42 protein-coding genes are annotated in these 45,522 nt (G+C 63.4%); 38 read left to right on the forward strand and 4 right to left on the reverse strand.

Annotated features, from left to right (window positions below; translation table 11 throughout):
- Positions 1-354: 354 nt before the first annotated feature.
- Entirely contained in the window at positions 355-837 is a 483-nt protein-coding gene (locus Q1W26_RS00160) for an energy transducer TonB (protein ID WP_300434249.1), read from the forward strand.
- A gap of 35 nt (positions 838-872) precedes the next feature.
- Here the strand turns inward: Q1W26_RS00160 and Q1W26_RS00165 are convergent, their stop codons facing one another.
- Positions 873-1,424, reverse strand: coding sequence for an NUDIX hydrolase (locus tag Q1W26_RS00165; RefSeq protein WP_300434252.1), 552 nt, complete (start codon positions 1,422-1,424; stop codon positions 873-875).
- A 162-nt stretch (positions 1,425-1,586) separates the two neighbouring features.
- Between Q1W26_RS00165 and Q1W26_RS00170 the strand changes: the two genes are divergently transcribed.
- The 30 genes from Q1W26_RS00170 to motD all read left to right on the forward strand — a co-directional run bounded on the left by Q1W26_RS00170 (position 1,587) and on the right by motD (position 37,674).
- Positions 1,587-3,620, forward strand: coding sequence for a diguanylate cyclase (locus tag Q1W26_RS00170; protein ID WP_300434255.1), 2,034 nt, complete (start codon positions 1,587-1,589; stop codon positions 3,618-3,620).
- A 203-nt stretch (positions 3,621-3,823) separates the two neighbouring features.
- A complete protein-coding gene (gene flhD / locus Q1W26_RS00175) occupies positions 3,824-4,141 on the forward strand; it encodes a flagellar transcriptional regulator FlhD (RefSeq protein ID WP_300434258.1) in 318 nt (105 codons plus the stop codon).
- A 29-nt stretch (positions 4,142-4,170) separates the two neighbouring features.
- The gene (gene flhC, locus Q1W26_RS00180; protein ID WP_300434261.1) at positions 4,171-4,716 is read left to right on the forward strand and encodes a flagellar transcriptional regulator FlhC; all 546 of its coding nucleotides are present in this window, start codon (positions 4,171-4,173) and stop codon (positions 4,714-4,716) included.
- 189 nt (positions 4,717-4,905) lie between these two features.
- On the forward strand, positions 4,906-5,757 hold the full coding sequence (gene motA / locus Q1W26_RS00185) for a flagellar motor stator protein MotA (RefSeq protein ID WP_300434264.1): 852 nt from the start codon (positions 4,906-4,908) through the stop codon (positions 5,755-5,757).
- 61 nt (positions 5,758-5,818) lie between these two features.
- A complete protein-coding gene (gene motB, locus Q1W26_RS00190; RefSeq protein ID WP_300434267.1) occupies positions 5,819-6,823 on the forward strand; it encodes a flagellar motor protein MotB in 1,005 nt (334 codons plus the stop codon).
- 52 nt (positions 6,824-6,875) lie between these two features.
- On the forward strand, positions 6,876-8,081 hold the full coding sequence (locus tag Q1W26_RS00195; protein ID WP_300434269.1) for a methyl-accepting chemotaxis protein: 1,206 nt from the start codon (positions 6,876-6,878) through the stop codon (positions 8,079-8,081).
- A gap of 23 nt (positions 8,082-8,104) precedes the next feature.
- A complete protein-coding gene (locus Q1W26_RS00200) occupies positions 8,105-8,470 on the forward strand; it encodes a response regulator (protein WP_300434272.1) in 366 nt (121 codons plus the stop codon).
- Positions 8,471-8,507: 37 nt separating this feature from the next.
- The gene (locus Q1W26_RS00205; protein ID WP_300434275.1) at positions 8,508-10,739 is read left to right on the forward strand and encodes a chemotaxis protein CheW; all 2,232 of its coding nucleotides are present in this window, start codon (positions 8,508-8,510) and stop codon (positions 10,737-10,739) included.
- Positions 10,740-10,886: 147 nt separating this feature from the next.
- Complete coding sequence (locus tag Q1W26_RS00210) at positions 10,887-11,390, forward strand: chemotaxis protein CheW (RefSeq protein ID WP_300434277.1); 504 nt, start codon at positions 10,887-10,889, stop codon at positions 11,388-11,390.
- 48 nt (positions 11,391-11,438) lie between these two features.
- Positions 11,439-14,579, forward strand: a complete 3,141-nt coding sequence (locus Q1W26_RS21460) for a methyl-accepting chemotaxis protein (protein ID WP_366143622.1) — start codon at positions 11,439-11,441, stop codon at positions 14,577-14,579.
- Between the two features lie 144 nt (positions 14,580-14,723).
- A complete protein-coding gene (locus Q1W26_RS00230) occupies positions 14,724-17,978 on the forward strand; it encodes a Cache 3/Cache 2 fusion domain-containing protein (RefSeq protein ID WP_300434279.1) in 3,255 nt (1,084 codons plus the stop codon).
- A 114-nt stretch (positions 17,979-18,092) separates the two neighbouring features.
- Positions 18,093-18,926: a CheR family methyltransferase gene (locus Q1W26_RS00235; RefSeq protein ID WP_300434282.1), complete on the forward strand. Its 834-nt coding sequence runs from the start codon at positions 18,093-18,095 to the stop codon at positions 18,924-18,926.
- Positions 18,910-19,527, forward strand: a complete 618-nt coding sequence (gene cheD, locus Q1W26_RS00240) for a chemoreceptor glutamine deamidase CheD (protein WP_300434285.1) — start codon at positions 18,910-18,912, stop codon at positions 19,525-19,527. Before Q1W26_RS00235 ends, cheD begins: the two co-directional genes overlap by 17 nt.
- 38 nt (positions 19,528-19,565) lie before the next feature.
- Positions 19,566-20,660 carry a chemotaxis response regulator protein-glutamate methylesterase gene (locus Q1W26_RS00245; RefSeq protein WP_300434287.1) on the forward strand — a complete coding sequence of 365 codons (1,095 nt, stop codon included), beginning with the start codon at positions 19,566-19,568 and terminating at the stop codon, positions 20,658-20,660.
- 62 nt (positions 20,661-20,722) lie between these two features.
- Positions 20,723-21,028: an STAS domain-containing protein gene (locus Q1W26_RS00250; RefSeq protein ID WP_300434290.1), complete on the forward strand. Its 306-nt coding sequence runs from the start codon at positions 20,723-20,725 to the stop codon at positions 21,026-21,028.
- Between the two features lie 2 nt (positions 21,029-21,030).
- A complete protein-coding gene (locus Q1W26_RS00255) occupies positions 21,031-22,779 on the forward strand; it encodes a fused response regulator/phosphatase (RefSeq protein ID WP_300434292.1) in 1,749 nt (582 codons plus the stop codon).
- Between the two features lie 168 nt (positions 22,780-22,947).
- A complete protein-coding gene (locus Q1W26_RS00260) occupies positions 22,948-23,919 on the forward strand; it encodes a chemotaxis protein (RefSeq protein ID WP_300434295.1) in 972 nt (323 codons plus the stop codon).
- Between the two features lie 15 nt (positions 23,920-23,934).
- Positions 23,935-24,888, forward strand: a complete 954-nt coding sequence (locus Q1W26_RS00265; protein ID WP_300434298.1) for a chemotaxis protein — start codon at positions 23,935-23,937, stop codon at positions 24,886-24,888.
- Between the two features lie 15 nt (positions 24,889-24,903).
- Positions 24,904-25,302, forward strand: coding sequence for a chemotaxis response regulator CheY (cheY, locus tag Q1W26_RS00270; RefSeq protein ID WP_300434301.1), 399 nt, complete (start codon positions 24,904-24,906; stop codon positions 25,300-25,302).
- A 26-nt stretch (positions 25,303-25,328) separates the two neighbouring features.
- Positions 25,329-26,171: a protein phosphatase CheZ gene (cheZ, locus tag Q1W26_RS00275; RefSeq protein ID WP_300434304.1), complete on the forward strand. Its 843-nt coding sequence runs from the start codon at positions 25,329-25,331 to the stop codon at positions 26,169-26,171.
- Positions 26,172-26,231: 60 nt separating this feature from the next.
- Positions 26,232-28,154 (forward strand): chemotaxis protein CheA, encoded by a 1,923-nt coding sequence (locus Q1W26_RS00280; protein WP_300434307.1) that lies wholly within the window; start codon positions 26,232-26,234, stop codon positions 28,152-28,154.
- 151 nt (positions 28,155-28,305) lie between these two features.
- Positions 28,306-28,608, forward strand: coding sequence for a DUF3135 domain-containing protein (locus Q1W26_RS00285; protein WP_300434310.1), 303 nt, complete (start codon positions 28,306-28,308; stop codon positions 28,606-28,608).
- 85 nt (positions 28,609-28,693) lie between these two features.
- On the forward strand, positions 28,694-29,848 hold the full coding sequence (gene flhB, locus Q1W26_RS00290; protein ID WP_300434312.1) for a flagellar biosynthesis protein FlhB: 1,155 nt from the start codon (positions 28,694-28,696) through the stop codon (positions 29,846-29,848).
- 162 nt (positions 29,849-30,010) lie between these two features.
- Entirely contained in the window at positions 30,011-30,442 is a 432-nt protein-coding gene (locus Q1W26_RS00295; RefSeq protein WP_300434315.1) for a cupin domain-containing protein, read from the forward strand.
- A gap of 183 nt (positions 30,443-30,625) precedes the next feature.
- Entirely contained in the window at positions 30,626-32,716 is a 2,091-nt protein-coding gene (flhA, locus tag Q1W26_RS00300; protein WP_300434317.1) for a flagellar biosynthesis protein FlhA, read from the forward strand.
- A 147-nt stretch (positions 32,717-32,863) separates the two neighbouring features.
- Complete coding sequence (flhF, locus tag Q1W26_RS00305) at positions 32,864-34,384, forward strand: flagellar biosynthesis protein FlhF (protein ID WP_300434321.1); 1,521 nt, start codon at positions 32,864-32,866, stop codon at positions 34,382-34,384.
- Position 34,385: 1 nt separating this feature from the next.
- Positions 34,386-35,171: a flagellar FleN gene (locus Q1W26_RS00310; RefSeq protein ID WP_300434323.1), complete on the forward strand. Its 786-nt coding sequence runs from the start codon at positions 34,386-34,388 to the stop codon at positions 35,169-35,171.
- 119 nt (positions 35,172-35,290) lie between these two features.
- Positions 35,291-36,064 (forward strand): RNA polymerase sigma factor FliA, encoded by a 774-nt coding sequence (locus Q1W26_RS00315; protein ID WP_300434325.1) that lies wholly within the window; start codon positions 35,291-35,293, stop codon positions 36,062-36,064.
- A gap of 20 nt (positions 36,065-36,084) precedes the next feature.
- Positions 36,085-36,825, forward strand: a complete 741-nt coding sequence (locus Q1W26_RS00320) for a flagellar motor protein (RefSeq protein ID WP_300434328.1) — start codon at positions 36,085-36,087, stop codon at positions 36,823-36,825.
- 3 nt (positions 36,826-36,828) lie between these two features.
- Complete coding sequence (gene motD / locus Q1W26_RS00325) at positions 36,829-37,674, forward strand: flagellar motor protein MotD (protein ID WP_300434331.1); 846 nt, start codon at positions 36,829-36,831, stop codon at positions 37,672-37,674.
- Positions 37,675-37,767: 93 nt separating this feature from the next.
- On the opposite strand, the gene Q1W26_RS00330 is transcribed toward motD, so the two are convergent.
- The 3 genes from Q1W26_RS00330 to flgA form a co-directional block, all read right to left on the reverse strand.
- Positions 37,768-38,244, reverse strand: a complete 477-nt coding sequence (locus Q1W26_RS00330) for a flagellar protein FlgN (RefSeq protein ID WP_300434334.1) — start codon at positions 38,242-38,244, stop codon at positions 37,768-37,770.
- A 7-nt stretch (positions 38,245-38,251) separates the two neighbouring features.
- On the reverse strand, positions 38,252-38,566 hold the full coding sequence (gene flgM, locus Q1W26_RS00335; protein WP_300434337.1) for a flagellar biosynthesis anti-sigma factor FlgM: 315 nt from the start codon (positions 38,564-38,566) through the stop codon (positions 38,252-38,254).
- 94 nt (positions 38,567-38,660) lie between these two features.
- On the reverse strand, positions 38,661-39,383 hold the full coding sequence (gene flgA / locus Q1W26_RS00340) for a flagellar basal body P-ring formation chaperone FlgA (RefSeq protein ID WP_300434340.1): 723 nt from the start codon (positions 39,381-39,383) through the stop codon (positions 38,661-38,663).
- A gap of 302 nt (positions 39,384-39,685) precedes the next feature.
- Between flgA and flgB the strand changes: the two genes are divergently transcribed.
- From flgB to Q1W26_RS00375, 7 genes are all read left to right on the forward strand, one after another.
- Positions 39,686-40,090 (forward strand): flagellar basal body rod protein FlgB, encoded by a 405-nt coding sequence (gene flgB, locus Q1W26_RS00345; RefSeq protein WP_300434343.1) that lies wholly within the window; start codon positions 39,686-39,688, stop codon positions 40,088-40,090.
- 11 nt (positions 40,091-40,101) lie between these two features.
- A complete protein-coding gene (gene flgC, locus Q1W26_RS00350; RefSeq protein ID WP_300434346.1) occupies positions 40,102-40,506 on the forward strand; it encodes a flagellar basal body rod protein FlgC in 405 nt (134 codons plus the stop codon).
- A gap of 23 nt (positions 40,507-40,529) precedes the next feature.
- On the forward strand, positions 40,530-41,198 hold the full coding sequence (locus Q1W26_RS00355; protein ID WP_300434349.1) for a flagellar hook assembly protein FlgD: 669 nt from the start codon (positions 40,530-40,532) through the stop codon (positions 41,196-41,198).
- A gap of 13 nt (positions 41,199-41,211) precedes the next feature.
- On the forward strand, positions 41,212-43,149 hold the full coding sequence (locus Q1W26_RS00360) for a flagellar hook-basal body complex protein (RefSeq protein ID WP_300434351.1): 1,938 nt from the start codon (positions 41,212-41,214) through the stop codon (positions 43,147-43,149).
- A gap of 20 nt (positions 43,150-43,169) precedes the next feature.
- Entirely contained in the window at positions 43,170-43,910 is a 741-nt protein-coding gene (gene flgF / locus Q1W26_RS00365; protein WP_300434355.1) for a flagellar basal-body rod protein FlgF, read from the forward strand.
- A gap of 150 nt (positions 43,911-44,060) precedes the next feature.
- Positions 44,061-44,843, forward strand: a complete 783-nt coding sequence (flgG, locus tag Q1W26_RS00370; RefSeq protein WP_300434357.1) for a flagellar basal-body rod protein FlgG — start codon at positions 44,061-44,063, stop codon at positions 44,841-44,843.
- 22 nt (positions 44,844-44,865) lie between these two features.
- Positions 44,866-45,465: a flagellar basal body L-ring protein FlgH gene (locus tag Q1W26_RS00375; protein WP_300434359.1), complete on the forward strand. Its 600-nt coding sequence runs from the start codon at positions 44,866-44,868 to the stop codon at positions 45,463-45,465.
- Positions 45,466-45,522: the final 57 nt, after the last annotated feature.

Below are 45,522 nucleotides of genomic sequence, written 5' to 3' on the forward strand. Positions count from 1 at the left end.
GAACAGGACCGTGAAACGAGACCGCGCCAATGATAGTGCACTCGCGTGCGTGAAAGTAGGTCATCGTCAGACTCACACATACTCAAAGCCCCGCAGAAAATCTCTGCGGGGCTTTGCTCGTCTACAAAAATTTTAGGATGGCGTGGTATGAGATGGCGTCACTGGATCCTGATTCTGGGTGTTTCCTTTCTTTTGCACCTTGCTGTTTTCTGGCCGTCACCTCAGTCCAGGCTTCAAGGAGCGGGGCTAGCCGTTTTCAGTGTGCGGCTTGTCCCCGCTGTTTCAGACCCTGGTGTATCAGATCTGGGTGAGAAAGACGCTACGCAGCCAGCTTCAACTCCTGAGCCTTCATATATGTCGACACGTATCGAAGTCAAGAGTGGGGCGCTGCGGAATGTTGGGGCTGGCAAGGGCTTGCCGGAGTTGGGGCGTGGCGGCGTGCCAGAGGCCGCACCCATTGCAGGCGAGTCTGGGGCGAATTCCACCGGGAAAGGCGACGCACCGTCTCGGGGGCAAACGGGTGGTTCGCCGATATCCGAAACCGGCTCCCTTGCTCGTTATCGGATTGCACTGGCGGCTGCCGCCATCAGGCTTAGGGCTGACGCTATTTCAGCGGATGACGGCTTGATTGGAACGGCGGTGGTCGATGTCCGTTTTTCTGGCTCGACGAGCGTTCCGCAGGTTACGCTTTCCCGTTCAAGTGGGTTTGAACAACTGGATAACGAGGCCGTGGCTTTGTTGGCCCGGGCAGTGCATGTGGTTCCTGTTTCCGATGCGGGGCCGGTTGGGGATGTTTCATTGCGTCTGCCTGTTGTGTTCGAATCGGTGGGGAAATGATTTTCGGTTTCAACACGGATTGCCGGCGGGTGGTTTTAGCGGAATGTGCCTGGTGCCGGAATGCTGAGTGCGGTGCTGTGAAGATCGAACTTGCCGCGACGCCTGTCCTCGAAGAAACATTTAAGGGTGTAATCGATCGAGCGGAATGCAATTTCGTTCCACGGAATTTCGGCTTCGCTGACGAGCGCTGCTTCGAGGGATTCTTCTCCGGGATTGAAGTCGAGGTGTAATAGTTTTGCCCGGTAGATTATGTGAATCTGGCTGATGTGCGGAAGGTCGACAAAGGAGAACATCGGACCTAGCTCGACCCGCGCGCCTGCTTCTTCCAGTGTTTCGCGCAGTGCTGCTTCCCCGCTGGTTTCATTGTTCTCCATGAATCCGGCAGGTAGCGTCCACATGCCATAGCGCGGTTCGATGGCCCGTCTGCACATCAGAATTTTGTCTTCCCACGTAGCGATGGCGCCTACAACTACTTTTGGATTCTGGTAGTGAATCGTGCCACATGCTTCACAGATGTGCCGGGGGAGGTTGTCGCCGGGGGGAACCTTGAGGCTTACCGGGGCGCCGCAGTGGGAGCAAAAGTTCATGGCATTGGAGCGTGCGTGGACAGTGCTGTAATTCTAATTCAAGGCGCGGCTTGTGCTTGCGATGTCCGGTATTCTGCGGCGAGGGGCGACTCAAGAGTGGGCCGCTTTTTCCGATAAAGCCTGACAGGTAGCGTCCAGCTGCAAAAATTGACGGGAATTTAAATGGTTGTGCCACTCGACGTCACGAAGTTCGAACACTTGAAGGCTTCCGGTGACTTGCCTTCGCCTAAGGGTGTTGCGCTGGCGATCATCAGGCTGATTCAGCAGGAAGACAGTTCGATGGGTGATCTGGCGCGGGTTATCAAGACCGACCCGGCCTTTGTCGGACGCCTTATCAAGGCGGCGAACGGTCTGACAGGCTATAACCGGCGTGCCATCGTGTCCGTCCAGGAGGCTCTTATGGTGCTTGGCCTGCCTGCCGTGCGGACTCTGGCGCTGGGCTTTTCCCTGCTGTCGAGCTATCGAGACGGAAACTGCAAGAGCTTCGATTACGGTCGTTACTGGACGGGGTGCCTCGTGTACGCGCTGGCGATGCAGGCCATTACGCAGCGCACCCGTGTGGCAGCGGCGGAGGAGACGTTCTGTCTTGGTCTGCTGGTCAGGATCGGCGAGTTGGCGCTTGCCACGCTGTACCCCCAGGATTACGGCAAGGTGTTGCAGCAAACGGTGGAATATCGGGATGTGCCGTTGGTGGCGCTGGAACAGAGAGCGTTTGCGCTGAACCACCGGGAGCTTGCTTCGGCAATGCTGGCCGACTGGGGCCTGCCACGAATCTTTCATGAGCCTGCCTATTTTGCGGAAGTGCCGGAAGAGTCGGGCTATGCAGACGGCTCGCGGGAGTTCGTCATTGTGCACTCTTTGCACCTGGCTTCGTTTGTGGCTGAGGTCTTTCTGGCCGAGGAGGCCGAGCGGCCGAATTTGATGAGCCGTCTTTTCGAAATCGGTACCCGCCTCTCCCTGGACGCGGCAACGGTTAACGATCTGTGCGATGGCGTGGTGAGGGAGTGGCAAGCATGGGGCAGCCTGCTCGAACTTGAAACGCTCGAAATTCCCCCGTTCAGTGAGTTGGCCAGTCGTGGCGAGGCCATTGCCGCCAGTCTTGCCACCGTGGCCAGGGAGCGTGCGATAAAGCACGATGCGGAACCGCGGCTTCAGACGGTCACCCAGACACAGCATGGTGGTGAGCAACTGGCTCTTTCGGCGGGAGTACTGCAGCCGATGCGGGTGCTGGTCGTCGATGACGACGGATCAATGCGTGGGCTGGTGCGCAAGGTTCTGGAAACGGTGGGGCATCAGGTTATCGAGGCCGCCGACGGGCGTGCCGGAATGGAAATGGCGCTGGAATTCCAGCCGCAGCTGATGATCGTCGATTGGGTGATGCCCGAAATGAATGGTCTGGAGCTGACCCGGGCGCTACGCCAGACAAAGATCGGGCGCAGCATCTACATCCTGATCATGACGGGGCTCGAGGATGACGATCGGCTGATCGAGGCCTTCGAGAACGGCGTCGATGATTTCATGAACAAGCCGATCAATCCTCGGGTTCTCGCGGCACGTCTGCGCGCCGGCCAGCGTGTCATTCGCCTGCAGCAGGAGCTTGACCGGGACCGTGAGGAGATTCGTCGCTTCGCAGCCGAACTCGCGGTATCCAATCGCCGCCTGCAGGAAGTGGCGCTGACCGACTCCCTGACCGGCTTTCCAAACCGGCGCTATGCAATCGAGCGGATACAGCAAGAGTGGTCGGTGTCGTCGCGTACCCGTCGCCCCTTGTCGGGCATGGTCATCGACGTGGACCAGTTCAAGACCTACAACGATTCGCATGGCCACGATGTGGGCGATGCTGTTTTGCGGCAGGTGGCTGCGTCGATAAAGGGGGCGCTCCGTGCCCAGGATATCGTCGCGCGGACCGGAGGGGACGAGTTCCTGGTGATCTGTCCAGATTCAGGCCTGGACGCTGCATTGGCGTGCGCCGAAAGGGTTCGTTTTGCAGTGGAAAGCGCTCCGCTCGCCGCCGGGGGGCAAACCCACCACATGTCCGTGAGCATCGGTGTGGCAACCCGAGATACCGTGATGACGGATCCCGATGCACTCATAAAGCGCGCGGATCAAGCTCTCTATCTGGCCAAGAACAAGGGACGTAACCGGATCATGACGGCGCAGTCGCTTCGTCCTGGGCCGCTCATTCCGCCTCGCTGAAGCCGCTTTGTGGGGCCGGCCGGAGGGTGCGCCGATAAAGTTTGACTAGGATTTGCCCATTGTAGGCGGTTGCATCAGTCGTTTCCCTACTTTTGTTTACGTGTTTGCCCCTACGTAATTTTCCGAAGCCCTCGAATGGCGGATATTGCCGGTAAACGGCAGAATTTGCCGCACATAAATAGAGGTTTGCCGAGGAGATGATCATGCGCGCCAATGGTATGCACGACGAGATCAGGGAGCTGAATCTTGCCTACCTGATGCTGGCCCAGCAGATGCTGCGGGAAGACAGGGCCGCTGCAATCTATCGCCTTGGAATTGGCGACGAGGTTGCCGAAGTGCTCGAAGGGCTGAGTTCGGCGCAGGTGCTCCGGATGGCCAATTCAAACATGCTGCTTTGCCAGTTCCGTTTCAACGACACCATGCTGGTGGATCTGCTTTCTTCCCACGGCCGCGAACGTGGGGCCGCCCACCTGCATGCCGCGATCCTTGCAGCAGGCCGGCCGGTCGAGCACCTCGCCTGATTCCATGGCTGAATCGGGGAGGGCTGATCGTGCGTAACAAGAGCGTGCTGCAGGAAGCGCAGGATATTCAGAAGGCAGTCGATTTGATTCGCCTGGGTGCCCGCATGCAGATGCTGGAGGTCGAAACCTCGATCAGTCGCGAGCGTCTTCTCAAGCTTTACAAGGAAGTGAAGGGCGTTTCGCCACCGAAAGGCATGCTGCCCTTCTCGACAGACTGGTTCATGTCGTGGCAGCCGAACATTCATGCTTCGCTGTTCATGGCGCTCTTCCGTTTCGTGAAGACTCACGCCAAGTTGCAGGGGCTTGACGCTGTAGTGCATGCCTACCGCCTGTACAACGAGCACATCGAGTCGTTCGAGATGGAGCAGGTGCTGTCGCTGACACGAGCCTGGACCTTGATCCGTTTCTTCGACGCGAAGCTTCTTCAGTCGGCGCGCTGCACGTGTTGTGGCGGAGAGTTCGTCGCCCACGCCTTTGATCCAACCCACGATTACGTCTGCGGTCTTTGCCATATCCCTTCCCGCGCGGGCAAGACCCGGCGCGTGCAGGCTGGAGCGGAGGCCGCGGCATCCTGACCCTCCCTCTCGAATGTTGAAGAGGTTATGCCGTCGGATTTTTCCGGCGGCTTTTTTTTACGCTTTTCAGGTGACGACATACTTGCTTTTAGGGCTCAAGTTTCGGCAGGCAGGGCCGATATCGCCTTTGAAGAATAACGCACCTTTGCGGGCGCTCTGCCGGCCCGCCTATCGACTGAGGTTTCGACGATGTTTCTGATCATCGGCTACGTCATCATCCTGGCTTCTGCCTTGGGCACCTACGCGGTGCACGGCAGTCTGGGTGCCCTGTGGGTGCCGACCGAGTACATCGCGATTGTCGGCCTGACCCTTGGCGGCTTTGTCGCCGGTAACGGGCCGAAGGCCATCAAGTCGACAATCGCTGCCTTGCCTACGATCTTCAAGGGTTCGCCTTACAACAAGGCGTTTTATATCGACGTGCTGTGCATGCTTTACGAAATCCTGGCCAAGGTCAGGAAGGAAGGCTTGATGTCCATCGAAGGCGACATCGAGAATCCCGAGGGCAGCCCGATCCTGTCGAAATATCCAGCTTTCACGGCCGATCACCATGCGGTGGATTTCCTCTGTGACTACCTGCGCATGATGGTGGGCGGCAACCTGAACGCTTTCGAGATTGAAAATCTGATGGACATCGAGATGGAAACCCACCACCACGAAGCCCATATGCCGGTGCACGTGGTCTCCAAGGTCGCCGACGGGGTACCGGCGTTCGGTATCGTGGTGGCGGTGATGGGTGTGGTGAACGTGATGGGCTCGGTCGGCCAGCCGCCGGCGGTGCTCGGCAAGATGATCGGTGGTGCGCTGGTCGGCACCTTCCTCGGTATTCTGGTGGCTTACGGTTTTGTGGCTCCGGTGGCGGGCCAGCTGGAAAGCAAGGTCGAGGAAGGCGGCAAGATCTACCAGTGCATGAAGGCCGTGTTGCTGGCCAGCATGAACGGTTACGCGCCCCAGGTGGCGGTGGAGTTTGGTCGCAAGGTGTTGTTCTCTGCCGACCGGCCGGGGTTTGCCGAGCTGGAAGAGGCGATCAAGAGCAAGAAGTGATGGACGCCCCGATGATGCGGCGTGAAGTGCCGCAGCCTTCCTGGCCAGCCGGACCGATGCCATGAGTGACGATACCCAACAGCCAATCGTCGTCAAGAAGATAAAAAAGGGCGGTGGTGGTGCCCACGGCGGGGCGTGGAAGATCGCCTACGCGGACTTCGTGACGGCCATGATGGCGTTCTTCCTGCTGATGTGGCTGCTGGGCTCGACCGCCCAGGGCGACCTCAAGGGTATTTCCGACTTTTTCAATTCCCCGTTAAAGGTTGCGATGAGCGGTGGCTCCGGCGCGGGCGATGCGACCAGCCCGATCGCCGGCGGTGGTCAGGATCTGACCCGTTCGGTCGGCCAGGTCAAGCGCGGCGACGTGGATGGCAAGCGCTCCCTGAACATCGAGGCAGCCAAGGGGGCGCCGAAGGCGAGCGGTGATGAGGGGGCGGCGGATGCTGCAAAGAAGGCGGATGAGCGCAAGGAGCGCGCCAAGCTCGAAGACCTGAAGGGGCAGATCGAGGCGATCATCGAGGCCAGTCCCAGTTTGCGACCATTCAAGAACCAGTTGCTGCTCGATATCACGACGGAAGGCTTGCGCATCCAGATCGTGGATGAGCAGAACCGTCCGATGTTCGAGTCATCCGGTTCCACCCTGCGGCCCTATACCCAGGAGTTGCTGCGTGCAATCGGCATGACGCTGAATGGCGTCGACAACAATGTGAGCTTGTCGGGGCATACCGATTCGACCCGCTATGCAGGGGGTGAAAGGGGCTTCTCGAACTGGGAGCTTTCGGCCAATCGGGCCAATGCCTCGCGACGCGAGCTGGTTGCCGGTGGCCTGGCTGAAGGGAAGATGGTCCGGGTGATCGGTCTGGCCGATACGCTGCCACTGGACCCGGCCAATCCCAGTGGGGCCATCAACCGCCGGATCAGCATCATTGTCCTCAACAAGCAGGCCGAAGCGGCAATGCGCAGTGGCGGAAAGAAAATCGACGTGAGTGCAGAAGATGGCGTGGATGTGGGCGATATCCGCTCGGGTCTGGTCGCTCCGCCCCGCCCGGCCCCGCGGGCGCCCTAAAGAATTGGCCTGTGAGTGACGATATGTCCCCCACTGTTACGAACTTGAACAAATGATCATGAAATCCTCCCGGACAACTGCACTGGTGCTTGGACTGTTGTGGTCGGGTGCTGTGCTGGGTGTCGCGGTTTACTTTCAAGCGAGTGCTCTGAGCACTGTCGCGGTACAGGCTGTGACAGCACTCGGCTGGGCTGCGCTGATGGTGCGTTTGCCCGTGGCCGGGGCGTTGGCCGAGGATGCGGGCAGGCAGGTGTCCTCGCCGGAGGTGCTGGCTGCCGTGGAAGACGTTCAGCGCGAATTTGTGGTGGCGGTTCAGCAGCAGCATCAGGCGATTCGCGAAGAGGCCGATCGGGTGCAAGAGATTTTGAGCGCGGCCATCGCTTCGTTGATGGGGAGTTTCAATGGCCTGCTCGAGGCGACCCACGCCCAGCAGACCATTGCTGTCAGTCTGGCTCAGGACGACGACGACAAACAGGGCGCGGCGGGTTTTGACGAGTTTGTGTCGAATACCGCGGGGGTGATGCAGCGGGTCGTTGATAACGTGATCATGAACAGCAAGCTCGGCATGGAGCTTGTCGAACTGACCGACCGTATTTCCAAGCGTGCAAGTGAAGTTGAAGGCTTTCTCGGCGAGATCGCCAACATTTCCAAGCAGACCAATCTGCTAGCGCTCAATGCCGCCATCGAGGCAGCGAGGGCGGGCGAGGCCGGTCGGGGGTTTGCCGTGGTTGCCGACGAGGTGCGCGACCTATCTACCCGCACCGCCCAGTTCAGTCAGCAGATCTCTGTGGTCATGACGTCCATGCGGGAAGGCGTGAGAGGCGCCGAAAACGCAATTGAGCGACTTGCCTCGACGGACATGAATTTCGCGCTTGAATCGAAACAGCAGGTCCAGCAGGTGCTGGTTTCGCTGGAGGACATCAACCAGCAGCGTGGCAGGGCCATCGTGAGCCTCGGTCAGCATGCAAAGGTCATGGATGCCGAAGTGCATCGAGCCGTAACTGCGCTGCAGTTTCAGGATCTGGTTTCCCAGCTTATCGGGCATGTGGATCGGCGGGTGGACGGACTCAGTCAGGTGCTGGTGGAGTTCGGATCTCTCGCAGGCCTGATGCAGCAGGCCATGGTTTCGGGCGATGTCGAGCCCCTGAAGCGTGCTGCCGAAGCAACCCGGATACAACTTTCCACCCTCGGCGAACGGCTCGGGGGCGGTCCGGTGAGCCAGCAGGATGTTTCGCATGGCGACATCGACTTGTTTTAGCTTTAGAACTCTAGGAAATGACAATGGCCAAAACCGTACTTACCGTTGATGATTCTGCCTCCATCCGGCAGATGGTGTCCTTCACGCTGAAAAGCGCCGGCTACGAAGTGGTCGAGGCTGTCGATGGCATGGATGGCCTCGACAAGGCGAAGTCCAAGGCCTTCAATCTGGTGCTCACCGATCAGAACATGCCCCGCATGGACGGTTTGTCGCTTATCAAGTCCTTGCGGGCCATGCCGAACTATCGGACGGTGCCGATCCTGATGCTGACCACGGAATCGTCCGATGCGATGAAATCCCAGGGCCGGGCCGCAGGTGCCACCGGGTGGCTCGTGAAGCCTTTCGATCCGCAAAAGCTCATCGAGGTGGTCAAAAAAGTCATTGGCTAAGCCGACGCCGGCGAGTGGTGCATCACGGGAGATACGCATGGCCATAGACATGAGCCAGTTCTATCAGGTGTTCTTCGAGGAAGCCGCCGAACACCTGGCAAGCATGGAAGCATTGCTGCTTGCCATCGATCCGGCTGCGCCGGACACGGAGGAAGTGAACGCCCTCTTCAGGGCTGCGCATTCCATCAAGGGCTCGAGCGGAACGTTCGGCTTCCAGGACATGATGGAAGTCACGCACATTCTCGAAACCATGCTCGATCGGGTGCGCAAGGGCGAAGCGCCGCTCACCGACGATATGGTGGACGCCTCGCTGGTGGCCGGTGATGTATTGAAAAACCTGCTGGCAGCCCACCGGGGCGAGGACGAAGCGGATCGTGCGGCGGCAGAGGCCATCTGCCACCGTCTCGAGGCCCTGTGTCGTGCCCTTGAGGCCCCCTCTGCGCCTCCACCGGCTCCAGCCCCTGCTGCCAGGGTTGTGTCCGCGCCGGTTTGCTCGACGGGCTTCGACCTGTATTTCACCCTCTCCGGCGATTCCACTGCAGCGGTCGATGGTTTTGGCCATCTGGTGGACGAGCTGGGCAGTTTCGGCCTGGTGGAAACCCTCGCTGCACCGACACCCGCAAATCGCGAATGCCACCTGCGGATCATTACCGAGGTGGATGCGGACACGCTGTGCGGAGTGATCGATTTTGTTGCCGATGCGGCTTCGGTACGCATCGAAGCCTTCGGCAGCTCCGCTGACGAAGGCGAGGCCTACGGTTTTTTCGACGACGTGCTTGCCCCTGTCGAGGAGGCTTACGGCCTGTTTGAGCCCTTGCCCGAGGCCGCGGGCTCGTCGGGTGGCGAAGCCTACGGCTTTTTCTCCGATCTGCCGGTGGTTGCCGAGCCTTACGGTTTCTTCACCGAGCTGCCTTCTTTGCCGGGCGCACCTGCTGCGGCTGTGCCTGAAGAAACGGCCTATGGTTTCTTCGAGCCGGTGGCGGTGCCGGCCGCCGAGCCGGAGCCGGCTTCACCCGTTGAGGTTTCGCCTGCACCGGTGGCGGTGGCTGCCGTGGCCAAGAAGCCCGCTGCCCGCCCGGCAGCCAGTGATAGCGGTTCGATCCGGGTCAGTGTCGAGAAGGTGGACCAGATGATCAACCTGGTTGGCGAACTGGTGATTACCCAGGCCATGCTGACCCAGGCTGCCAGCAACGTGGACCCGGTCATTTTCGAGCGTCTGATCAACGGACTGGCCCAGCTGGAGCGTAATACCCGCGATTTGCAGGAATCCGTGATGTCGATCCGGATGATGCCGATCTCGGTGGTTTTCAGCCGCTTCCCGCGGGTCGTGCGCGATCTGTCGCAGAAGCTCGGCAAGCAGGTCGAACTGAAGACGATCGGTGAAACCACTGAAATGGACAAGAGTCTGGTCGAGCGAATCACCGATCCGCTCACCCACCTGGTTCGCAACAGCCTCGATCATGGTCTCGAAACGCCCGAAAGGCGTCGCGCAGCCGGTAAGCCGGAAACCGGCACGATCACCCTTTCGGCCTATCACCAGAGTGGAAATATCGTCATTGAAGTGGGTGATGACGGCGCCGGCCTGAATCGCGCCCGCATTCTGGCCAAGGCCAAGGAGCGCGGCATGCCGGTGACTGACGCGATGACCGACCAGGAAGTCTGGCAGCTGATCATGGAGCCGGGCTTTTCGACGGCCGAGCAGGTGACCGAAGTGTCGGGGCGTGGCGTCGGCATGGATGTGGTCAAGAAGAACATCTCTGCGATGGGCGGCCGCATCGAGCTCGACTCGGTGACCGGTGTGGGCACCCGCATCACCGTGCGCCTGCCGCTTACGCTGGCGATCCTCGATGGCATGAGCGTGGGCGTAGGCAAGGAAACCTACATCATCCCGCTGGGCTACGTGATGGAGTCCATGCAGCCCGAGCGCGGCATGATGAAGAGCGTCTCGGGGGTCGAGCGCCTGATTCAGGTGCGTGGCGAATACCTGCCCGTGGTCTGCCTGCACGACGTCTTCCACATCCAGGGGGCGATCACTGACTGGTCAAAGGGAATCATGGTCGTACTCGAAGCCGACGGCCAGAGTGCGGCGCTCTTCATCGACCAGCTTATCGGACAGCACCAGGTGGTCATCAAGAGCCTGGAGGCCAATTACCGGCGCGTGCCGGGCGTGGGCGGGGCAACCATCATGGGAGATGGCCGGGTTGCGCTGATCCTGGATGTTCCGATGCTCGTGGGTATGGCGCGGAGGGTCATGCCGGCCGCCGCCTGATGATTTTGCAGTGCTTTCCGGCCGTTGCTGCCGGGTCAGGGCCGCCTTCGGGCGGCCTTTGTTTTGTCTGTATTCCGGTGCGGCGAGACGCCTTCAGAAAGAAATCGCGCTGCCGTAAATGAATCATTCCTAACGAGGACTATCCCTATGCTGCAGGCTACCCAGACCGCTGCCGCCCTGGAGTCGGAAGTCTCCGGCTTTGCCCAGGAGCTCCTGACCTTCACCCTCGGTGCCGAAGAATATGCGATTGATATTCTCAAGGTGCAGGAAATTCGCGGGTATGACGCAGTCACCACCATTGCCAACGCGCCCAGCTTCATCAAGGGTGTCATCAACCTGCGCGGAACGATCGTGCCGATCGTCGATTTGCGCATCAAGTTTGCCGTCGGGGTAGCCGAGTACACCCCATTCACCGTGGTGATCATCCTCAATATCGGCGGACGCGTGGTCGGTATGGTGGTGGATGCGGTGTCCGACGTGATCTCCCTGCAGCCCGAGCAGATCCGCCCTGCGCCGGATTTCGCCTCATCGGTCGACACCGCCTACATCAGGGGCCTCGGTGCGCTCGGCGAACGGATGTTGATCGTTGTGGATATCGAGCGCCTGATGCTTTCCAGCGAAATGGCGCTGGTTGACGAAGTCGCCAATTAAGGCCGAGTTGGCACCTGCCGATCAATACCCAAGCCGAAAGTGAATGTCATGAGTGGAATTCTCTCTCCCGCCATCGGTGTAATGAACCGTCTGTCGGTACAGGGCAAACTGGCCCTTCTCGGTCTGGTGGCGATGGTGCCCGTCGTCGTGCTGGCTTACATGCTGATCAACCGCGTTCAGGGTGATATCGATTTTGCCCGCAAGGAGACGCAGACCGTGCAGGTTGTGATGCCGGCGCGTCAGCTGATGCAGGCGGTGCAGGCGCATCGTGGCGTGTCGCAAGCCGTGATCGGTGGCAACGCGGCGCAGGCTGGCCGCCTTGGCGAATTGCGGGGGCAAGCGGATGCGGCCCTCAAGGCGGGCGATGCCATCAACACGCAGCTCGGGGAAAGCGTCGGCAGTGCCACCGAGTGGCAGGCGATCCGTAATGGCTGGGATGCGGTCCAGTCCCGCGCGGTGACGGTCAGCGGGCCGGAGAGCTTCCGGATGCACAGCGAATATATTGCACTCGTCCGGGATTTCATCGCCAGCGTCGCCGACAAGACCAACGCCACCCTCGATCCTGAGCTCGAAACCTACTACCTGATGGACATTTTTTCGACCCGTCTGCCTGCCTTGGCCGAGGATGCCGGGCGCGCGCGGGCAATGGGTTCCGGTCAGGCCACTCGTCAGAAACTGACTGAAGCCGAACGCGTCGAAATGAGCGTGCTGGTGCGGCGCATGACCGACGGGCGCAGTGCCGTCGAGGCTGCGGTGCGCAAGGCCGGCAGCGTTGATGCAGGTCTGCGGGCTCTTCTCGGCGACGTCATCAAGCCGCTTGATGCGGCCTTGCTGGGTTTTGTCGAACTGATCGATACCCGGCTGCTCAAGCCGGCAGAAATCGACATTGTTCCTGCCCGAGTCTTCGAGGCCGGCACCCAGGCTGTGGATGGGGCCTACGCGCTTTTCGACGTGGCGGCGCGAGAGTTCGACCTGCGCCTGGCCGAGCGCCTGTCCCGTCTTGAGCGGGTCCGCACGCTGGCCTTTGGCGTGATTCTCGTCAGCCTGCTGGTGGCGGGCTACCTGTTCCTCGGCCTGCGTCGCGCCATGCTCGACGCTATTGGCCAGATTCAGGCGGGGGTCGGGCGGATTGCCCAGGGTCGGCTGGATGAGCGCCTCTCGGTGTCGTCGCACGATGCTTTTGGTGAAATCTCTAATGCCCTCAACGGCATGCAAACCAGCCTGCAGGCCAAGATCAAGGCCGACGCGGAAGTGGCTGCGACCAACCTGCGGGTGCGTAACGCACTCGACAAGGCTTCCACCAACATCATGCTGGCCGACAACGATGGCCAGATTGTTTACTGCAACGAAGCGGTGCTCGTCATGTTGCGCGGTGCCGAGAGCGACATACGCAAGGAGCTGCCTGCCTTCAGTGCAGAAGGCCTGCTGGGGCGCAATTTCGATAACTTCCACAAGAATCCGTCCCACCAGCGCAACGTGTTGGGGCGCCTCACCGGCGAGCACAAGGCCGAGGTGAAGATTGGCGGTCGAGTTTTCTCGCTGGTGGCCAACCCGGTGTCGAACGCCGAGGGCGTGCGGCTGGGAACAGTTGTCGAATGGCTGGATCGCACCAGTGAAGTGCGGGCCGAGGATGAGCTGGCCGATCTGTTGCAGGCTGCGGTGTCCGGTGATTTTGCCCGCCGCCTCTCGCTGAGCGGCAAGACCGGCTTCTTCGTGACCCTCTCGGAGGGCATGAACCGCCTGATGGGCATCGTTGCCACCAACCTCGAAGACGTGGCGCGCGTTCTCAACGCGATTGCCCGTGGCGACCTGACGGAAAAGATCACGGCCGACTACGGCGGCACCTTCGGCCAGTTGAAGGATGACACCAACACGACGGTCGAGCGTCTGCGTGATGTGGTGGGTCAGATCAAGGAAGCGTCGGAGTCGATCAACATCGCGGCGCAGGAAATTGCCGCGGGCAACTCCGACCTGTCGGTGCGTACCGAAGAGCAGGCCAGCAGCCTCGAAGAAACCGCCAGCTCGATGGAGCAGCTCAACGCAACGGTCAAGCAGAACGCGGACAACGCCCGCCAGGCGCGGGAGCTGGCCAGCTCCAGCAACGCGGTGGCGGAGCAGGGCGGCGAGATGGTGAACCGGGTGGTCGGCACGATGGGCTCGATCCAGGAAAGCTCGAAGAAGATCTCCGACATCATCGGCGTGATCGACTCGATCGCCTTCCAGACCAACATCCTGGCGCTCAACGCGGCAGTGGAAGCCGCGCGTGCGGGCGAGCAGGGCCGCGGTTTTGCGGTGGTGGCAAGCGAAGTGCGCAGTCTCGCGCAGAGGAGCGCGCAGGCCGCACGGGAGATCAAGGCGCTGATCGCCGACAGCGTGGACAAGGTAGAGGACGGCGCCAAGCTGGTGAACGAAGCCGGCGAGACGATGGAAGAAGTGGTGACCAACTTCCAGCGGCTGTCGGCGCTGGTGACCGAGATTGCGGAGGCGAGCCAGGAGCAGAGCGGCGGGATCGAGCAGGTGACGCAGGCGGTGGGCCAGATGGACGAGGTGACGCAGCAGAACGCGGCGCTGGTCGAAGAGGCGGCCGCCGCGGCCGAAAGCCTCCAGGAGCAATCCCAGTCGCTGGTGCGTTCGGTGGCGCATTTCCAGCTGAAAGCCGGTAGTGCGTCGGCGGCGCTGTCTCCGCTGGACTTCGATGGCGTCATCCAGGCCCATATGAGCTGGAAGCACAAGCTGCGCAGCTTCCTGGCCGGAGAGGGCGATGCCCTCGACCCCGATGTGGTCTCCCGCGATGACAAATGCGCGCTCGGTTGCTGGATTCACGGCGAAGGGCAGCGGCATGCCGCGGAAGAGGGTTTTGGTCGCCTGCGCAAGAGCCACGCCGATTTCCATCGCTGCGCCGGCAGCGTGATCCGCGCCAAGCTGGCGGGGGATGAAGTGGGTGCCAAGCGCGTGCTGCTCAATGACTTTACCGTGCTGTCCGACGAGACAATCAATGAAATCCGCAAGATGAAGAACACCCATGGCGACTCCGCACCGGCGTCGCGGCCCGTTGCCGTAAAGGTTGCCGGCGGGCGTGTTTCGCCGCTACCCGTGCGTGAGGCAAAGGCCGCGAGGCTTGGCACGGCGCTGCCCAAAGTCAGGCAGCAGGCCGCCAATCTTGCCGAAGACGAATGGGAAGAGTTCTGAACGTTTTCCGGACGCTGTTTGCAGCGCCCTGTTTCAACAGTGAAGTCTCATCGGCCGCTGAGGTCCGGTGCAAGTTTTGAAGCCTTGATGGCCTTGAAAGACAGCAGAGTCTGATCAAAAGGCCTGGCCCATAAGGAACGACAAATGAAAATCAACATGCCCGTCACGCAGTGCGAGGTCGAGCTGCCGGAGAACTGTCTGATCGTCTCGAAGACAGATCTGAAGGGGCAGATCACCTACGTCAACCACGACTTTATGGTGATCAGCGGCTTTGCCGAAAGCGAATTGCTCGGTCAGCCCCACAACATCGTGCGCCATCCGGATATGCCGGTCGAAGCCTTCGCGGATTTCTGGCGTGTTCTGAAGGACGGGCGGCCGTGGGTTGGCATGGTCAAGAACCGCTGCAAGAACGGTGACTATTACTGGGTCGAGGCCCATGCCTCACCGATTTTCGAAGGCGGACGGGTTACCGGCTACATGTCGGTGCGGCGCAAGGCGTCGGCAGACAAGGTCAGCGCGGCCGAGGCCGCCTATGCCCGGTTCCGTGAAGGCAAGGCCGGCGGCAAGACGATTGTTGACGGTCAGGTGAAGTCGTCCGGCGTGCTGCAGCGCGTCAGAGCCTGGGTCGGTGGCCTCTCCCTTGCGACGCGGGCCGCCCTGGCGGCGACGCTGGCGCTGACGGTAATCCTGGGGGCCGGCTCCTTTGTTATGCGCGAATGGGCGAACCGCGCCCTGGAAGGGCAGGGCCTGGCGGTCGTGAGTGACAAGGTCGGCCTGGTGCGGAGCATGGTGGAGTCCAAGGCGCAGAGCCTGCGGGCGGAAACCGAGAGACTGGGTGACATCTTCGCCGCGAACTTCGGCGAGAACTTCAGCGTCAATGCCAGCGGAGACGGGATGCCGGTGCTGCTGCATGGCGGTACGGTCATGAACCTGCGGACCCAGGAGGTCGATCGCTTTACCGCAACCAGTGGCGCCACGGCAACCCTGTTTGCCCGCAAGGGTGACGAGTTTTACCGGGTGGCCACGTCGGTGAAGAAGGAAAACGGCGAGCGGGCGGTGGGTACGCCACTGGCTCACGACCACCCGGCCTACGCCCGCCTGATGGCCGGCGAGCGCTATATAGGCAAGGCGGTGCTGTTCGGCATCGATACCTACACCGGCTACGCACCGATCAAGGACAGCGGCGGCAAGGTGATTGGCGCGACCTTTGTCGGCCGCAAGTTCTCCGAAGAGATGGCTGCGCTGAACAAGCAGATCAAGACCGTCCATTTTGGAGACACCGGTTACGCCTACGTGCTCGATTCGGCCCCCGGCAAGAACTTCGGTGCGTTGGTGGTCCATCCGGCGAAGGAGGGGCAAAACGTCCTCGAATCCAAGGATGCGGGCGGCCGGCACTTCATCCGTGAAATCCTCGAGCGCAAGCAGGGCGTGATTCACTACCCCTGGCTGAATGCCGAGCTGAGCGAAAGCTCCCCCCGGGATAAGGTGGTGGCCTTCGATACCTTCCCCGAATGGAATTGGGTCATTGCGGGTGGCACTTACGTGGATGAGTTTGAAAGTGTCTCGCGCAACATCGGTTTCATGCTTCTGGTGATGAGCTTTGTTGCTGCGCTGGTGTTGGCGGTGCTCATCTTCGTGCTGATGCGTACCCTCGTGGCCCGGCCTCTGCGTGGCATGGTCAGCACTGCCCAGGAGGTGGCCAGTGGGCGTTACGACAACTTCATCGATCTGAGCCGCGGCGATGAAATCGGCCGTGTGCTGCATGCGCTGGAGTCGATGCAGATCCGGCTGGGCAGCGATATTTCCGAGCAGCAGCGGATCGGCAACGAGAATGCGCGTATTCGCCAGGCGCTGGACTGCGTCGAGACCAATGTGCGGATCGCCGATCCCGAGGGCCTGGTGATCTACGCCAATCCGGCACTCCTCAAGACGATTCGTGCCATCGAGAGCGAAATTTGCAAGGATGCACCGGGCTTCAGTGTCAATACCTTCGTGGGCAGCAGCATCGGACGGCTGTATGCCGATCCGGATGCCGCGCTGAAGCGTCTGGCCGCCCTGAACCAGACCACGCGCACCCAGATGATGATCGGCGGGCGCACCTTCGATGTGGTGACCAGCCCGATCGTCAGCGCCACCGGCGAGCGCCTCGGTACCGTTGGTGAATGGCGTGACCGCACCGACGAACTGGCCGCCCAGTCGGAAGTCCAGTCCATCGTGTCGGCGGCTGCCGATGGGGATTTCTCGGCGCGCCTCGAGAGTGCCGGCAAGACCGGCTTCTTCCTCGATCTTTCCAGCGGCATGAACCGCCTGATGGAAGGCGTCGCCCGCAGCCTGAACGACCTCGGCCGGGTGATGAACGCGATTGCCCGTGGCGACCTGACGGAAAAGATCACGGCCGACTACGGCGGCACCTTCGGCCAGCTGAAGGATGACACCAACACGACGGTCGAGCGCCTGCGTGAAGTGGTGGGTCAGATCAAGGAGGCTTCCGAATCGATCAACATCGCGGCGCAGGAAATTGCCGCGGGCAACTCCGACCTGTCGGCGCGCACCGAAGAGCAGGCCAGCAGCCTTGAAGAGACCGCCAGCTCGATGGAGCAGCTCAACGCAACGGTCAAGCAGAACGCGGACAACGCCCGCCAGGCGCGGGAGCTGGCCAGCTCCAGCAACGCGGTGGCGGAGCAGGGCGGCGAGATGGTGAACCGGGTGGTCGGCACGATGGGCTCGATCCAGGAAAGCTCGAAGAAGATCTCCGACATCATCGGCGTGATCGACTCGATCGCCTTCCAGACCAACATCCTGGCGCTCAACGCGGCAGTGGAAGCCGCGCGTGCGGGCGAGCAGGGCCGCGGTTTTGCGGTGGTGGCAAGCGAAGTGCGCAGTCTCGCGCAGAGGAGCGCGCAGGCCGCACGGGAGATCAAGGCGCTGATCGCCGACAGCGTGGACAAGGTAGAGGACGGCGCCAAGCTGGTGAACGAAGCCGGCGAGACGATGGAAGAAGTGGTGACCAACTTCCAGCGGCTGTCGGCGCTGGTCACCGAGATTGCCGAGGCGAGCCAGGAGCAGAGCGGCGGGATCGAACAGGTGACGCAGGCGGTGGGCCAGATGGACGAGGTGACGCAGCAGAACGCGGCGCTGGTCGAAGAGGCGGCCGCCGCGGCCGAAAGCCTCGAAGATCAGTCCCGTACGCTTGTTCGTGCCGTGTCGATGTTCCGCCTGAAAGCCGAAGGCGGTCAGGTCTTCGAAACCACGCCGGCAATTCGCGACAATGTTGCGCGCCTTCCCGAGCGGACGAGCCGTCCGGCGGCGCCGCGATCCGTGGCTGCGGTACCCAAGGTGCGACGGACGGCCGCTGGCAGTGTCGCGAATGACATCGATGATGAATGGGAAGAATTCTAGAAAGTCCTCGCCATGACTGAAAAACTCTCTCCCCGCGGCCCTCTGTCGGCTGCTTCGCCAGGCGGTGGCCGCCCGGCAAGTCCCCGGCCGGCTGCGCCGGAGCGTGCTTCGAGCGTGGCCCCGTCCGACCGGGAGTTCGCGTTTTCGGCGGCAGATTTCGAGCGGGTGCGGGCGCTGATCTACAAGCACGCCGGCATCTCGCTGTCGTCGGTCAAGCAGGACATGGTATACAGCCGCCTGGCGCGGCGCCTGCGGGCGCGCGGAGACCGGACTTTCGCCGACTACCTCGACCGTGCCGAACGAGAGCCGGAGGAGTGGGAGACTTTCGTCAATAGCCTGACCACCAACCTCACGTCGTTTTTCCGCGAGGCGCATCACTTCGAGATTCTCGCCGAGCGCATGAAAAAACACGTCGGCCGCACTCCGCTGCGCATCTGGTGCAGCGCTGCATCGACTGGCGAGGAGCCCTACAGCCTTGCCATCACCGCCTGCGAAGCTTTCAATTCAATGACGCCGCCGGTGCAGATCATCGCCACCGACATCGATACCAACGTTCTGGCCACTGCCGACAAGGGGGTTTACGGGCTGGACCGGGTGGACCGGCTGTCCCGGGAGCGCATGCAGCGCTTCCTCCTCAAGGGAACCGGCACCCAGGCCGGTTTTGCCCGGGTGCGACCGGAATTGCGGCGGCTCATCGAGTTCAAGCCGCTCAACCTGCTCGACAAAAGCTGGGCGCTCCAGGGGCCGTTCGACATCATGTTCTGTCGCAACGTGATGATCTATTTCGACAAGCCGACCCAGTACACGATCCTCAAGCGCTTCATGCCGCTGCTCAAGCCGGATGGTCTGCTGTTTGCCGGACATTCCGAAAGTTTCCTGCATGCGGCCGACATCTTCCGCTCGCTCGGGCGGACGGTTTACGAAAGGACGGATGCCCGTGCCCGTTGATGCCGGCTATGTGGAGCATCTGGCGACCAATCGCTATTTCGACCGCACTTTCGATTGCGATGCGGTCAAGGTATTGCCGGGCGAATACTTTGTCACGACCGCCGACATGTTGCTGGTCACCGTACTGGGCTCCTGCGTAACGGCCTGTATCCGCGACCGCGACAAGGGGCTGGGCGGGATGAATCATTTCATGCTGCCCGACTGTGCGGACTCGGGGGTGCTGTCGTCGTCGGCCCGTTATGGTGCCTACGCGATGGAGGTGCTGTTGAACCATCTGCTCAAGCTGGGTGCCCGGCGCAGCAGCCTCGAAGCAAAGGTTTTCGGCGGCGGCAAGGTGCTGGCCAGCCTGACCCAGGCCCAGGTCGGAGAGAAGAATTCCGAGTTTGTTCTCGACTATCTGGCGACCGAACGGATACCGATCGTTGCCCAGGATCTGCTCGATATCTACCCGCGGAAGGTCTATTTTTTTCCGGCCAGCGGGCGGGTCATGATGAAAAAATTGGTTCGCGTGAAAAATGACACGCTTATCGAGCGTGAGCGCGAATACGAAGCCCGACTTCGACGTGACAATGTGCAGGGCGACGTCGAGCTATTTGGTTGATGGGGTTTGGATATCCCGTCTGACACTGGAAGCTGAGCATGCCAATCAAGGTTCTTATCGTCGACGATTCTGCGCTGATGCGCAGCATGCTGACCGAGGTGATCAATTCGGCGCCTGATCTGGAGGTGGTGGGCGCTGCGCCCGATCCCATCGTGGCCCGGGAAATGATCAAGACCCACAGCCCCGATGTGCTGACCCTCGATATCGAGATGCCGAAGATGGACGGCCTTGATTTTCTGGCGCGGCTGATGCGTTTGCGGCCGATGCCGGTGGTCATGATTTCGAGCCTGACCAAGCGCGGCTCGGAGGCGACCCTGCAGGCCCTCGAACTGGGTGCGGTGGATTTCCTGCCCAAGCCGAAGATGGATTCGGCGGGGAGCGTGGAGCACTATCGTGTAGAAATTTGTGAAAAGGTCAGGGCTGCGTACAGCGCTCGGCCGCGGGTGCCGTTAAAGACCCAGAGCCAGTCGAAACCCTTGCTGCGAGAGCCTTGCGAGGCTGTTGGCCGGGGTGGCGGAACACTGCCGGAGAAGGCTTTGCAGGACAGGCTGCTGGTGATTGGTGCCTCGACCGGTGGCACCGAGGCGATCAAGGAAGTGCTATGTTCTCTGCCCGAGCAAATGCCGGGTATCCTGATTGTGCAGCACATGCCGGAGATGTTTACGGCCTCGTTTGCCAAGCGGCTCGACAGTCTGTGCCATGTGCGGGTCAAGGAAGCTGAGCACGGCGAGAAGGTTTTGCCCGGTACCGCTTACCTGGCACCGGGGCATTCCCATCTGTCAGTGCGGCGCGTGGCGGGGGGATATGTTTGCGAACTTGCCCAGTCCGAACCGGTGAATCGCCATCGGCCGGCCGTTGATGTGCTGTTCAACTCGGTAGCCCGTCAGGCGGGTGGCAATGCCTTGGGCGTGATCCTCACCGGCATGGGCAAGGATGGCGCCCAGGGCTTGCTGGCGATGAAAGAGGCGGGTGCCTGGACGATCGGGCAGGATCAGGAGTCGTGCGTGGTTTATGGCATGCCGCGGGAGGCCGCAGCAATTGGCGCCCTCGATGAAGTGGCGCCGCTGAAAGACATCGGGCAACGCGTGCTGTCCCGCCTCCGCGGGCCGGAACGTCGGGGCCTCAGGGCGTGAATGGATGGTGGCGGATTTGTGCCGGCACAGTTGTAAGTAGAACGGTTATTTAGAGGCAAGAAATGGACACCAACGTCAGCACCCTGCAGAGTCAGGCCAGGATTCAACTCTCCGGGCGTTTCGATTTCAACTCTCATCGGGAATTTCGCGATGCGGTAGACCGTGCCCTGAGCAGCCCGGGCACGACCGAAGTCGCGGTGGATCTCGGCAATGTCGCCTACCTCGACAGTTCTGCCCTCGGCATGCTGCTGATGCTGCGCGACAAGGCCAAGACCTCCGGCAAGACGGTGTGTCTGGCCAATGCCAAAGGCAGCGTTCGCCAGGTTCTTGACATCGCCAACTTCGGCAAGCTCTTTCCGATCGTGTAGCGGTGGCGGAGCGGGCTTCCGAATCTCTCTTCATCCTTGTTGTAGATGACAATCCCGACGATCTTTTCCTGATTCGTCGGGATCTGGTGGCTCTCGGTCATCAGGTCTCCGGTGTCAGCACGGCCAACGAAGCGCTTGATCACATCGCCCGGGCTTATCCCGATGTTCTGATGACGGACGTCGGCCTGCCCGGGATGGACGGTATCCAGCTGCTCCAGACGGTTCGTGCGCGAACCGACGGCAGCTGGATTCCCAGTCTTGTCTTTACCGGCAGCCTCGACGAGGCAACCCAGATGCGGGCCCTGGAGGCTGGTGCCGACGCCTATCTGTGCAAGCCGGCCTCCCGCGAAATGCTCCACGCCAAGCTCGGCGTGATCCTGCGGCTCAAGGCCATGCAGCGCCAGGCCGAGGAGCGCAACCGCGAACTCGCCCACTACCGCAGTCTCCAGGAGGAGGAGCAGCGGCTGGCGCGTTTCGTGATGGAGCGGCTGATCAACCGCGAGGCGCTTGGAGATCCGGCGGTTTCCCACTTCATCGCAGCCGCCGCCGAGTTCAGCGGCGACCTCATCGCCGCCGCGCGGACTCCGGGCAATGTGCTGCACGTGTTGCTGGCGGACGGCGCCGGCCACGGTCTGGCGGCCTCGCTCAATGTACTGCCGGTTACCGCGCCGTTCTATCGCATGACCGAACGGGGTTTTGGCATCGATGCCATCGCCCGCGAGATCAACAGCAAGGTGCGGGCCCTGCTGCCCGTCGATCGTTTCATCGCCGCCACGCTGGTCGCGGTCAATTTTCGCGAACGCTACGTGACGGTCTGGAACGGGGGTAATCCCGGCCCCCTGCTGGTGCGCCCGGATGGCGGTGTGCGCATCCATTTCAACCGCCATCATTTTCCCCTCGGGGTTGTTGATGACGACGAGTTCGACGGCACTGTCGATGCCCACGTGGTCAATCCGCACGATCACCTGCTGCTGTTTTCCGACGGCCTCATCGAACTCGAGGACGAGGGCGGCGCAGCGCTTGGCGTCGATGGGCTGGGCGCAGCGCTGAACGGCCTGCCGGCTGCCGGGCGTTTGCCCCGCCTGACCGAGATCGTCCATTGCCTGACCGGCGGCAAGCCACCGCGTGACGATATTTCGATTGCCCAGATCGCCCTTACCGATACCCCCAATCCCGTGCCGGCTGCGCCTTCGGGTGAAACGCAGATGCCGTTTACGACCAGTGACTGGAGGCTCGTGCTGCGCCTGGGCGCCACCGATTTGAAGCGTCTCGATGCGGTGCCGCTGATTCTTGGCGCCATCGAGCAGTTTGAAGGCGTGCGGCCCTTTGCCGGGCGGCTCTTCCTGGTGCTGTCCGAACTGTTCAACAACGCGCTCGACCATGGCCTGCTGCGCCTGCCCTCGTCCCTCAAGGTAGGCATCGAGGGCATGGATGTCTATCTTGAAGAACGTTCCCGGCGGCTGACCCGGCTGGCCGTGGGGGCGGTGGAGTTTGAACTCACGCTGCGCCAGAACTTCGGCCAGTCGCCGGTGCTGCACATTGGCTGTGCCGATACGGGGCCGGGTTTCGACCACGAAGTACAAGTCCAGGCTGCGCTGTGCGAGCCCAGCTCCGAAGACATGCTCAAGGGGCACGGCCGTGGAATTCCGCTACTGCTGCGGGTGTGCGAGGAGGTTCGCTATAGCGGCGCGGGTAACCGCGTGGACGTGATGTTCCGGCTCGCCGAGCGGAGCGCCGACAGCCACAAGTAGCCCGATATCCGTCTGCGGGTGGGTGTCTGCCTCCCAATTCGCCGGGCTCTCCCAGCCCGCCCGACGGCATTTTCCGACCCTCAAGATTATTCGCCCCCAGCCGATATTGCTTTCAGGTCGGCGCCTGTCCCATCGGGATGGCAGGCGGTCAGCGACGGAGATAGAGGCATGTCGGAACTTCTCAAGAACATTGACGCGCGTACCAGGCTGGCGGGCACCAACAAGCTGGAGATCCTGCTGTTCACCCTGGGCGCGGACCCCCGCACAGGCCGGCGCGAAACCTTCGGGATCAATGTCTTCAAAGTTCGCGAGGTCATGCGCACGCCACCCATCACTGCTGCGCCGGACATGCCGTCCTCGGTGGAGGGCATGGTCAGCCTTCGCGGCGTGCTGGTTCCGGTGGTCGACCTGGCCAAGTATGCCGGCATGGCCACCGACAGCCCCCGCGAGATCATGATCGTCACCGAGTACAACGGCCACACCCAGGGTTTCCTGGTCGAGGCGGTGGATACCATCCTGCGTCTGGACTGGTCGCAGATGCGCGTGCCGCCAGACATGCTGACGGCCAACCTGGGCGGGCTCGTCACCGCGGTGACCGAGTTGCCCGGCCCCAAGCTCGTCATGCTGCTCGACGTGGAAAAGGTGCTTTCCGAAACCACTCGCTACGACGACGAGTTTCTTTTCAAGGGCATTGAGCCGATTGTCGTCGATGAGCCGCTCACCGTTTATTTTGCCGACGATTCGTCGGTTGCCAGAAAGCAGATCGAGCGGACCCTGGATGCCCTCGGGGTGCGCTATGTCGGTTCGGTGAATGGTCGCCAGGCCTGGACCGAGCTGGAAAAAGTGGCGTCCTACGCGGCGTCGTCCGGCCGCAAGGTCAAGGATCTGGTGGCCCTGATTCTCACCGATGTGGAAATGCCCGAGATGGACGGCTATATCCTTACCAAGAGAATCAAGACGGACCCACGGTTCGAAGGGGTGCCCGTGATCATGCACTCGTCCCTGTCGGGTATGTCCAATCAGCAGCTCGGCCGTTCGGTCGGCGTCGATGAATACGTCGCGAAGTTCGAGCCGCAGCGTCTGGCGGAAGTGCTCCGCCGCCTGATCACCCAGCATGCCGGCCCGGACAAGGCCGCCTGAGCCAAGAGGAGCAAGATGAACATGGATCGTGTCGATCGCGGTTTGCTGGAATCCGTAGATGCCCGAACCAAGCTGGCGGGCTCGAACCGGATGGAAATCCTGCTTTTCTCGCTGGGAACCCAGGAGATTTTCGGGATCAATGTCTTCAAGGTTCGCGAGGTGTCCCGCACTCCCTTCATTACCAAGGCGCCCAACATGCCGACTGGCGTGGAAGGCCTTATTTCCCTGCGCGGCAACGTGATTCCGGTGCTGGCGCTGGCCAAGGTCATGGGTATCGCCGAGCCTGGCGAGCCCCTCGGCAATTCGATGATGGTGACCGAGTACAGCAAGCGCACCCTGGGTTTCCTCGTCCACGAGGTGGATCGAATCATCCGCGTCGATTGGGACAAGGTTCGGGCGCCAGATAACGTCACGTCAAGCAGCCATAACTTCATCACGGCCATCACCGAATTGCAGGATGGCAAGCTGGTGTCGATTCTCGATGTGGAGACCATTCTCGCCAGCACCTTCGGCGAGGCGGTGGTGGGCCAGATCCATCCGCTCGAAGGCGCCCACGACGTCACGGTCTTCTTCGTCGACGACTCGTCGGTGGCCCGCAAGAAAATCGCCGAGACCCTCGACAAGCTCGGCGTCAAGCACAAGCATGCCCTCAACGGCCTGGAAGCCTGGACCCGCCTGGAAGGCATGGCCGGCCACGCCCAGCAGCGCGGCCTGAGCCTGCGCGACGAAGTCAGCCTGATTCTCGTCGATGCGGAAATGCCCGAAATGGACGGCTACGTGCTTACCCGCAACATCAAATCGGATGTCCGCTTCGAGGGCATTCCGGTTGTCATGCATTCATCCCTGTCGTCCGAGGCCAACCGGGCGATGGGCAAGAGTGTCGGTGTCGATGCCTATGTCGCCAAGTTCGACGCCGATGTCCTGGCCGAAACCCTGCGCCCCCTGCTGATGCGGACCTGTCGGGACTGAACGGAGATCAACAACATGTCGGACCCCAAGATGAAATTTCTCGTTGTAGATGACTTTTCGACCATGCGGCGGATCGTCCGCAACCTGCTCAAAGAGCTCGGCTTCACCAACGTGGATGAAGCCGAGGATGGCCAGGTGGCGTTGCAGAAGCTCAATTCGCTGCCCTTCGACTTCGTCGTCACCGACTGGAACATGCCCAACATGGATGGCCTGACGCTGCTGCAGAACATTCGCGCGACGCCCTCCCTCAAGCATTTGCCGGTGCTGATGATCACAGCCGAGGCCAAGAAGGAAAACATCATCGCGGCAGCCCAGGCCGGCGCGAGCGGGTACATCGTCAAGCCCTTCACGGCGGCGACCCTTTCGGAAAAACTCGAGAAGATCTTCGAGAAGATGGGCAAGAAGGCGGCCTGACGGCCCCGACAGGACGGAGTTCCATCATGGCAAAACGTCTCAAATTCGATGAATCGGGCGACAGCGACGACCTGCAGGCGCTCTTCGACAGCATCTCCGGAACCCCTGCGGCGGCCGCGGTCGTGCAGCCTCGACTGGAAGTGGTTTCAGCTGCCGGAAGCAGTGGCGACGACGACGATCTGCAGGCCCTTTTCGATTCCGTGTCCAGTGAATATTCCGCTGGCGAAAGCGACGCCTCATCTGCGGATGCGCCGCAAACCCAGCGCAACGCCAACGTTTTCAACAGGATCGGCGTGATGACTCGCCAGCTCCACGACACCCTGCGCGAACTCGGCTACGACCGCAATCTGCAGGAGGCGGCCCACGCCATTCCCGACGCCCGCCAGCGCCTGACCTACATCGCGGAGATGACCGAGCAGGCGGCGAGCAAGGTGCTCAACGCCACGGACATCGCCAAGCCCATCCAGGACAAGGTACAGGCTGGCGCCGAAAGCCTGCGCGGCCGCTGGGACAGGCTCTACGCCAACCAGATGAGCCCGGACGAGTTCCGTGCGCTGGCCGGCGAAACGCGTGATTTCCTCGGCTCGGTGGTCGCCGGCACCCGCGAGACCAACGTCCAGCTGATGGAAATCATGATGGCCCAGGATTTTCAGGATCTCACCGGGCAGGTCATCAAGAAGGTGGTCGACCTTGCCCAGGGCCTGGAGCAGCAGCTCCTGAGCGTGCTGATCGAGGCCATGCCGGAAGAGCGCAAGGCCGAAGCTCCCGAAGGCCTCATGAACGGCCCGGTGATCAATGCCGTGGGGCGCGACGACGTAGTGTCCAACCAGGAACAGGTAGACGACCTGCTGGAAAGCCTCGGCTTTTAAGCGCGGCGGCGTTTTCCGGAGAGCAGGCGATAGCGGGCAGGCCCGCAAGGAGCGATAGCAATGAGCGATTTTTCCGGGATGGAAGATCTTCTGCAGGACTTCCTCGTGGAGGCGGGGGATCTCCTGTCTGGCGTGGACAACAAGCTGGTGGACCTTGAGCGGTCCCCCGCCGACAAAGGCCTGCTGAACGACATTTTCCGCGGCTTCCACACCATCAAGGGGGGTGCCGGCTTCCTTAACGCGGCCGAACTGGTCACGCTTTGCCACCTGACCGAGAACCTTTTCGACAAGCTGCGCAACGGCGAGCTGGTGGTGACGCCCGAGGTCATGGACGTGATCCTCTCCTCGACCGGGGCCGTGCGCGACATGTTCGGCCACCTGGAGCAGGGGGTGCAGCCCGCCGCCGCGGATCCAGGTCTGATCGAGGATCTGCGCCATGCCATCGCCGGCAAGCTCGCAGAGGACGTGCCGGCGCCTGCGCCGGTCGCCCTGGCGCCGGTTGTGTCGCCTGCGCCTGCCGCCAGCGAGGACGGGGTGGACTGGGACGCGCTCTTCGAAGTGGTCACCGGCAACGCGCCTCAGGCTCCGCAGGCGGTCGTGGCGGCGCCGTCGCCGCCCGTCGTCATGCACCAGAGCGACGCAGTGCTGGCGAGCAAGACGCCGGAAGACGTCATCAAGGCGGCTGTGGGCCGCCGGGCTAGCGACCGGCCGGGTGCCGGTGCGCCGGTTGGCCGGCGTGACACCGAAAAGCAGCGTGACAACTCGATCCGTGTCGATACCGCACGGCTCGACCAGGTGCTCAACCTGTCGGGCGAGATCGGCCTGACCAAGAACCGCCTGAATGCGCTGCGCAGCGACATCCTCAACGGCCGCAGCGACACCGAAACCCTGCACGCCCTCGACCTGGCGGTGAGCCAGCTCGACCTGCTGGTGTCCGACCTGCAGAACGCGGTCATGAAGACGCGCATGCAGCCCATCGGCCGGCTGTTCCAGAAATACCCGCGGATTGCCCGCGACCTCGCCCGCAACCTGGGCAAGGACGTGGAGCTGGTGCTGTCGGGCGAGGAAACCGAGATCGACAAGACGATGATCGAGGATCTGTCCGACCCGATCATTCACCTGATCCGTAACGCCGTGGACCACGGCGTCGAGGAAACCCAGGAGCGCCTCGCCAACGGCAAGCCCGAAAAATCAAACGTCCGTCTTGAAGCCCGCCAGGAAGGTGATCACATCGTGATCCTGGTGGCCGACGACGGCCGCGGCATGAACGCCGAGCGCCTGCGCGCCAAGGCCGTCGAGAAAGGCCTCATCACCGATGAGGAGGCCAACACGATGGACGAGCGCCAGAGCTACAACCTAGTGTTCCTGCCCGGCTTCTCGATGGCCGGCCAGATCTCCGACGTGTCCGGCCGCGGCGTCGGCATGGACGTGGTGCGCACCAACATCCAGAAGCTCAATGGCTCCATCGACATCCGTTCGAGTCTGGGCAAGGGCACCACTTTCGTCATCAGCCTGCCGCTGACCCTGGCCATCCTGCCGGTGCTGCTGGTGCGCCTTGGCGACCAGCCCTTTGCGGTGCCCCTGTCGATGGTGCGCGAAATCCTTCCCATCGAGCCGTCCGAGGTCCAGGAAGTGGGCGGCCGGGCGACGATGGTTGTGCGCGGCGAAGTGCTGCCGATCATGCCCTTGTCCACGCTGTTGGGCTGGGAGCAGACCCAGACGCCGGAGTATGGCGTGCTGATGCAGAGCGCCGAACAGAGCTTCATTCTCGCCATCGACAGCTTTGCCGGGCGCGAGGATGCGGTGATCAAGTCCCTCGACGATTTCCGTCCGAAGGGCGTTGCCGGCGTCACCACGCTCTCTAACGGCCAGATCGTGCTGATCCTCGACATGAAGGAGTTGCTGGGCGCCATGGGCGACACCCGTGGTGTGTCCCGCCGCGTGCTGCTCGCCCAGATGACGATGCCGGCCCTCGCCGCATAAGGGCTTTATTCGCGTCGTCACACTCTGCAACAGAGTGGTGTGACGTATGCCACCCGTACCCGGGCAGGGCTCGGTCAGGATCTGTCCTGACTGCCCTGCCCGTTGCCTTTTACGGCAACCGGATGCCGGAAAGGCAGTCCGGGGAGGGGGCATGGACGGCTTCGATTTCGATTACTGGAAGAACCTGGCGGAACGGGATCCGGCGGCTTATTTCCGTGCCCGTGACGATGTTCTGCGTGAGTGCATCGCAGAACATCCCGGGTACGTGGCGGGCCTCGCCGAACTCCAGGGCCACATCGACTCGACCCGGGTGCTGGCCGGCAGTCCGCTGCAGGCCAGCAGGGCGCTCTTCGGGCTGATGGAAGATCAGCTCCATCGCCTTGGTGCAACGCTGGCCGAACTCCAGCGCGAGACCGAGGGCCTGCGGGCAATACTGGCCCCGAAAGGCAAATAGCCCCCTCAATCCCGGTCTTTTTGTCGCCTTGCCGGCGCAGGTCCAGGCGTATCGTTCGGGCATCTGAACGATAGTCGGGCTGGCCGTGGCCGAAGACAGCGATCTCGAAAAAACCGAATCAGCCTCATCGCGAAGGCTGGAACAGGCACGTGAAGAAGGCCAGGTTCCCCAGTCGCGGGAGCTGGCGACCTTCATTTCGCTGATGGTGGGCGTGGTGGGCCTCTATGTGCTCGGGCGCTGGGGCGGGCACCGGATGATGGAGATCGTCCGCTCCGCCCTCAATTTCGAGCGCCGGCTGGCCTTCGAGCCGGGGGGGATGGGGCAGGTGATGTTGTCCCTGGCAACCGATGCCATGCTTACCCTTGCCCCGTTGCTCGTCGCCGCGGTGATCGCGGCGCTGGCCACGCCCTTCCTGATGGGCGGCTGGGTCTTTTCCGCCTCTGTGCTGCGCTTCGATCTGAGCCGGCTCAATCCGATGCAGGGGCTCGGGCGCATGTTCTCGACCCACGGCCTTGTCGAGCTGGTCAAGGCCAGCCTCAAGGCCGTGCTGGTGGCCAGCGTGGGCGTGTGGGTGGTGTGGCGCGAGCGCGACCACCTGTTCGCGCTGATGCTCCAGCCCCTCGAAACCAGCATGGACGACTTTGCCGGGCTGGTGCTGCTGTCGTCATTGCTGATTGTCAGCAGCCTGGCCCTGATTGCCGCCATCGACGTGCCCTTCCAGCTGTGGGAATACCACCGCCGCCTGCGCATGACCAAGGAGGAGGTGCGCCAGGAAACGAAGGAGCAGGAGGGCGATCCGCAGATCAAGGCGCGCATCCGCGCCGCCCAGCGGGAAATGTCGCGTCGCCGCATGATGACCAATGTGCCCACCGCCGACGTGGTGGTGACCAACCCGACCCACTATGCCGTGGCCCTCAAGTACGACCCGGACAAGGCTGGCGCGCCGATCGTGGTGGCCAAGGGCATGAACCTGATCGCCCTCAACATCCGCGAACTGGCCCGCGAAAACAACGTGCCCATCCTCGAGGCGCCGCCGCTGGCCCGTGCCCTCTACGCCAACTGCGAGCTGGAGCAGCAGATCCCGGCGGCGCTTTATACGGTGGTGGCCGAGGTGATGGCCTGGGTTTTCCAGCTCAACCACTGGATGGCAGAAGGTGGTTTGCCGCCCGAGCAGCCCACCCGCCTAGCCGTGCCCGACGGGATGGACCCGGAGGCCGACAAGCCCGACGCACCGGCTTGACCGGTGGGCGCGTGATGGGCTTGCCTCCGGGCGCAACCCGGCCTGCCCTCCGGCCGGATTCCGGCGTGTGAACTAGAATCAACACACCATCGGGAACGCTGGCCGGCCAGCGAAGTGCCGTGCAGCACGCGGCACCGACCGATGACAACGAGGAGACGAGCCATGATGTTCCGTACTTTCAGCGTGTTTGTCGCACCCCTATGCGCTTCGGCATTACTGCTGGCCGCCCCGGCCAGCGCTGCCGACACCCCGCCCGAGAAAGCCGTGGGCCTGACCGGCACGACTGATGCCGTCGGGCGGGTGGACCTGGCGCCCCACAATCTGCCCGGCACCCCGGGTGACTACGAGCTGCGCGCCCGCACGATAGGCATTGCGCCGGGCGGTGCGATTCCCGGCCACCCCCATGCAGGCCGCCCGGGCATCGCCCGCGTCACCAAGGGGAGCCTCATCGAATACCGCGGGGCTGCCGAACGCACCGTGCAGGTGGGGGATGCATGGTACGAAAACGCGGACACCGTGCATTGGTTCCGTAACCCCAGCAGCACCGAAGCCGCCGAACTCTGGGTTGTCGATGTGGTGCCGAAGAAGAAATAGGATCTACCCGCCGGAAATGCGAATGTGCCCTTATCCGGCGGGTGCGCCGACGCGCCGACGCGCCGGATCGGCGGCACGGCACCGTCCGCCTCGGCCAGGCTCTTCCGTTCCCCCCGAATTACCCTCCCTTTCCCCCTTACTTCCGCCCTTGCTCCGGCGCGCTGCTGAGCGACCATCCGGACCATGAACGGTAGTCTCAACCTGCGCACCCTCTTCGCCCCGAGCAACATCCGCACGCTCGCCGGCCCGCTGCTCATCATCCTGATTCTGGCGATGATGGTGCTGCCGCTGCCGGCCTTCGTCCTCGACCTGATGTTCACCTTCAACATCGCGGTCTCGGTGATGGTGATGCTGGTGGCGATGTACACCAAAAAGCCGCTGGATTTCTCGGTGTTTCCCACCGTGCTGCTGGTGACCACGCTGCTGCGCCTGTCCCTCAACGTGGCCTCCACCCGGGTCGTGCTGCTGGAGGGCCACACCGGGCCGGACGCCGCCGGCAAGGTGATCGAAGCCTTCGGCCACTTCCTGGTGGGCGGCAACACCGCGGTGGGCCTGGTGGTGTTCATCATCCTCACCCTGATCAACTTCGTGGTGATCACCAAGGGCGCCGGGCGGATCGCCGAAGTGGGGGCCCGTTTCACCCTCGACGCCATGCCCGGCAAGCAGATGGCGATCGATGCCGACCTCAACGCCGGCCTCATCGACGAAAAGGAAGCCAAGAAGCGCCGCTCCGAAACCTCGCAGGAGGCCGATTTCTACGGCGCCATGGACGGTGCGTCGAAGTTTGTGCGCGGCGATGCCGTGGCCGGCATCCTGATCATGGCCATCAACGTCATTGGCGGGCTCATCGTCGGCGTGCTCCAGCACAACATGGAGCTTGCCCAGGCCGCCAACAACTACACGCTGCTGACCATCGGCGACGGCCTTGTCGCCCAGTTGCCGGCGCTGATCATCTCGGTGGCTGCCGGCCTCGTGGTGTCCCGCGTCGGCGACGACGGCGACATGGGCTCCCAGGTCATCGGGCAGGTTTTCTCCAATCCGCAGGTGCTGATCCTCACCGCGGCCATCCTTGGCATCCTGGGCCTCATCCCCGGCATGCCGAACTTCGTGTTCCTGCTGCTGGCCAGCGGTCTGGGCTATCTGGCCTGGCGGGGCGGGGTGCGCCCTGTGGAAGGCGCCGCCGCAGAAGCACCCGCCGCCGCCGCGCCGGTGGCGCCGGTCGAAAGCCAGGAGGCCAGCTGGTCCGACGTCACCCCGGTGGATGTTCTCGGTCTCGAAGTGGGCTACCGCCTGATTCCGATGGTGGACAAGGGGCAGGACGGCGAGCTTCTCAAGCGCATCCGCGGCCTGCGCAAGAAATTTGCCAGTGACATCGGCTTTCTCGCAGCGCCGGTGCACATCCGTGACAACCTCGAACTCAAGCCCAACGCCTACCGCATCGTCCTCAAGGGCGTCGAAATCGGCACCGGCAGCGCCTTTCCGGGGCAGTTCATGGCGATCAACCCGGGCCGCGTGTCCGGCCCGCTGGCTGGCCGCGAAACCACCGACCCGGCCTTCGGCCTGCCAGCCGTGTGGATTGACGCCAGCCAGCGCGAGCAGGCCCACGCCCTCGGCTACACGGTGGTCGATGCGAGTACCGTGGTGGCCACCCACCTCAACCACCTGATCCTCAGCCACGCGCCGGAACTCCTCGGGCGCACCGAAACCCAGGCGCTCCTCGACCATATTGCCAAGGACAGCCCCAAACTGGTCGAAGACCTGGTGCCCAAGCTGCTGCCGCTGGCCACCGTCCAGAGGGTGTTGCAAAATCTTCTCGACGAGGGCGTCAACATCCGCGACATGCGCACCATTGTCGAAGTTCTCGCCGAGTTTTCGCCGCGGATACAGGACCCGCTGGAACTCACCTCGCGCATCCGCCAGGCTCTCGGCCGGGCCATCGTCCAGGGGCTCTTCCCGGGCAACGGCGAAGTCCAGGTCATGGCCCTCGACCCGGGCCTCGAGCGGGTACTTCTGCAGGCCATGGCGGGTGGTGGGCCGGAGGGCGGCGCCATCGAGCCTGGCCTTGCCGAAACCCTGCTGCGCGAAACCGCTGCGGCGGCCCAGCGCATGGAGGATATCGGCCTGCCGCCGGTGTTGCTGGTGCCGGCGCCGCTGCGCTGGCTGCTGTCGCGCTTCCTGCGCCGCAGCGTGCCGAGCCTCAAGGTCGTGTCCAACTCCGAAGTGCCCGAGACCCGCCTGATCCGCGTCTCCGCGATGATTGCGGCGACGCCCTGATAGCAGCGGAAAATTTTCGGGCGCCGGAATAGCGCCCTAAAACCTGTCTTTTCCCGGCCATCGAATGCGCGGCGGCTACGGATAATCGAAAGTACCGAAGTGCCCACGTCAATCCCGTGAAAGCCTTCGTACCCCGGAGACAGGAGCATGAACGTCAAGCGCTACTTTGCCAAAACCGCCCGCGAGGCCCTTCGCATGCTGAAGGACGACCTCGGGCCGGATGCGGTTGTGCTCGCCAATCGTGCGGCCAACGGCGGCGTCGAAATTCTCGCGCTGCCGGCCGGCGACGTGGCGAGCCTTCAGCGTGCCCGCAGCCAAGCCCAGGCTGCCGCCTCCGCTGCGGCTGCCGCTGCGCCGGTTGCAGTCCCCCAGCCCAAGCCGCCCGCCGATTTCTTCGACGACGATTTTCGTGTCAGCCTTTCCCGCGCTGCTGCCGCCCAGCCGGCTGCGCCGGCACCGGCACCGGCGGCAGCGCGTCCTGCTGCGCCCCGTGCCCCTGAAATGCAACCCTTCAATCCGCCGCGGGTCGAGCTCAATCGCGACGTGTTCCATGCCGCCTCGGCCCAGGTGCGCCGCCCGCCCGCGCCCCCGCCTGCGCCGGAGGCCGGCCGCTCGCCGCTGCGCAAGGACGGCCCGCGCCCGGCCGACGCCGCACCGCGCCAGCGTCCGCCCGGCATCGAGGAAGAGACGCGTATCCGTGCCCTCGAATCCGCCAACTCCCAGATGGCCAGCGAACTGGCGGCCATCCGCGGCATGATCGAACGCCAGCTGGCAGGTTTCGCCTGGGGCGAGATGAGCCGCAATGCTCCGGGTCGCGCCCGCCTGATCGGCGATCTGCTGGAAGCCGGTTTTTCTGCCAGCCTGGCGCGCGAACTGGCTGAAGAAGTGCCCGAGGACGAAGCCCCCGAAGAAGCCCATCGCCTGCTGCACGACGCCATGGCCCGGCGCTTTCACGCGATGGATTGCGACGCCGACATCATTGACCGCGGCGGTGTTTTCGCCCTGGTCGGCCCCACCGGCGTCGGCAAGACCACCACCACCGCCAAGCTGGCCGCCCGCTGCGTGGTTCGCCACGGCGCCGACAAGCTGGCCCTGATCACCACCGACAGCTACCGGATCGGCGCCCACGAGCAACTGCGCATCTACGGCCGCATCCTCGGTGTGCCGGTTTACGTGGTGCGCGACGCCACCGACCTGCGCGAAACCCTGGCCAGCCTGCGCGACAAGCACATGGTGCTGATCGACACGATGGGCATGAGCCAGCGCGACAAGATGGTCGCCGAGCAGGCCTCCATGCTGACCGGCGCCGGAAAGGTCTCGCGCCTGCTGCTGCTCAACGCCACCAGCCGCGGTGACACCCTTGACGATGTGATCCGCGCCTATGCCGGCGACGACCTGACCGGCGTCATCCTCACCAAGATGGACGAAGCTGTGTCGCTTGCGCCGGTGCTCGACGTGGCCATCCGCCACCACGTGGATGTGTATTACGTGGCCAACGGCCAGCGGGTGCCCGAAGACCTCCACCTGCCCGACCGCAGCGCACTGCTCGACCAGGCCCTGCGTGAACTGCCGGCCAATTCGCCCTTTCGACTCGACCCGCTTGAAGCCGGCCTGATGATGGCCTCGGCCGGCCAGGCGAACATCTCCAGTGCGCGCGGAGGCTTCTGACATGCTTCATTCCGCCGATCAAGCCGCCGGGCTGCGCCGCCTGTTCCGTCGGACGCCGTCTGCCGTCGTGGCCTTGTTTGCGTCCGGCCGGGCGCCCCGCGACCTGGCTGTCCAGACCCTCGTAGCCCTGACCGAAGGTGCGCGCCGGATCGTCGCGATAGACGAACACGGGCCCGAGCGCGGCTCCCTGCTGGCGGCCTTCGGTTACCCGGAAGCGGGCGACCTGCTGGGTGCCTTGCAGGGCCCGTTCGAGGTGACCGACACCATGCGTGAGGTGGCCGAGGGCCTGTGGGTGGTGCCGGCTGCCGCCGCGGCGCTGGCCGTGCCGCTGCTCGACGATGCCCAGCACGCCCGGCTCGAGTCGGCGATTGCCGAATTGCAGCGCCGTGCCGACCTCCTCGCCATCCACACCACGGGTGACGCCCGCAACCTCACGCCCTTCGCCCGCGCCGCCGGCCGCCGCCTGCTGGTGGTCGAGGCCAGCGGCGTGGGCGCGCGGGGTGCCTGCCAGTGGATCAAGGGCCTTGCTGCCGCCGGTGCCGGATCCCTCGAAATTGCGGTTAGCGGCGCCCGCGACCGGGCCGACGCCACCGCGCTGTTTGCCAGCCTCAACGATTTCACCACCCGTCATGTGGGCCTGCCGCTGGTGTGGCGCGGCGAGGTCGAACGCGACCCGCTGGCCGATGCCATGACTGCGCCACTGGGGGCCCGCCACCCGGCGGAAGGCGCCCAGGCATTCATCCGCCGCCTGCGTGCCTGGTCGGCCCAGTCCGGCATGACGGGCTGAGTGTGGTGCGTCTTCTGTGAAATTTTGTTACACGGGGTCGCGTAGAAGCCTATCGTTGCCGTTAAAGACGGCATAACGTGGCGCGCGATCCCGAACCCAGACCAGAAAGCTGACCAAAGATGTACACCGCTTCCGGCACCCTCGATAAAGAGCAGCTCGTTGTTCAATACGCGCCGCTGGTCAAGCGCATCGCCTATCACCTGATGGCCAAGCTCCCGGCCAGTGTGCAGGTGGAAGACATCATCCAGAACGGAATGATGGGGCTGCTCGACGCCATCAACCGCTACGAGGAAGGCCTCGGTGCCCAGTTCGAGACCTACGCCGTGCAGCGCATCCGTGGCTCGATGCTCGACGGCCTGCGCGAGAACGACTGGCTGCCGCGCAGCCTGCGCCGGGATATGCGTCGCATCGAGGCGGCCGTGCATCTGCTCGAACAGCAGAACGGCCGCCACCCCACCGAAGCCGAACTAGCCGAATCCCTCGGTGTGCCCCTGGCCGACTACCAGCACATGCTCCAGGAGGCACGCGGCTATCAGCTGGTGTATTTCGAAGACTTCAGCGGCGAGGGCGAGGACGACTACCTCGAGCGCCACATCACCCTGGAAGGCAACGACCCACTCTCGCTGCTGCTCGACAGCAGCATGCGCGACGTGCTGATCAAGGCCATCGAGGATCTTCCCGAGCGCGAAAAAACGGTGATGGGCCTGTATTACGAGCAGGACATGAACCTGCGCGAAATCGGCGAGGTGCTCGGTGTTTCCGAATCCCGCGTCTGCCAGTTGCACAGCCAGGCCATCGCGCGGCTGCGCTCGCGCATCTCTGGCGCCATCCAGAATCCGCCCAAGCAAAAGGGTGACGGCCGCGGCCGCGGGCGTCGTCCGGCGGCCGGCTGAGGCCCCAGCGAGGCAAGTTCATGGATAGCATCAGCCTTGTCGGTCTCACCCTTGCCGTATCGGCAATCCTTGTCGGGCAGGTGCTCGAAGGGGGCCATGTCGGCTCGCTCCTTCAGCCCACTGCGTTCCTGATCGTGATCGGAGGCACCCTGGGCGCGGTTATGCTGCAAAGCTCCGTCAGGGTTTTTCGGACCGGCATGCAGATGATCCGCTGGGTTTTCATGCCGCCCCCGCTCGATTACGAATCCCTGATCACCGACGTGGTCGGCTGGAGCAACGTGGCCCGCAAGGAAGGCTTGCTGGCACTCGAAAGCCAGATCCCGTCGATTGAGGACCCGTTCATCCAGAAAGGCCTGCAACTGCTGGTCGACGGCGTCGAGCCGGAGCGCCTGCGCGAAGTGCTCGAAGTGGAAATCGACACCTGGGAAGGCCAGATGAAACAGGGTGCCAAGATATGGGAAGCGGCCGGCGGCTACGCACCGACCATCGGCATCCTCGGGGCGGTGCTGGGCCTGATCCACGTGATGGAAAACCTCGCCGATCCCTCCAAGCTGGGGGCCGGCATCGCCGTTGCCTTCGTCGCGACGATCTACGGTGTCGGCTTTGCCAACCTGGTTTTCCTGCCGGTGGCCAAGAAGCTCCTCGGGGTGATCGGCACCCTCGTCTCGATGCGCGAGATGCTGGTCGATGGCCTGGTCGGCATCGCCAACGGCGACAACCCGCGCATCATCGAAAGCCGCCTTAAGGGCTACGCGGGGTAGGCCGTGGCACGACGCAAAAAGCACGAAGACGAACACGAGAACCACGAGCGCTGGCTGGTTTCCTACGCTGATTTCATGACCCTGCTGTTCGCCTTTTTCGTCGTGATGTATGCGCTGTCATCCCTCAATGAAGGCAAGTACCGGATCATGTCCGATTCGGTCGTCACGGCCTTTCGCAGCATCGGCACTCAGAGCAAGACCCCGCAGGTCGTGGCCAGCCCGATCGCATCGATTCGTCCGAGCCCGCCACCACAGCCTCCCGAGGCCGAAGAGGCGCGCAAGGCCAAGGCCGAGCGGGTCAAGAACATGGCCGAGGAAATCCGCAAGGTGCTCGCCCCGCTGGTGGCTGACGGACAGGTTCAGGTGACCGAAGGGGCCTTCGGCATCACGGTTGAAATCAATGCCAGCGTGCTGTTTGCGCCGGGCGGAGCTCTGCTCGGCGCAGATGCCCAGCGCGCCCTGCGGGCGGTGGGGCAGGTTGTGGCCGGGGCCGAGTTTCCGGTTACCGTCGAAGGTCACACCGATGTGTTGCCGATCGCCACACCGATGTTTCCGTCGAACTGGGAGCTGTCGGCGGTGCGGGCGAGCAGTGTGGTGCGCCTGTTTGTCGACAGCGGCGTGCGGCCGTCACGACTCACTGCCGCAGGCTACGGCGATCAGCGTCCGGTGGCCGACAATGCCACGGCCGACGGGCGTGCGCGCAATCGGCGGGTCACCATCCTGATCGAGTCGCGGGTGGCCGAGCCGACCGTCGGCGCGCCGGTAAGGGCCTCCGGCGTCACCGATTCGATCCTGCCGGCCGACGCAGCGCCGCCCGCGCAGAAGCCCGAGGGCGCGGGGCAGCCTTGAGGTGACACTTTGCGAGGCGTTCCTGCGGACGACGTGTTGCAGGGCAAGGACAGAAGCGGGGGAGCCGGCAGGGTCGAGACGGCCCTGGGAAGATCAGAACGAACCGAAGTGGCGGCTGGCTGCGGTGGGGCGGGACTGGCCGTCGGGGCCATAGATTTGCGGATGCTCGGCTGCGGCGAGCAGGGTGCTGAGTGCCTGCTGGTTGTTTTGCAGGCGTTCGGTGATCAACTGGCCGTTGACCCGGTTGCGCTCCTTGGCCTCGCCGGCCAGTGCAACCACTTCATCCCACGCCGACAGCGCATCCGGCGCATGGGCGAGGACGATGCGGATGTTTTCGTCGGTAACCTTGGCGCCCAGCCGCGCAAACATCACCACGCGCTCGTCCGACAGCCGCTGGAGGCTGCGATAGAGGCCTGTTTTTTCCTCGGCGAGCGCAGACAGCGCGTCGATCTGGGTTGCGATGAGCAGGGCTTCTTCGCGTTTGAGCAGGGCAATGAAACCCTGCAGCCCGCGACGCTCTTCCTGGATCAGGCTGGCAAGGCGGGCAGGGAAGCCGGCATCGACGGCCATGACCTGCCTACGCCTTTGCCGGCTGCGCCGAAAGCATCTGGCGCACGCTGTCGATGAGTCCATCGGCGACTTTTTCGGTATCCACCTTGAAGCGGCCTTCGCTCATTGCCTGCTTGATTTCATCAACCTTTGCGCTATCGACCACCGGCGTGTTGGCGATGGTTGATTCCATTTGCTGAAGGCGGGCCGACAGGGACGACAACTCGACCCGTTCGCCACCACCGCTTGCGCTCTCGGTTTTGGGAGTTTCTTTCGCCGAGCGTGCGCGACCTTCTCCGGACGGCAAGCCTCCGGTCGCTTTGACTGAGTTATCGATCTTCACGGTATGGCCCTTTCATCATCCACAAGTCGAATGGGTCTACGACGAGCGTAGACGAAACTTTAACCCATTCAGGCGTTTCCGGAAGGGGCCGCGCTCAAGGCAGCGTGATTTCGACGATGCCGCCGTGCCGGGCGATGCCGCGTACCACCTGGCCATTGCCCAGCCTGACCTGCGCGCCCTGGCCGTCACCGGCCGTGCTGAGGGCGACGCCGTCGTTGGCAACCTGGAAGCCGGGCCCGCGGGAGAGCACCTTGACCGGCTGGCCTTGCACTACGGCCGGCGGCATGCGCAGGTTGCTGGCGGCAAGAGGGCGGCTGGCGGCGAGGGGCATTTTCGCAGCCTGGCCGACGGCCTGGGTAGGGTCGGTCAGCACGTCGGCGGCCAGGGCCGTGAGTTCGCCGGACTCCTGCCGGATGTCGCCTGGCCCGACGATCTGCCCGGCGGACAGCGGGCCGGTGGTGACCAGGTATGCGCCTCTGACCCGCACTTCTGCCGGCACCCAGGCCGACCAGGCGGTGGGCGCAAGGCAGCGCACGCCAACCGAAACCCGACCCCAGGCCCGCGCGCCGGCAGGCAGGAAGGCTTCCAGCTGAAGGCAGGGGGCGAGCGCGTTGTCGGCCGCGAACTCACCAACCTGGATGCTCACCTCGCCGGGAGTGCTGCGGGTCTGCTGCTTGAGCAGGCGCCCTACCTCGGCCCGTACCGGCGCCGGATCCTGGCGCGCGAGGGCCGGCGTGGCGATCGCCAGCAGCACCAGCAGCCCGGCGAGCAGGCGGGTCGGATACGGGGTGAAAGGCGGGGCGAGGGAGCGGGGCATGGAATGCGGACGGAGATGATTGCCGCCATTCGAACATATGAGCACCCGCGGCGGCTGCCAGAACAGAGACGCTTTTGGCAGGCATTTTGCCGCTCCGGCAGGCTGCCGGCAAAGTTTGCCGGGCGGCAGGGCCGGGCAGGCTTTCCGGCAGCTAAATGGGGGGGCAATTGCCGCCTGTTCGGCCCATCGCGGGAAGGCCGCGGCTTTTAGTATGGCTGGCACGGAAGCTGCAATGAGATACGTGCAGACCGGCCACGCAGAATTCACGGCGTGAGCGGAAACAAACTTTAGGGGTGACCGCAATGACCGACCGACTCGACGACACGATGCGTTTTCATCAAACGGCACTGAACGCCCGTGCTTACCGCCAGCAGGTCATTGCGTCCAACATCGCCAACGCCGACACGCCCAACTTCAAGGCCCGCGACGTGGATTTTCGCGCAGCCCTGGCCGGTGCGCTGGGCGGCAAGACCGGTGACGTCACGATGAAGACCACCTCCGCGCGTCACATCGCCGGTGCGGTAAGTGGCACGTTCGATGCCAGCCTGAAGTATCGCAACGAGGAGCAGGGCGCCGTCGATGGCAACACCGTGAATATGGATGTGGAGCGCGCCGCCTTTGCCGAGAATTCGGTGCAGTACCAGGCCAGCGTCACCTTCATCAACGGCCTGCTGACGTCCATGCAGCGGGCCGTCCAGGGCCAGTGAGGAGCTGAATCATGAGCATGCTCAATGTTTTCCATGTCGCCGGCAGTGCGCTTCACGCCCAGTCGCTGCGCCTCAACACCACCGCCAGCAACCTGGCCAACGCCGACAGCGTGGTCGGGAGCAACGGCCAGCCGTACAAGGCCAAGCAGGTCGTGTTTGCCGCCACACCGCTGGCCGGCCCCGCTGCCCAGGGCGTGCGGGTGACGCAGGTGGTCGAAAGCGCCGCACCGATGCGCATGCAGTACGACCCGAAGAGCCCCGCGGCCAACGCCGATGGCTACGTGACCATGCCCAACGTGAATGTGGTCGAGGAAATGACCAACATGATCTCCGCCTCCCGCGCCTACCAGACCAACGCGGAAATGATGGGCACAGCCAAGATGCTGATGGAAAAAACCCTGACCATCGGTCAGTAAGCGCTTAACCGGACACCCACATCATGAGCACCGTCAATTCCTCCACCGCCTCCGACGTCATTTCCAAGCTGCAGAAGAACACCGCGGCTGCGACCTCGAAGACCACCGACGCCCAGAGCAACTTTCTCAAGCTGCTCACCGAACAGCTGAAGAACCAGGATCCGCTGAGCCCGATGGACAACGCCCAGATGACGTCCCAGCTGGCCCAGATCAGCACCGTGGATGGCATCGAGAAACTCAACACGACCCTCACCGCGATGCTCTCGGGCAGCCAGTCCGGCGAGGCCGTGCAGGCCGCCGCGCTGGTGGGCAAGGGCGTGATGGTGGGTGGCAGCAGCCTCACCCTGGCCGGCAGCAAGGCTTACGGCGGCTTCGAACTCGCCAGCGCCGCCGACAAGGTGACGGTGACGATCAAGGACTCCAACGGCCTCGAGGTGCGCAAGCTCGAACTCGGCGATGCCGAGGCCGGCATCTCCAACTTCGCGTGGGACGGACTCACCTCCAGCGGCGCCCAGGCGGTCGACGGCAAATACACGATGAGCGTCAGCGCCACCCGCGGCGACACCGATCTCAAGCCGACCGCGCTGCAGCTCTCCACGGTCAATAGCGTGCTGCGCACCAGCAGCGGCACGGTGTCCCTCGACGTTGGCGGCAGTCTCGTCAGCCTCGCCGACATCAAGCAGATTCTCTAAGCGGAGACAGAAAATGGCATTCCAGCAAGGTTTGAGCGGTCTCTCGATCGCTTCCAAGGCCCTCGACGCCATCAGCAACAACGTGTCCAACTCCGGGACTGTCGGCTTCAAGCAGGCTACGGCCCAGTTTGCCGACGTCTTCGCCGCCTCGCTGGCGGCCGGCAGTTCGACCCAGGTCGGGATTGGCGCATCGATCGGCAATGTGGCCCAGCAATTCACCCAGGGCAACATTTCGACCACCAGCAACACCCTCGACCTCGCCATCAACGGCGGGGGCTTTTACCGGATGAGTGACAACGGCTCCATTACCTACAGCCGTAACGGCCAGTTTCATGTGGATAAAAACGGCTACGTCGTCAATGCCAGCGGCTTGCGCCTCACCGGCAACACCTTCGACGCCAAGGGCCTTCCCAGCGGCGTCGGCGGCGAAATTCAGATGAGTTTCGGCGACGCCGACCCCAAGGCTACCACCGAGGCCGGCTACAGCGTCAATCTGGATTCCCGCTCGGCCTCGCCGTCGGCGCTTACCAAGGCCACGCTGTACGGCACCGCTGTGCCCGGTACGGTCGCCACGCCGCTGGTGCTCACCGCCACCAACAACACCCTCAGCATTGCCGTCGATGGCGAAGCCGCCGCCTCCATCAACATCGCAGCGGGCAGCTATCCCGATTCAAGTTCGCTGGTGGCCGCCGTGCAGGCCGGTATCGACAAATCGTCCCTCAAGGGGCGGGTCGAGGTGTCGGCCGACAGCAGTGGCAAGCTCACCCTCACCTCCAAGCACGGCGGCCGCCTGTCCAGCCTGCTGGTTGGCGGCACCGCAGCCGCGGGCCTCCAGCTGCCGAGCGGCGTGACCGTCAGCGGCAGCAACGCGGTCGTCGCGACGCTGTCGGGCACCGCAGTTGCACCCCTGACCATCGCTCCCACGCCGGCGGCCGGCACCACCAGCACCATGTCGGTTTCCGTCGATGGCGGCAGCCCGGTCACCGTCACGCTCAACGCCGCAACCTACCCGGACACCGCCAGCCTCGTCGCCGCGGTCCAGGCCGCCGTGAATGCCACCGGCCCCACGGGCCTGCAGGGCAAGGTCGTGGTGGGCAGCAACGCCAACGGCAACGTCACGCTCAGTTCCGCCCTCGCCGGCGGTGCGTCGTCCATGACGGTAAGTGGCGCCGCGGCAAGCGCGCTCGGCATGCCGGGCTTCACCGCGACCGCCAACAGCGGCGGCTTCAGCATCACCGACCCGACCAGCTACACCAGCACCACTTCGCAAACGGTGTACGACTCGCTGGGCAACCCGCACACCCAGTCGCTGTACTTCGTGAAGACCGCCCAGGCCAACAAGTGGGATGTCTACACCAGCCTGGATGGCGGCTTCCCTCCGGAAATCGACGCGACCACCGGCTTGCACAGCCCGACCACCATCAGCTTCGACTCCAACGGCGGGCTGCTGACGCCCAAGACCATCTCCACCGTCTATACCGTCACCACCGGCGCCGTCCCGAGCCTGGCCGTCACCGTCGATCTCAACAACTCGACCCAGTTCGGCAACAGCTTCGGCGTCGCCCAGCTCAGCCAGGACGGCTACAAGCCCGGCAGCCTCTCCGGCCTCACGGTCGAAGCCGACGGCACCATCCTCGGCAACTTCAGCAACGGCCAGTCGCGCACCATGGGCCAGGTGCTGCTGACCAACTTCCGCAACCCCAACGGCCTCGTGTCGGTGGGCGGCAACCAGTGGCAATGGACGCCGGCTGCGGGTGCCGTCGATGGCGCCGGCGCCCCTCCGGGCACCGGCACGCTGGGCGTGCTGCAATCGGCCGCGGTTGAAGAATCCAACGTCGATCTCACCGGCGAGCTGGTCAACATGATCACCCAGCAGCGCGCCTACCAGGCCAACGCCCAGTCCATCAAGACCCAGGACCAGATCTTGCAAACGCTGGTCAACCTGCGCTGAACTTAAAAAGGGATTGAGCCATGGATCGCCTGATCTACACCGCAATGACCGGCGCCTCCGCCACGATGGGGCAGGAGGCCGCGGTGGCCCACAACATGGCCAACGCCACCAGCACCGGCTTCAAGACCGAGCTGCACAAGCTGCGCGCGGTGCAGGTGCAAAACGCCCAGATGCCCACCCGCGCCTTCGTCGTGGATGCCAGCGTCTCCGATGACTTCTCCACCGGCCCGCTCCAGCACACCAACCGGCCCCTCGACATGGCCGTGCAGGGCAAGGGCTGGTTTGCGGTGCAGATGCCCGATGGCACCGAGCGCTACACCCGCAACGGCAACTTCGAGATCAACGCCAACGGCATCCTGCAAACCCGCACCGGCCTGCCCGTGATCGGCAGCGGCGGGCCTGTCACCCTGCCCCCCGACGTGGAAGTGGCGATTGGCACCGACGGCACCATCTCCACCGTGCCGCGCACCGGTGCCCGCAACAGCACCAGCACCGTCGACCAGCTCAAGCTCGTCAATCCGCCGGAAGCCGGCCTCGTGCGCGGCGGCGACGGCTATTTTCGCCTTGCCGGCGGCAACCCGGCACCGGCAGATCCTGCCGTTCGTGTCGCCTCCGGCTACCTCGAAGGCAGCAACGTCAATGTGGTCGAGCAGATGGTCTCGATGATTTCACTGGCCCGCCAGTACGAAATGCAGACCAAGATGCTGTCTACCGCCCAGGAGATGGACCGGGCCGCCAGCCAGCTCGTCGCCAAGGCCTGAGCGCCCTTGGCGCGCTTGAATTGGCGGCTCTTTTGCCGCCTGCTCCGCGCCTGGAACGGCTCTTGCAAGGTCTAGCATGAAAGACATTGCAAAACCGTGGTCGCCCCAGCGGCGACCTTCGCTCACGCCCCCGACTCCCAGGAGCCCACGATGATCCGCTCCCTCTGGATTGCCCGCACCGGCCTCGATGCCCAGCAGACCCAGCTCGATGTCATCTCCAACAACCTCGCCAACGTATCGACCAACGGCTTCAAGCGTTCGCGGGCGGTTTTCGAGGATTTGCTCTACCAGAACCTGCGCCAGCCCGGCGCCCAGTCCACCCAGCAGACCACGATCCCCTCGGGCCTGCAGATCGGTACCGGCGTGCGTCCCATCGCCACCGAGCGCATCCACACCCAGGGCAACCTGACCCTCACCGGCAACGCGCTGGATGTGGCGATCAACGGCGAGGGCTTCTTCCAGATCCTGCTGCCCGACGGTTCCACCGCCTACACCCGTGACGGCGCCTTCCAGAAAGACGCCAACGGCCAGATCGTCACCTCCAACGGCTACCCGCTGCAGCCGGCCATCACCATCCCCGCCAACGCCCTGTCGGTCACCATCGGCAAGGACGGCGTGGTGTCGGTGATGCTGCCCAACCAGGCGGCTGCGGCCCAGATCGGCAACATCCAGGTGGCCAGCTTTGTAAACCCGGGCGGCCTGCAGAGCATGGGTGAAAACCTCTTTCTCGAAACCGCCGCCAGCGGCACGCCCAACCCCAACACGCCGGGCTCCAACGGTGTGGGCGTGCTCAACCAGACCTACGTCGAAACCTCCAACGTCAACGTGGCCGAAGAGCTGGTGCTGATGATCCAGACCCAGCGCGCCTACGAGCTTAATTCCAAGGCCGTGACCACCTCGGATGCCATGCTCGCCAAGCTCGCCTCCCTGTAAGCCGCGCGGGCGGAGAACAAACATGAAAGCCTTGAACAGTCTGATGACGAAGCTCACGGCGGCCCTCGCGCCGCTGGCCCTGGCCGCCTGCGCAGCCCTGCAGGCCACCCCGCCGACGGCCGTGCACCAGCCCATGAGCGTGCGCCCCGAGCCGCGCACCGCCCAGGCCTCGCAGTCCGGTTCGATCTTCCAGCCGAGCTTCTCGCGGCCCTTGTTCGAAGACCGTCGCGCCCGTTTCATCGGCGACGTGATCACCGTCAATCTGGTCGAGCAGACGGCCGCCAGCAAGAAATCGTCGGCCACCGCCGAACGCAACGCCAGCCTCAGTGCCAGCATCACGGCGCTGGCCAGCGTGCCGCTCAAGGGCCTCAACGGCCTCGACGCCACCGCCGCCGACGCCAGCAAGTTTGGCGGCAAGGGCGACGCCGCGGCCAACAACGCCTTCACCGGCACCATCACGGCCACCGTCATCGAGGTGCTCTCCAACGGCAACCTGCTGGTCTCCGGCGAAAAGCAGATCGCGATCAACCAGGGCAACGAGTTCATCCGTTTCTCGGGCATCGTCAACCCAGTCTATGTCATAAGAAGAACTGAGATATTCACCCAGCAGTGGGCGCGATAAATCCGGGATTTAGTGGGCGGTAGGGGGAAATACCGGGCGGGACAGTGAAAATGTGTT

This window comes from Zoogloea sp. (genome assembly GCF_030157465.1).
Lineage (GTDB): Bacteria > Pseudomonadota > Gammaproteobacteria > Burkholderiales > Rhodocyclaceae > Zoogloea.

Excerpts from the sequence above, each read along its gene's own strand:
- motB (WP_300434267.1), top strand. The coding sequence starts at position 5,819 with ATGAGTGACGATACCCAACAGCCAATCGTCGTCAAGAAGATAAAAAAG.
- Q1W26_RS00375 (WP_300434359.1), top strand. The coding sequence starts at position 44,866 with ATGAAAGCCTTGAACAGTCTGATGACGAAGCTCACGGCGGCCCTCGCG.
- Q1W26_RS00250 (WP_300434290.1), top strand. The coding sequence starts at position 20,723 with ATGGACACCAACGTCAGCACCCTGCAGAGTCAGGCCAGGATTCAACTC.
- Q1W26_RS00285 (WP_300434310.1), top strand. The coding sequence starts at position 28,306 with ATGGACGGCTTCGATTTCGATTACTGGAAGAACCTGGCGGAACGGGAT.
- flgG (WP_300434357.1), top strand. The coding sequence starts at position 44,061 with ATGATCCGCTCCCTCTGGATTGCCCGCACCGGCCTCGATGCCCAGCAG.
- Q1W26_RS00165 (WP_300434252.1), bottom strand. The coding sequence starts at position 1,424 with ATGAACTTTTGCTCCCACTGCGGCGCCCCGGTAAGCCTCAAGGTTCCC.
- Q1W26_RS00320 (WP_300434328.1), top strand. The coding sequence starts at position 36,085 with ATGGATAGCATCAGCCTTGTCGGTCTCACCCTTGCCGTATCGGCAATC.
- flgC (WP_300434346.1), top strand. The coding sequence starts at position 40,102 with ATGAGCATGCTCAATGTTTTCCATGTCGCCGGCAGTGCGCTTCACGCC.
- Q1W26_RS00230 (WP_300434279.1), top strand. The coding sequence starts at position 14,724 with ATGAAAATCAACATGCCCGTCACGCAGTGCGAGGTCGAGCTGCCGGAG.
- Q1W26_RS00210 (WP_300434277.1), top strand. The coding sequence starts at position 10,887 with ATGCTGCAGGCTACCCAGACCGCTGCCGCCCTGGAGTCGGAAGTCTCC.
- Q1W26_RS00330 (WP_300434334.1), bottom strand. The coding sequence starts at position 38,244 with ATGGCCGTCGATGCCGGCTTCCCTGCCCGCCTTGCCAGCCTGATCCAG.
- Q1W26_RS00295 (WP_300434315.1), top strand. The coding sequence starts at position 30,011 with ATGATGTTCCGTACTTTCAGCGTGTTTGTCGCACCCCTATGCGCTTCG.
- Q1W26_RS00310 (WP_300434323.1), top strand. The coding sequence starts at position 34,386 with ATGCTTCATTCCGCCGATCAAGCCGCCGGGCTGCGCCGCCTGTTCCGT.
- cheD (WP_300434285.1), top strand. The coding sequence starts at position 18,910 with ATGCCCGTGCCCGTTGATGCCGGCTATGTGGAGCATCTGGCGACCAAT.
- Q1W26_RS00265 (WP_300434298.1), top strand. The coding sequence starts at position 23,935 with ATGAACATGGATCGTGTCGATCGCGGTTTGCTGGAATCCGTAGATGCC.
- flhF (WP_300434321.1), top strand. The coding sequence starts at position 32,864 with ATGAACGTCAAGCGCTACTTTGCCAAAACCGCCCGCGAGGCCCTTCGC.
- flhD (WP_300434258.1), top strand. The coding sequence starts at position 3,824 with ATGCGCGCCAATGGTATGCACGACGAGATCAGGGAGCTGAATCTTGCC.
- motA (WP_300434264.1), top strand. The coding sequence starts at position 4,906 with ATGTTTCTGATCATCGGCTACGTCATCATCCTGGCTTCTGCCTTGGGC.
- cheY (WP_300434301.1), top strand. The coding sequence starts at position 24,904 with ATGTCGGACCCCAAGATGAAATTTCTCGTTGTAGATGACTTTTCGACC.
- Q1W26_RS00200 (WP_300434272.1), top strand. The coding sequence starts at position 8,105 with ATGGCCAAAACCGTACTTACCGTTGATGATTCTGCCTCCATCCGGCAG.
- Q1W26_RS00195 (WP_300434269.1), top strand. The coding sequence starts at position 6,876 with ATGATCATGAAATCCTCCCGGACAACTGCACTGGTGCTTGGACTGTTG.
- Q1W26_RS00280 (WP_300434307.1), top strand. The coding sequence starts at position 26,232 with ATGAGCGATTTTTCCGGGATGGAAGATCTTCTGCAGGACTTCCTCGTG.
- Q1W26_RS00315 (WP_300434325.1), top strand. The coding sequence starts at position 35,291 with ATGTACACCGCTTCCGGCACCCTCGATAAAGAGCAGCTCGTTGTTCAA.
- flgA (WP_300434340.1), bottom strand. The coding sequence starts at position 39,383 with ATGCCCCGCTCCCTCGCCCCGCCTTTCACCCCGTATCCGACCCGCCTG.
- Q1W26_RS21460 (WP_366143622.1), top strand. The coding sequence starts at position 11,439 with ATGAGTGGAATTCTCTCTCCCGCCATCGGTGTAATGAACCGTCTGTCG.
- Q1W26_RS00170 (WP_300434255.1), top strand. The coding sequence starts at position 1,587 with ATGGTTGTGCCACTCGACGTCACGAAGTTCGAACACTTGAAGGCTTCC.
- Q1W26_RS00245 (WP_300434287.1), top strand. The coding sequence starts at position 19,566 with ATGCCAATCAAGGTTCTTATCGTCGACGATTCTGCGCTGATGCGCAGC.
- flgB (WP_300434343.1), top strand. The coding sequence starts at position 39,686 with ATGACCGACCGACTCGACGACACGATGCGTTTTCATCAAACGGCACTG.
- Q1W26_RS00205 (WP_300434275.1), top strand. The coding sequence starts at position 8,508 with ATGGCCATAGACATGAGCCAGTTCTATCAGGTGTTCTTCGAGGAAGCC.
- Q1W26_RS00360 (WP_300434351.1), top strand. The coding sequence starts at position 41,212 with ATGGCATTCCAGCAAGGTTTGAGCGGTCTCTCGATCGCTTCCAAGGCC.
- cheZ (WP_300434304.1), top strand. The coding sequence starts at position 25,329 with ATGGCAAAACGTCTCAAATTCGATGAATCGGGCGACAGCGACGACCTG.
- flhA (WP_300434317.1), top strand. The coding sequence starts at position 30,626 with ATGAACGGTAGTCTCAACCTGCGCACCCTCTTCGCCCCGAGCAACATC.
- flgF (WP_300434355.1), top strand. The coding sequence starts at position 43,170 with ATGGATCGCCTGATCTACACCGCAATGACCGGCGCCTCCGCCACGATG.
- Q1W26_RS00160 (WP_300434249.1), top strand. The coding sequence starts at position 355 with ATGTCGACACGTATCGAAGTCAAGAGTGGGGCGCTGCGGAATGTTGGG.
- Q1W26_RS00355 (WP_300434349.1), top strand. The coding sequence starts at position 40,530 with ATGAGCACCGTCAATTCCTCCACCGCCTCCGACGTCATTTCCAAGCTG.
- Q1W26_RS00260 (WP_300434295.1), top strand. The coding sequence starts at position 22,948 with ATGTCGGAACTTCTCAAGAACATTGACGCGCGTACCAGGCTGGCGGGC.